Source organism: Amycolatopsis sp. NPDC058278 (genome assembly GCF_042881395.1).
Classification (GTDB): domain Bacteria; phylum Actinomycetota; class Actinomycetes; order Mycobacteriales; family Pseudonocardiaceae; genus Amycolatopsis.
On sequence record NZ_JBHVXZ010000029.1, the window covers coordinates 1 to 55,582 of the forward strand.

The 55,582-nt window shown below is 70.9% G+C and carries 56 protein-coding genes and 1 tRNA gene (1 of these 57 cut by a window edge); 28 read left to right on the top strand and 29 right to left on the bottom strand.

The features are described 5' to 3' along the window. Positions 1-353 precede the first annotated feature (353 nt). The 6 genes from ACFVYA_RS17370 to ACFVYA_RS17395 all read left to right on the top strand — a co-directional run bounded on the left by ACFVYA_RS17370 (position 354) and on the right by ACFVYA_RS17395 (position 8,467). Positions 354-2,111 (top strand): glycoside hydrolase family 3 protein, encoded by a 1,758-nt coding sequence (locus tag ACFVYA_RS17370; protein ID WP_387046196.1) that lies wholly within the window; start codon positions 354-356, stop codon positions 2,109-2,111. After that, positions 2,108-3,376 carry an exo-beta-N-acetylmuramidase NamZ domain-containing protein gene (locus tag ACFVYA_RS17375; protein ID WP_387046046.1) on the top strand — a complete coding sequence of 423 codons (1,269 nt, stop codon included), beginning with the start codon at positions 2,108-2,110 and terminating at the stop codon, positions 3,374-3,376. Before ACFVYA_RS17370 ends, ACFVYA_RS17375 begins: the two co-directional genes overlap by 4 nt. An 11-nt stretch (positions 3,377-3,387) precedes the next feature. Next, entirely contained in the window at positions 3,388-5,154 is a 1,767-nt protein-coding gene (locus ACFVYA_RS17380) for a serine hydrolase (RefSeq protein WP_387046048.1), read from the top strand. Positions 5,155-5,392: 238 nt separating this feature from the next. Further along, positions 5,393-6,367 (top strand): MurR/RpiR family transcriptional regulator, encoded by a 975-nt coding sequence (locus ACFVYA_RS17385; RefSeq protein ID WP_387046050.1) that lies wholly within the window; start codon positions 5,393-5,395, stop codon positions 6,365-6,367. Positions 6,368-6,390: 23 nt separating this feature from the next. After that, positions 6,391-7,320, top strand: coding sequence for an N-acetylmuramic acid 6-phosphate etherase (locus tag ACFVYA_RS17390; RefSeq protein ID WP_387046052.1), 930 nt, complete (start codon positions 6,391-6,393; stop codon positions 7,318-7,320). 55 nt (positions 7,321-7,375) lie between these two features. Then, complete coding sequence (locus ACFVYA_RS17395) at positions 7,376-8,467, top strand: HoxN/HupN/NixA family nickel/cobalt transporter (RefSeq protein ID WP_387046054.1); 1,092 nt, start codon at positions 7,376-7,378, stop codon at positions 8,465-8,467. Between the two features lie 271 nt (positions 8,468-8,738). Here the strand turns inward: ACFVYA_RS17395 and ACFVYA_RS17400 are convergent, their stop codons facing one another. Continuing rightward, positions 8,739-9,461 carry an oxidoreductase gene (locus ACFVYA_RS17400; protein ID WP_387046056.1) on the bottom strand — a complete coding sequence of 241 codons (723 nt, stop codon included), beginning with the start codon at positions 9,459-9,461 and terminating at the stop codon, positions 8,739-8,741. After that, the gene (locus ACFVYA_RS17405) at positions 9,458-9,955 is read right to left on the bottom strand and encodes a phosphoribosyltransferase (RefSeq protein WP_387046058.1); all 498 of its coding nucleotides are present in this window, start codon (positions 9,953-9,955) and stop codon (positions 9,458-9,460) included. The genes ACFVYA_RS17400 and ACFVYA_RS17405 overlap by 4 nt, the downstream gene beginning before the upstream one ends. Before the next feature lie 113 nt (positions 9,956-10,068). On the opposite strand from ACFVYA_RS17405, the gene ACFVYA_RS17410 reads away from it, so the two are divergent. The 3 genes from ACFVYA_RS17410 (at position 10,069) to ACFVYA_RS17420 (ending at position 13,389) form a co-directional block, all read left to right on the top strand. Next, the gene (locus tag ACFVYA_RS17410; protein WP_387046060.1) at positions 10,069-10,671 is read left to right on the top strand and encodes a GNAT family N-acetyltransferase; all 603 of its coding nucleotides are present in this window, start codon (positions 10,069-10,071) and stop codon (positions 10,669-10,671) included. 101 nt (positions 10,672-10,772) lie between these two features. Then, complete coding sequence (acs, locus tag ACFVYA_RS17415) at positions 10,773-12,755, top strand: acetate--CoA ligase (protein ID WP_387046062.1); 1,983 nt, start codon at positions 10,773-10,775, stop codon at positions 12,753-12,755. Positions 12,756-12,897: 142 nt separating this feature from the next. Continuing rightward, positions 12,898-13,389: a DUF6319 family protein gene (locus ACFVYA_RS17420; protein WP_285987017.1), complete on the top strand. Its 492-nt coding sequence runs from the start codon at positions 12,898-12,900 to the stop codon at positions 13,387-13,389. 57 nt (positions 13,390-13,446) lie between these two features. Here ACFVYA_RS17420 and ACFVYA_RS17425 read toward each other — a convergent pair whose 3' ends face one another. Next, the gene (locus ACFVYA_RS17425) at positions 13,447-13,788 is read right to left on the bottom strand and encodes a cupin domain-containing protein (RefSeq protein ID WP_387046064.1); all 342 of its coding nucleotides are present in this window, start codon (positions 13,786-13,788) and stop codon (positions 13,447-13,449) included. 129 nt (positions 13,789-13,917) lie between these two features. On the opposite strand from ACFVYA_RS17425, the gene ACFVYA_RS17430 reads away from it, so the two are divergent. Further along, entirely contained in the window at positions 13,918-14,646 is a 729-nt protein-coding gene (locus ACFVYA_RS17430; RefSeq protein WP_387046067.1) for a VIT family protein, read from the top strand. Here the strand turns inward: ACFVYA_RS17430 and ACFVYA_RS17435 are convergent. Continuing rightward, on the bottom strand, positions 14,643-16,100 hold the full coding sequence (locus tag ACFVYA_RS17435; protein WP_387046069.1) for a peptide MFS transporter: 1,458 nt from the start codon (positions 16,098-16,100) through the stop codon (positions 14,643-14,645). The genes ACFVYA_RS17430 and ACFVYA_RS17435 overlap by 4 nt on opposite strands. 189 nt (positions 16,101-16,289) lie before the next feature. Between ACFVYA_RS17435 and nhaA the strand changes: the two genes are divergently transcribed. From nhaA to ACFVYA_RS17450, 3 genes are all read left to right on the top strand, one after another. Beyond that, positions 16,290-17,468, top strand: coding sequence for a Na+/H+ antiporter NhaA (gene nhaA / locus ACFVYA_RS17440; RefSeq protein WP_387046071.1), 1,179 nt, complete (start codon positions 16,290-16,292; stop codon positions 17,466-17,468). A 128-nt stretch (positions 17,469-17,596) separates the two neighbouring features. Further along, on the top strand, positions 17,597-18,088 hold the full coding sequence (locus tag ACFVYA_RS17445; RefSeq protein ID WP_387046073.1) for a phage holin family protein: 492 nt from the start codon (positions 17,597-17,599) through the stop codon (positions 18,086-18,088). A gap of 5 nt (positions 18,089-18,093) precedes the next feature. Then, the gene (locus tag ACFVYA_RS17450) at positions 18,094-19,020 is read left to right on the top strand and encodes an alpha/beta fold hydrolase (RefSeq protein WP_285987022.1); all 927 of its coding nucleotides are present in this window, start codon (positions 18,094-18,096) and stop codon (positions 19,018-19,020) included. On the opposite strand, the gene ACFVYA_RS17455 is transcribed toward ACFVYA_RS17450, so the two are convergent. Next, the gene (locus tag ACFVYA_RS17455) at positions 19,007-20,095 is read right to left on the bottom strand and encodes an FAD-dependent monooxygenase (RefSeq protein ID WP_387046076.1); all 1,089 of its coding nucleotides are present in this window, start codon (positions 20,093-20,095) and stop codon (positions 19,007-19,009) included. The two genes, ACFVYA_RS17450 and ACFVYA_RS17455, sit on opposite strands and share 14 nt — an antisense overlap. A 109-nt stretch (positions 20,096-20,204) precedes the next feature. On the opposite strand from ACFVYA_RS17455, the gene ACFVYA_RS17460 reads away from it, so the two are divergent. Then, positions 20,205-21,086: a GntR family transcriptional regulator gene (locus tag ACFVYA_RS17460; RefSeq protein WP_387046078.1), complete on the top strand. Its 882-nt coding sequence runs from the start codon at positions 20,205-20,207 to the stop codon at positions 21,084-21,086. Here the strand turns inward: ACFVYA_RS17460 and ACFVYA_RS17465 are convergent. Genes ACFVYA_RS17465 through nth form a run of 4 tightly spaced genes read right to left on the bottom strand, consistent with a single transcriptional unit; the run spans position 21,083 to position 24,243 of the window. Then, positions 21,083-22,267 carry a MarP family serine protease gene (locus tag ACFVYA_RS17465; protein ID WP_387046080.1) on the bottom strand — a complete coding sequence of 395 codons (1,185 nt, stop codon included), beginning with the start codon at positions 22,265-22,267 and terminating at the stop codon, positions 21,083-21,085. The genes ACFVYA_RS17460 and ACFVYA_RS17465 overlap by 4 nt on opposite strands. A 4-nt stretch (positions 22,268-22,271) precedes the next feature. Further along, complete coding sequence (locus tag ACFVYA_RS17470) at positions 22,272-22,967, bottom strand: NUDIX hydrolase (RefSeq protein WP_387046083.1); 696 nt, start codon at positions 22,965-22,967, stop codon at positions 22,272-22,274. Further along, entirely contained in the window at positions 22,964-23,563 is a 600-nt protein-coding gene (locus ACFVYA_RS17475) for a TlpA disulfide reductase family protein (protein WP_285987027.1), read from the bottom strand. The genes ACFVYA_RS17470 and ACFVYA_RS17475 overlap by 4 nt, the downstream gene beginning before the upstream one ends. Beyond that, on the bottom strand, positions 23,560-24,243 hold the full coding sequence (gene nth / locus ACFVYA_RS17480) for an endonuclease III (RefSeq protein ID WP_285987028.1): 684 nt from the start codon (positions 24,241-24,243) through the stop codon (positions 23,560-23,562). Before nth ends, ACFVYA_RS17475 begins: the two co-directional genes overlap by 4 nt. A gap of 226 nt (positions 24,244-24,469) precedes the next feature. On the opposite strand from nth, the gene ACFVYA_RS17485 reads away from it, so the two are divergent. The 4 genes from ACFVYA_RS17485 to ACFVYA_RS17500 all read left to right on the top strand — a co-directional run bounded on the left by ACFVYA_RS17485 (position 24,470) and on the right by ACFVYA_RS17500 (position 28,322). Further along, a complete protein-coding gene (locus ACFVYA_RS17485) occupies positions 24,470-24,721 on the top strand; it encodes a hypothetical protein (RefSeq protein WP_013230551.1) in 252 nt (83 codons plus the stop codon). A gap of 149 nt (positions 24,722-24,870) precedes the next feature. After that, entirely contained in the window at positions 24,871-25,545 is a 675-nt protein-coding gene (locus tag ACFVYA_RS17490) for a Crp/Fnr family transcriptional regulator (RefSeq protein WP_003081747.1), read from the top strand. 421 nt (positions 25,546-25,966) lie between these two features. Further along, positions 25,967-27,220, top strand: a complete 1,254-nt coding sequence (locus ACFVYA_RS17495) for an MFS transporter (protein ID WP_387046086.1) — start codon at positions 25,967-25,969, stop codon at positions 27,218-27,220. A gap of 40 nt (positions 27,221-27,260) precedes the next feature. Continuing rightward, on the top strand, positions 27,261-28,322 hold the full coding sequence (locus ACFVYA_RS17500) for a DNA polymerase III subunit beta (RefSeq protein WP_387046088.1): 1,062 nt from the start codon (positions 27,261-27,263) through the stop codon (positions 28,320-28,322). 276 nt (positions 28,323-28,598) lie between these two features. Here the strand turns inward: ACFVYA_RS17500 and ACFVYA_RS17505 are convergent, their stop codons facing one another. Further along, complete coding sequence (locus ACFVYA_RS17505; RefSeq protein ID WP_387046091.1) at positions 28,599-29,564, bottom strand: Lrp/AsnC family transcriptional regulator; 966 nt, start codon at positions 29,562-29,564, stop codon at positions 28,599-28,601. Positions 29,565-29,647: 83 nt separating this feature from the next. On the opposite strand from ACFVYA_RS17505, the gene ACFVYA_RS17510 reads away from it, so the two are divergent. Both ACFVYA_RS17510 and ACFVYA_RS17515 read left to right on the top strand, forming a co-directional pair. Next, complete coding sequence (locus ACFVYA_RS17510; RefSeq protein WP_387046094.1) at positions 29,648-30,469, top strand: VOC family protein; 822 nt, start codon at positions 29,648-29,650, stop codon at positions 30,467-30,469. Continuing rightward, positions 30,466-31,638 carry a carboxylesterase family protein gene (locus ACFVYA_RS17515; protein ID WP_387046096.1) on the top strand — a complete coding sequence of 391 codons (1,173 nt, stop codon included), beginning with the start codon at positions 30,466-30,468 and terminating at the stop codon, positions 31,636-31,638. The genes ACFVYA_RS17510 and ACFVYA_RS17515 overlap by 4 nt, the downstream gene beginning before the upstream one ends. Here the strand turns inward: ACFVYA_RS17515 and ACFVYA_RS17520 are convergent. The 7 genes from ACFVYA_RS17520 to ACFVYA_RS17550 form a co-directional block, all read right to left on the bottom strand. Beyond that, a complete protein-coding gene (locus ACFVYA_RS17520; RefSeq protein WP_285987035.1) occupies positions 31,610-31,870 on the bottom strand; it encodes a glutaredoxin domain-containing protein in 261 nt (86 codons plus the stop codon). The two genes, ACFVYA_RS17515 and ACFVYA_RS17520, sit on opposite strands and share 29 nt — an antisense overlap. Continuing rightward, on the bottom strand, positions 31,867-32,637 hold the full coding sequence (locus ACFVYA_RS17525) for an MBL fold metallo-hydrolase (RefSeq protein WP_387046099.1): 771 nt from the start codon (positions 32,635-32,637) through the stop codon (positions 31,867-31,869). Before ACFVYA_RS17525 ends, ACFVYA_RS17520 begins: the two co-directional genes overlap by 4 nt. Next, positions 32,634-33,452 (bottom strand): NUDIX hydrolase, encoded by an 819-nt coding sequence (locus ACFVYA_RS17530; protein WP_387046101.1) that lies wholly within the window; start codon positions 33,450-33,452, stop codon positions 32,634-32,636. Before ACFVYA_RS17530 ends, ACFVYA_RS17525 begins: the two co-directional genes overlap by 4 nt. 109 nt (positions 33,453-33,561) lie before the next feature. Further along, positions 33,562-34,683 carry a hypothetical protein gene (locus ACFVYA_RS17535; protein WP_387046103.1) on the bottom strand — a complete coding sequence of 374 codons (1,122 nt, stop codon included), beginning with the start codon at positions 34,681-34,683 and terminating at the stop codon, positions 33,562-33,564. 36 nt (positions 34,684-34,719) lie between these two features. Further along, entirely contained in the window at positions 34,720-35,346 is a 627-nt protein-coding gene (locus ACFVYA_RS17540; protein ID WP_285987039.1) for a hypothetical protein, read from the bottom strand. Further along, on the bottom strand, positions 35,346-35,801 hold the full coding sequence (locus ACFVYA_RS17545) for a RidA family protein (RefSeq protein WP_103340129.1): 456 nt from the start codon (positions 35,799-35,801) through the stop codon (positions 35,346-35,348). The genes ACFVYA_RS17540 and ACFVYA_RS17545 overlap by 1 nt, the downstream gene beginning before the upstream one ends. Positions 35,802-35,805: 4 nt before the next feature. Further along, entirely contained in the window at positions 35,806-35,967 is a 162-nt protein-coding gene (locus ACFVYA_RS17550; RefSeq protein ID WP_003068074.1) for a DUF4177 domain-containing protein, read from the bottom strand. Between the two features lie 101 nt (positions 35,968-36,068). Between ACFVYA_RS17550 and ACFVYA_RS17555 the strand changes: the two genes are divergently transcribed. The 3 genes from ACFVYA_RS17555 to ACFVYA_RS17565 are packed head-to-tail and all read left to right on the top strand — an operon-like array spanning position 36,069 to position 38,452. Beyond that, the gene (locus tag ACFVYA_RS17555) at positions 36,069-36,317 is read left to right on the top strand and encodes a hypothetical protein (protein ID WP_387046106.1); all 249 of its coding nucleotides are present in this window, start codon (positions 36,069-36,071) and stop codon (positions 36,315-36,317) included. Between the two features lie 21 nt (positions 36,318-36,338). Further along, positions 36,339-37,346, top strand: a complete 1,008-nt coding sequence (locus ACFVYA_RS17560; RefSeq protein ID WP_285987041.1) for an ArsA-related P-loop ATPase — start codon at positions 36,339-36,341, stop codon at positions 37,344-37,346. Further along, positions 37,343-38,452, top strand: coding sequence for an ArsA family ATPase (locus ACFVYA_RS17565; protein ID WP_285987042.1), 1,110 nt, complete (start codon positions 37,343-37,345; stop codon positions 38,450-38,452). Before ACFVYA_RS17560 ends, ACFVYA_RS17565 begins: the two co-directional genes overlap by 4 nt. Before the next feature lie 45 nt (positions 38,453-38,497). On the opposite strand, the gene ACFVYA_RS17570 is transcribed toward ACFVYA_RS17565, so the two are convergent. After that, positions 38,498-38,794, bottom strand: a complete 297-nt coding sequence (locus ACFVYA_RS17570) for a WhiB family transcriptional regulator (protein WP_285987043.1) — start codon at positions 38,792-38,794, stop codon at positions 38,498-38,500. Positions 38,795-39,138: 344 nt separating this feature from the next. Here ACFVYA_RS17570 and ACFVYA_RS17575 point away from each other — a divergent pair, with 344 nt between their 5' ends. Beyond that, positions 39,139-41,328, top strand: a complete 2,190-nt coding sequence (locus ACFVYA_RS17575) for a transglycosylase domain-containing protein (RefSeq protein ID WP_387046109.1) — start codon at positions 39,139-39,141, stop codon at positions 41,326-41,328. Positions 41,329-41,382: 54 nt separating this feature from the next. Here the strand turns inward: ACFVYA_RS17575 and ACFVYA_RS17580 are convergent, their stop codons facing one another. After that, positions 41,383-43,071 (bottom strand): serine/threonine-protein kinase, encoded by a 1,689-nt coding sequence (locus tag ACFVYA_RS17580; RefSeq protein WP_387046111.1) that lies wholly within the window; start codon positions 43,069-43,071, stop codon positions 41,383-41,385. A gap of 118 nt (positions 43,072-43,189) precedes the next feature. Here ACFVYA_RS17580 and ACFVYA_RS17585 point away from each other — a divergent pair, with 118 nt between their 5' ends. Both ACFVYA_RS17585 and ACFVYA_RS17590 read left to right on the top strand, forming a co-directional pair. Continuing rightward, positions 43,190-44,170: a metallophosphoesterase gene (locus ACFVYA_RS17585; RefSeq protein WP_387046113.1), complete on the top strand. Its 981-nt coding sequence runs from the start codon at positions 43,190-43,192 to the stop codon at positions 44,168-44,170. Positions 44,171-44,199: 29 nt separating this feature from the next. Continuing rightward, positions 44,200-44,273 (top strand) — tRNA-Pro (locus ACFVYA_RS17590). Positions 44,274-44,314: 41 nt separating this feature from the next. Here ACFVYA_RS17590 and ACFVYA_RS17595 read toward each other — a convergent pair. Beyond that, positions 44,315-45,088, bottom strand: coding sequence for a methyltransferase domain-containing protein (locus tag ACFVYA_RS17595; RefSeq protein WP_387046115.1), 774 nt, complete (start codon positions 45,086-45,088; stop codon positions 44,315-44,317). Positions 45,089-45,127: 39 nt separating this feature from the next. On the opposite strand from ACFVYA_RS17595, the gene ACFVYA_RS17600 reads away from it, so the two are divergent. Then, positions 45,128-46,978 (top strand): prolyl oligopeptidase family serine peptidase, encoded by a 1,851-nt coding sequence (locus ACFVYA_RS17600; protein WP_387046117.1) that lies wholly within the window; start codon positions 45,128-45,130, stop codon positions 46,976-46,978. A 37-nt stretch (positions 46,979-47,015) separates the two neighbouring features. Here the strand turns inward: ACFVYA_RS17600 and ACFVYA_RS17605 are convergent, their stop codons facing one another. The 6 genes from ACFVYA_RS17605 to ACFVYA_RS17630 all read right to left on the bottom strand — a co-directional run bounded on the left by ACFVYA_RS17605 (position 47,016) and on the right by ACFVYA_RS17630 (position 51,508). Further along, positions 47,016-47,201, bottom strand: a complete 186-nt coding sequence (locus ACFVYA_RS17605) for a tautomerase family protein (protein ID WP_013230573.1) — start codon at positions 47,199-47,201, stop codon at positions 47,016-47,018. Positions 47,202-47,235: 34 nt separating this feature from the next. Beyond that, on the bottom strand, positions 47,236-47,862 hold the full coding sequence (locus ACFVYA_RS17610) for a TIGR03085 family metal-binding protein (protein ID WP_387046119.1): 627 nt from the start codon (positions 47,860-47,862) through the stop codon (positions 47,236-47,238). A 498-nt stretch (positions 47,863-48,360) separates the two neighbouring features. Continuing rightward, entirely contained in the window at positions 48,361-49,749 is a 1,389-nt protein-coding gene (locus ACFVYA_RS17615; RefSeq protein WP_387046121.1) for a glutamate decarboxylase, read from the bottom strand. A gap of 72 nt (positions 49,750-49,821) precedes the next feature. After that, on the bottom strand, positions 49,822-50,298 hold the full coding sequence (locus ACFVYA_RS17620) for a Dps family protein (protein WP_387046123.1): 477 nt from the start codon (positions 50,296-50,298) through the stop codon (positions 49,822-49,824). A 43-nt stretch (positions 50,299-50,341) separates the two neighbouring features. Next, the gene (locus ACFVYA_RS17625) at positions 50,342-50,764 is read right to left on the bottom strand and encodes an organic hydroperoxide resistance protein (RefSeq protein WP_013230586.1); all 423 of its coding nucleotides are present in this window, start codon (positions 50,762-50,764) and stop codon (positions 50,342-50,344) included. Positions 50,765-50,959: 195 nt separating this feature from the next. Continuing rightward, the gene (locus tag ACFVYA_RS17630) at positions 50,960-51,508 is read right to left on the bottom strand and encodes an NADPH-dependent FMN reductase (protein WP_387046198.1); all 549 of its coding nucleotides are present in this window, start codon (positions 51,506-51,508) and stop codon (positions 50,960-50,962) included. Positions 51,509-51,658: 150 nt separating this feature from the next. On the opposite strand from ACFVYA_RS17630, the gene ACFVYA_RS17635 reads away from it, so the two are divergent. Next, entirely contained in the window at positions 51,659-52,711 is a 1,053-nt protein-coding gene (locus ACFVYA_RS17635; protein WP_387046125.1) for an alpha/beta hydrolase, read from the top strand. Positions 52,712-52,795: 84 nt separating this feature from the next. Here the strand turns inward: ACFVYA_RS17635 and ACFVYA_RS17640 are convergent, their stop codons facing one another. The 3 genes from ACFVYA_RS17640 to ACFVYA_RS17650 all read right to left on the bottom strand — a co-directional run. After that, positions 52,796-53,326, bottom strand: a complete 531-nt coding sequence (locus ACFVYA_RS17640) for a hypothetical protein (protein ID WP_387046127.1) — start codon at positions 53,324-53,326, stop codon at positions 52,796-52,798. 397 nt (positions 53,327-53,723) lie between these two features. Beyond that, positions 53,724-54,323 (bottom strand): TetR family transcriptional regulator, encoded by a 600-nt coding sequence (locus ACFVYA_RS17645; RefSeq protein WP_285987063.1) that lies wholly within the window; start codon positions 54,321-54,323, stop codon positions 53,724-53,726. Beyond that, positions 54,304-55,582 carry the 3' portion of a DHA2 family efflux MFS transporter permease subunit gene (locus ACFVYA_RS17650; protein ID WP_387046129.1) on the bottom strand. It continues 248 nt past the right edge of the window, so only the last 1,279 of its 1,527 coding nucleotides appear in the window; its start codon lies off the right edge, out of view — the gene reads right to left on this strand; its stop codon occupies positions 54,304-54,306. The genes ACFVYA_RS17645 and ACFVYA_RS17650 overlap by 20 nt, the downstream gene beginning before the upstream one ends.

Below are 55,582 nucleotides of genomic sequence, written 5' to 3' on the forward strand. Positions count from 1 at the left end.
CGTCTATGTGGGGGTACCGGGCATCAGCCGTGAGCGGGGACGGATCTCGCGTGATCGAAGCCGTAACTCGCGTGATTGGGGCCGTGACTCGCGTGATCGGGGCCGGAACTCGCCTGGTCGGCCGTTCGGGCGTGCCCGCATCTTGCGAACGGAGACTTTCCTACCGATCCGGGTACGACTGGACCGTTGGTGCGGTCGGTCGATGGACATCGCCGGATTCGGTGAGTAGCTTCCCGATATCGGCGCCTCTGAGTGGACTTCTGACGTCCTGACCGGCGCCCGCTACTTCTGGGAGGCTGGTCGTGACGACCCGAAATCGGAGGTTCCATGCGCTCGCCCTGCCCGTCGCGGGGGTGCTCGCCTTCACCGGTGTGGGTGTCGCGACCGCGGCGAGCGCACCGGCGGTGAGCGCGGACGCGCAGGCCGAGGCCGCGGCGACCCAGGCGTTGCGCGGGCTGACGCTCGAGCAGAAGGTCGGGCAGCTGTTCGTCACCTGGGTGAACGGCAAGGCCGCCGACGAGGTCAACCCGAAGAACCAGACCGACTTCGGCGTCGACACCCCCGCGCAGGTCATCCAGAAGTACCACCTCGGCGGGGTCATCTACTTCGACAACGCCACGCGCGACAACTTCGACGACCCCGTGCAGGTCGCGAAGCTGTCCAACGGCCTCCAGAAAGCCGCCGTCTCGAGCGGGGCGCACATCCCGCTGCAGATCGCCGCCGACCAGGAGGGCGGCACGGTCACGCGGATGGGCGCGCCGGCCACCGAGTTCCCGAACGCCATGGCCATCTCCGCCGGACGGGACACGAACCGCGCGACGCAGGCGGCGACCATCCTCGGCCACGAACTGCGGGCCGTCGGGATCAACCAGGACTTCGCCCCCGACTCCGACGTCAACTCCAACCCCGTCAACCCGGTCATCGGTGTGCGGTCCTTCTCCGGGCAGCCCGGCTTGGCCAGCGACTTCGTCACCGCCGAGGTCAAGGGCTACCAGGACTCCGGCTTCCCGACGAAGACCGTGGCCGCGACGGCCAAGCACTTCCCCGGGCACGGTGCCGCGCCGACCGACAGCCACACCGGGCTGCCGCGGATCGACAGCACCGAGGCGCAGTGGCGGGCCACCGACGTGCCGCCGTTCAAGGCCGCGATCGCGGCCGGCGTCGACTCGATCATGAGCGCGCACATCCAGTTCCCCAGCCTCGACCCCTCGCTCGAACCCGCGACGCTGTCGCAGCCGATCATCACCGGCCGGCTGCGCAACGAGCTCGGCTACCACGGCGTCGTGATCACCGACTCCCTCGAGATGGAGGGCGTGCGCAAGCTGCACAGCGACGCCGAGATCCCGGTGCTCGCGCTCAAGGCGGGCGTCGACCAGCTGCTCATGCCGGTGCACCTCGAGCTCGCCATCAACTCGGTCATGGCCGCCGTCAAGTCCGGTGACATCCCGATGCGGCGGATCGACCAGAGCGTGCTGCGCGTGCTCAAACTCAAGTTCCTGCGCGGCATCCTCTTCTCGCCGTTCGTCGACACCGGCCGGGTGATGAAGACCGTCGGCGTCCCGTCGAGCCTCAAGACCGCGCAGGACATCGCCGACCGCGGCATCACGGCCATCGCGAACGACGCCGGTCTCCTGCCCCTGAAGCAGAAGCCCGCGACCACGCTCGTCACCGGCTGGGGCGTCTCCACGACAGCGACCCTCGCGCAGAAGCTGACCGCCCACGGCACGGCCGCGACGGCCTACCAGACCGGTCAGGTCCCGACGGACGCCCAGGTCGCGCAGGCCGTCGCCAAGGCCCAGAACGCCGATCTCGTCGTCGTGCTGACCAACAACATCGCCACCTACCCGCTGCAGACCAAGCTGCTCGACGCGCTGCAGGCCACCGGGAAGCCGGTGGTCGCGGTCGCCGCGCAGATCCCGTACGACGCGGGCTACCCGAGCACCGTCCGGACCTGGCTGGCCACCTACGGCTACATCACGCCGACCCTGGAGGCGCTGGCCAAGGTGATCCTCGGCGAGACCAAGCCGATCGGGAAGCTGCCGGTCGACATCCCCGCGGGGGCCGACATGCAGACCGTGAAGTACCCGTTCGGCCACGGGCTGACCTGGTGACGCTCAACCGGCGCCACTTCCTCGGCGCGAGCGCGCTGGCGGTCCCGGTCCTGGCGGGCGGTTCGGCCGTCGCGGGAGCCGAGCCCGAACAAGCCGAACAGGGGCAGGGGCGCGTCCTCACCGGCGCGGAGCAGCTGGCCGCGCAGGGCTGGCGCCCCCTCAAGGGCCGCAAGCTCGGCGTGCTCTCGAACCCGACCGGGGTCCTGCTGAACGGCGATCACATCGTCGACTCGATGGTCGCCGCCGGCGTGAAACCGGTGGCGGCCTTCGGCCCCGAACACGGCTTCCGCGGCAGCGCGCAGGCGGGCGGCTCCGAAGGCGACTACACCGACCCCCGCACCGGCATACCGGTCTACGACGCGTACGGCGTCGACGCGACGAAGCTCGCTTCGCTGTTCACCAAGGCCGGCGTCGACACGGTCGTGTTCGACATCGCCGACGTCGGTGCGCGGTTCTACACCTACATCTGGTCGCTCTACACCGCGATGGTGGCCGCCGCGAAGACGGACGCGGCCCTCGTCGTGCTCGATCGGCCGAACCCGCTCGGCGGCCGGGCGGCCGGGCCGGTGCTCGACCCGAAGTTCGCCTCCGGGATCGGGCGCAAGCCGATCGCGCAGCAGCACGGCATGACCGTCGGCGAGCTCGCGCGCTTCTTCGCCGAGGAGTTCCTGCCCGGCGAAGGCGTGCAGCTGAAGCAGCTCGACGTCGTCCAGGTACGCGGCTGGCAGCGCGACACGCTTTTCGCGCGGACCGGGCTGAACTGGGTGTTGCCGAGCCCCAACATGCCGACGCCGGACACGGCACTCGTCTACCCGGGCACCGGGATGTTCGAAGGCACGGTGTTCTCCGAGGGCCGCGGCACCACGCGGCCGTTCGAGATCATCGGCGCGCCCGGGCTCGACTGGCGCTGGCGCGAGAAGCTCGAGGACCTCGCCCTGCCCGGCGCGCGGTTCCGCGAGACCTACTTCGTGCCGACGTTCAGCAAGTTCGTCAACCAGACGTGCGGCGGCGTGCAGCTGAGCGTGAGCGATCCGCGGGCCTTCGACGCGATCCGGACCGCCGTCGCCATGCTCGTCACGGCGAAGGCCCTGCACCCGGACGTGTTCGCCTGGCGCCCCGACAACTACATCGACAAGCTGTCCGGGTCCGACCGGCTCCGGACCATGGTCGACGCCGGCGCGGGCGTCGACGAGGTCACCGGCGCCTGGCGGGCCGAGCTGACCGGGTTCGATCGGAGACGCCGCCACTACCTGCTTTATCGCTGAGGGGGAGACTCATGCGTGCTAGGAAGGTCCTCGTCGCGGCCGCCGGAGTGCTGGTCGCGCTGACGACGTTGACTGTGTCCGACTCGGGAGCCAGCGCCATCACCAGCCACGATCCGGCGGCCGGCCGCTTCGACCGGCCGCAGCAGGGGTTCGCCCCGCCGTGGACGACGCTGCGCGACGGGCGGCCGCGGGACGTCGGCCTCGACCCGGCGCCGATCAAGGCGGCCGAGGACTTCCTGGCGAGCTGGACGAAGCCGGACGCTTCGGGGCACCCGCACTTCTCCGGAGCGGTCGGCCTGCTCGCGCACGACGGAGTGGTCGTCGACCGGTACGCGGTCGGCGGCGCGGTGCGGTACGCCGACGCCGCGGGCACCGAGCTGCCCGCGGACCAGCAGGTCCCGATGCGCGACGACACGATCTTCGACATGGCTTCGATCTCGAAGCTGTTCACCTCGATCGCGGTGCTCCAGCTCGTCGAGCGCGGCCAGTTCACCATCGACACCCCGGTGAGCCGCTTCTTCCCGGAGTTCGCCACCGGCGACAAGGCCGCCATCACGGTCAAGATGCTGCTCACGCACACCTCGGGCTTCGACGCCGACCCCATCCCGTCGCTCTGGGCGGGCTACCCCGACATCCCGTCGCGCCGGCAGGCCGTACTCGACAGCCCGCTGAAGAACAAGCCGGGGACGACGTACCTCTACTCGGACATCAACCTGCTGACGCTCGGCTTCATCGTCGAGAAGCTGACCGGGCAGTCCCTCGACAAGGTCGTCCACGACCGGATCACCGCCCCGCTCGGCATGGCCGACACCGGTTACAACCCGCCCGCGGCGAAGCTGAGCCGGATCGCCGCCACGGAGTTCGAGGCGAACCCGCCGCGCGGGCTGGTGCGCGGCAGCGTGCACGACGAGAACGCGTGGTCGCTCGGTGGCGTCGCCGGGCACGCCGGCGTGTTCAGCACCGCGGGCGACATGGCGACCCTCGCCCAGGCGATCCTCAACGGCGGCAGCTACCGCGGGCACCGGATCCTCGGCCAGGAGACCGTCCGGCAGCTGCTGACGAACTACAACCAGCAGTTCCCGGACGACGCGCACGGCCTCGGCTTCGAGCTCGACCAGCCCTGGTACATGGGTGCGCTGGCGTCGCCGGTCACCGCCGGGCACACCGGCTACACCGGAACGACGCTGGTCATCGACCCGGAGTCCCGGTCGGTCGCGATCCTGCTGACCAACCGGGTGCACCCGACCCGGAACTGGGGCTCGATCAACACCGCCCGCCAGGTGTGGGCGACGTCGCTGGCCAGGGCCATGGCGGTGCGGCCGGTGGCCGGGAAGGACGCCTGGGCGAGCACGCTGGGTAACGCCGCCGTCGCTACGCTCAGTACCCGCCCATTTACCACGCATAGTGATCAAGCCCGGGTCTCGTTCGCTGCTTTCGTGGACACCGAGGGCAGCGGTGATCCACTTCAGCTGCAGGCCAGCACCGACGGCGTTAACTGGCAACCGATCACCTTGTCGGTCTCGGGCCCGGGTGCACCATCCGGAACCGTGACGTCGCTCTCCGGACACGGGCACCGCGCCTGGTGGCGGGTGGTGGGCGCGGTGCCGCAGGGCGCGTCGGTGAGCCTCCGCTGGCGTTACAGCACCGACCCGAGTTACACGGGACGAGGAGTTTCGGTGGACAGTGTGAAAGTCACCGAGAGCGGCCGATCGCTCCTCGACAGTGAACAAGACCCGGCCATATTCATTGCAGAGGGTTGGCAGTTGACCTCTCGGTGACCGGTCGATCGCCGAACGTCGACCAAGAGGCCGAATTTACCGTCTTCTTGCCGCTTGCATCGCGACACTAAGTTGCCAAGTCGTTAGCTTGACCTCGTTAACAAGGGCGACCTGGTTGGCGACTTTCTGGTCAGTGATTAATCGCAAATCCAGATCCGCAGACACGGACGGGTTGCGAACCGACCGAAGGGTGTGGGTAGCCTTGTCACAGATGCCAACGGTTAGTAACTTTCCGACGATGAGTGATACCGAATCCGTAGTCGGCCCGGTACCGTCCGAGCCCGTATCGGTCCAGGCGGCCGTGCGGGACGCCGACTCCAGCCCGCTGGTGCGGATCCGGTCCCTGCTCCCCGGCCTGGCCCGCGCCGAGCAGCGCGTGGCCAAGGTGGTGCTGGAAGACCCCGCGCACGTGGCGCGGCGCAGCATCACCGAGGTGGCCCTGGCCGCCAACACGAGCGAAACCACGGTGACGCGGTTCTGCAAGGCCGTCGGCGTCGGGGGGTACCCGCAGCTGCGCATCGCGCTGGCCGCGGACACCGCCCGCACCGAGGCGCGCAGCACGCGCAACCTCGGCGGTGAGATCGGCCCGGAGGACGACCTGGCCGCCGTGATCGGGAAGGTCAGCTTCGCCGACGCGCGGGCCGTCGAGGAGACGGCCGACCAGCTCGACATCGCCACGCTGGAGCGGGTGATCGCGGCCGTCGCGGGTGCCGGCCGCGTGGACGTCTACGGCGTGGGCGCCAGCGCGTTCGTCGCCGCCGACCTGCAGCAGAAGCTGCACCGCATCGGCCGCGTGTGCTTCGCGTGGTCGGACACGCACATCATGCTCACCTCGGCCGCGGTGCTGAGCCCCGGTGACGTCGCGATCGGCGTCTCGCACACCGGTGCCACCACCGACACCGTCGAGGCGCTGCGCGTGGCGCGCGAGCACGGCGCGGTCACCATCGCCGTGACGAACTTCCCGCGTTCCCCGATCACCGAGGTCGCCGATCATGTTTTGACGACCGCGGCCCGGGAAACCACGTTCCGTTCGGGAGCGACGGCGAGCCGGATCGCCCAGCTCACCGTCATCGACTGCCTGTTCATCGGGGTCGCGCAGCGGCACATGGACGCGTCGGTCAACGCGCTGGACGCGACCAGGGACGCAGTCGGATCACACCGCTTGGGGGTCAGGCCGGACGGTCGTCGCCGTCCGCGGGAAACCGGCAAGTAATGCCCGGAGAAAAAGTGAGGCGCATGATGACCGTCCCCGTGCAGGCGGTGCACGTCGATTCGCCGACCGAGACCCGCAATCCCCGCACCAAGGACATCGACCTGATGTCCACCGCGGGGATCCTGGGCGCGATCAACGCCGAGGACCGCACGGTCCCCGGTGCCGTCGCCGCGGTGCTGCCCCAGGTGGCACGCGCGGTGGACTACGCGGTGGACGCCCTGCGGGCCGGGGGCCGGGTGCACTACGTCGGCGCGGGCACGTCCGGGCGGCTGGCCACCCTGGACGCGGCCGAACTGGTGCCGACGTTCAACGTGCCGGGCGACTGGTTCATCGCGCACCACGCCGGCGGCGAGCGCGCGCTGCGTCAGGCCGTCGAAAACGCGGAGGACGACTCGGCGGCCGGGGCTGCCGAGATGGCCGCGATGGTGCAGCCGGGCGACTTCGTGCTGGGGCTGACGGCGTCGGGCAGGACGCCGTACGTGCTGGGCGCGCTGGCCGCGGCGTCGCGTCAGGGCGCCCGGACCGGGCTGGTTTCGGGCAACGCCAACGCCGCGAAGCCGGCCGGGGTCGACGTGCTCATCGCCGTGGACACCGGGCCGGAGGCGATCGCCGGCTCCACCCGGATGAAGGCGGGCACGGCGCAGAAGATGATCCTCACGTCGTTCTCCACCGCGACGATGATCAAACTGGGCCGGACCTACTCCAACCTGATGGTCAGCATGCGGGCCACCAACGCGAAGCTGCGCGGCCGGACCATCCGGATCCTGCAGGAAGCCACCGGCATGACGATGGCGGACTGCTCGGACGCGCTCACCGAGGCCGGGGGCGACCTCAAGGTGGCGCTGGTGCACCTCCTCTCGGGGGAAGACGTCAAGAGCGCGGCGAAGGCGCTGCACGCGTCGGGCGGGCACGTGCGGAAGGCACTCGACCTGGTGCGGGTGCGGGCGAGCTAGATCTTTACCTGTTCATCTGTCTAACCTCTCAGATGAGAGGGAAGGCGGACGGGCGATGGCGGGCACGGACGAGGACTCGCGACGCGGGCTTTCGCGTCGCGAGTGGGTGTCGATCGGCGGAATGGCCGGGTTCATCCTGCTGCTGAACGTCGTGGGCTGGGGCGTGCTCACGGCGTTCGTCGCGCCGCACCACTACGCGCTGGGCACGTCCGGCGTGTTCGGGATCGGGCTGGGTGTCACGGCGTTCACGCTCGGCATGCGGCACGCGTTCGACGCCGACCACATCGCCGCGATCGACAACACGACCCGCAAGCTGATGAGCGACGGCCAGCGGCCGCTTGCGGTCGGGTTCTGGTTCTCCCTCGGGCACTCCACGATCGTCTTCGCGCTGTGCCTGCTGCTGTCCCTCGGCGTCCGCGCGCTGGCCGGGCAGGTCGAGGACGGCTCCTCGACGCTGCACCAGGCCACCGGCGTGATCGGGACGTCGGTGTCCGGGGTGTTCCTGTACGTGATCGCGATCTTGAACCTCGTGGTGCTCGTCGGAATCCTGCGGGTGTTCCGGCAGATGCGCCGGGGCGAGTTCGACGAGGCCGCTTTGGAGCACCAGCTGGACAACCGCGGCCTGCTGAACCGGCTGCTGCGCGGCGCGACGAAGGCCGTGCGCAAGCCGTGGCACATCTACCCGGTCGGGCTGCTGTTCGGGCTGGGTTTCGACACGGCGACCGAAATCGGGCTGCTCGTGCTGGCCGCGGGCGCCGCGACGTTCGCGCTGCCGTGGTACGCGATCCTCGTGCTGCCGATCCTGTTCGCCGCCGGGATGACCCTGTTCGACACCGTGGACGGCTGTTTCATGAACTTCGCCTACGGCTGGGCGTTCGCGAAGCCGGTGCGCAAGATCTTCTACAACATCACGGTGACCGCGTTGTCGGTCGCGGTGGCGCTGCTCATCGGGACCATCGAGCTCGTGTCGATCTTGGCCGAGAAGCTGGCCATCACGAGCGGACCGCTGGCCGCGATCGCTTCGGTGAACCTGGACTACGTCGGCTTCGGGATCGTCGGGTTGTTCGTGCTGACGTGGATCGTCGCGCTGGCGGTGTGGCGGTTCGGGCGGATCGAAGAGAAGTGGTCGGCGAAGCTGACGGCTTAGGTCACCCCGGAGGCGACGTTATGGTGGGCAGGTGAAGCTCAAGCCCGCCTTGCTGATCGTCGTGGCCGCGGTCGTGGTGGTCGTCGCCGGCGCCGGAGTGCTCGTGGCGGGGTCGACGTCGTCGCGGGGACGCCGTGCTCCGATCCCGGCAAGTCGGTGGTCACGGTCAAGGTGACCACCGACGACGAGGAAGCGGCCGTCAACGACATCCTGGGCAAGAGCACCGGATTCGGCGCTCCCGCGACCATCGATCGTCAGTAGCCGCCGAGGCTCAGGAAGCCGCGTCGGAAATGCTCTTCGCTTCGCGCGCACCGGCTTCGAACGCTTCGCAGCAGAAGAGCAGCCACTCGCGTACGCCGTCCGGAGTCCCGCTCGCGAAGCCTTCGGCCGCTTCGAGGTACTTGGGCACCCGGCGGAAGAACGCCACCTCGGGAACGCTCAGCGCCTTCGGGTCCAGGCCCGTGGCGACCATCGTCAGCCGCGCGGCCGCGCGGGCCACGACGCCGTCCGCGCTGCCGAACGGCTTGAGCGCCAGCAGTTCGCCGTGCACGACCGCCGTCAGGACCGGGCCCGGCACCGACGTCGCTCCGGTCACCAGCTGGGCGAGCAGCTCGAGACGGCCGCCGCCGGACTGCGGGCGGCCCAACGCGTCCGGGTCGTCGACGAGGTCCGCCGCGGCCAGGACGTGCAGCCGCGCCAGTGCCTGCAACGGCGCGCGGCGCCACGTCGGCAGCAGCGACTCCAACGTCTCCGCCACGCGCAGCGCGCCGGCGAGGACGGGGTCGCCGCCGGCGCCGTCGGCGGGCAGTTCCGGGTTGGCGCCTTCGATGCCGGCCGACGCGCGGGCGGCCCGTACGGACGCTTCGGCCGCCGTGGCCGCGCCGCCGCGGAGGTTCGCCGGGAGCCGGTGGACCGCGAACACCGCGTCCTGCGCGGACTTCGCCGCCGCCGCGACGCCTTCGAGGTCGAGGAGGGGCTTCAGGGGATCACTCATGCGTCGAGCACCTGTCCTTCGCGGGTGACCACGGGCGGCAGCACCGACCACGGGAAGTTGATCCACTTGCCGGTGTGCCGCCAGACGTACTCGCACTTCACCGTCGAGTGCGGCTTCTCGTAGACGACCGCCGAGCGCACCTCGGCGACGTGGTCGAGGCAGAAGTCGTGGACCAGCTTGAGGGTGGCGCCGGTGTCGGCGACGTCGTCGGCGATCAGCACCTTCTTGCTCGTGAGGTCGACGACGTTGGGTACCGGCGGCAGCACCACCGGCAGGTCGAGGCGCTGGTCGACGCCGGTGTAGAACTCGACGTTCATGACGTGCAGGTTCTTCACGTCGAGCGCGTAGCCGAGCGCGCCGGCGACGAACAGCCCGCCGCGCGCGATCGAGAGGATGAGGTCCGGCGCGAAGCCGTCTTCGGCAATGGTGTGAGCCAGTTCACGGCTCGCCGTGCCGAACAGCTCCCAGCTCAGCTCTTCCCGCTCTTCGGCCATCGAGCCTGCCCTTCCGTCGTGGTCCGCCGAGCATAGGCAACCGGCAAGTGGTCTCTGACAATGATCAGAAATTGGCTATCTTGAGCAGCCACTGATCGCCTTACGGTGATCCCGTGAGCGACTGGACCACGCGACCGACCCTCTCCGGCGAGCACGTCCGCCTGGAGCCCCTGACGCCCGAGCACGCCAAGGGCCTGTTCGAGGCCGGCGCCGACCCGGGCATCTGGGCGTGGCTGAGCATCCGTCAGCCGGGGGATCTCCCCGCCGCCGAGCGGATGGTCGAGCAGGCGCTCGCCGACCCCGACCGCCGTCCCTTCGCGCAGATCGACGTCGCCTCCGGCCGCGTCGCCGGGACGACGTCGTACTACCAGGTCGTCGAGAAGCACCGGATCCTGTCGATCGGGCACACGTGGATCGGCGCGGACTGGCAGCGCACCGGACTGAACACCGAGTCGAAGCTGCTCCTCCTCCAGCACGCGTTCGAAACCCTTGGCGCGCAACGGGTCGCGTGGGAGACCGACATCCGCAACCTCCGCTCGCAACGCGCCATCGAACGGCTTGGCGCGCTTCGCGAAGGCGTGCTGCGGGCGCACCGGATCCGGCCGGACGGCTCGTCGCGTGACACCGTCACGTACTCGATGCTGGCGCCGGAGTGGCCGGCCGCGAAGGCCCGGCTGAACGAACGCTTAGTCACCGGGTCCCGCCTGGCACGGTGAACCGGCGGGGCGCACGTGGGTGCAACCTTTTACAAGGCGGACTAACGTCGCTAGCGTGCCGCTAGCCGTCGTTTCGGCGCACTACAGGAGGCCTTGCAACCATGACCGAGCAGTCCCCCGCCCTGGACAACCTGCTCACCGAGAGCCGCACCTTCCCGCCCAGCGACGAATTCGCTGGCCAGGCCAACGCGAAGGCCGACCTCTACGCCGAGGCCGACGCCGACCGCGAAGCGTTTTGGGCGAAGCAGGCCGAGCGGCTCACGTGGGACACGAAGTGGACCACGGTACTGGACTGGACCAATGCACCGTTCGCGAAATGGTTCGTCGGCGGCAAGCTGAACGTCGCCTACAACTGCGTCGACCGGCACGTCGAGTCCGGCCACGGCGACCAGGTCGCGATCCACTGGGTCGGCGAGCCGGGTGACACCCGGGACATCACCTACGCGCAGCTGAAGACCGAGGTTTCCAAGGCCGCCAACGCACTCGCGTCGCTGGGCGTCACCGCCGGCGACGTCGTGGCGATCCAGCTGCAGATGGTCCCCGAGGCCATCTTCGCGATGCTCGCGTGCGCGCGGATCGGCGCGCTGCACAACGTCGTCTTCGGCGGCTTCTCCCCGACGGCGCTGCGGGCCCGCGTCGACGACGCCGCCGCGAAGGTCGTCATCACCTCCGACGGCCAGTTCCGCCGCGGCAAGGCCGCGCCGATGAAGGCCAACGTCGACGAAGCGCTCGAAGGCGCCGAGACCGTCGAGAAGGTCATCGTCGTGAAGCGCACGGGCGACCAGCTCGAGGGCGACGTCCCCTGGACCGACGGCCGCGACCTCTGGTGGCACGAGCTCGTCGACGGACAGTCCGAAGAGCACACTCCCGAAGCGTTCGACAGCGAGCACCCGCTGTTCATCCTCTACACGTCCGGGACGACCGGGAAGCCGAAGGGCATCCTGCACACCTCCGGCGGCTACCTGACGCAGACCGCGTACACGCACCACAACGTCTTCGACCACAAGGCCGGCGAAGACGTCTACTGGTGCACCGCGGACATCGGCTGGATCACCGGCCACAGCTACATCGTCTACGGCCCGCTCGCCAACCGCGTCACGCAGGTCGTCTACGAAGGCACGCCGAACACCCCGCACGAAGGGCGCCACTGGGAGATCATCCAGAAGTACAAGGTCTCCCTCTACTACACCGCCCCGACGCTGATCCGCACCTTCATGAAGTGGGGCGCGGAAATCCCGGAGAAGTACGACCTGTCGTCGCTGCGGGTGCTGGGTTCGGTCGGCGAGCCGATCAACCCCGAGGCGTGGATCTGGTACCGCGAGAACATCGGCGCCGGCCGGACTCCGATCGTCGACACGTGGTGGCAGACCGAGACCGGCGCGATCATGATCTCGCCGCTGCCGGGCGTCACCTCGACCAAGCCGGGCTCGGCACAGAAGGCGCTGCCGGGCATCTCCGCGAAGGTCGTCGACGACACCGGCACCGAGGTCGGCCCGGGCGGTGGCGGGTACCTGGTGCTCGACAAGCCGTGGCCGTCGATGCTGCGCGGGGTCTGGGGCGACGAGGAGCGCTTCCGGGACACCTACTGGTCGCGGTTCAAGGACCAGGGCTTCTACTTCGCCGGCGACGGCGCGAAGTACGACAACGACGGTGACGTCTGGCTGCTGGGCCGCGTCGACGACGTGATGAACGTGTCCGGGCACCGCATCTCGACGACCGAGGTCGAGTCGGCGCTGGTCTCGCACCCGACAGTGGCCGAGGCCGCGGTCGTCGGCGCGACCGACCCGACGACCGGCCAGGGCATCGTCGCGTTCGTCATCCTCCGCGGCAACGCGGTCGACGGCGGCGAGGAGGCCATCCAGGCCCTGCGCAACCACGTCGCGAAGGAGATCGGGCCGATCGCGAAGCCGCGGCAGATCATGGTCGTGCCGGAGCTGCCGAAGACGCGCTCGGGCAAGATCATGCGCCGCCTGCTGCGCGACGTCGCGGAGAACCGGCAGGTCGGCGACGTCACCACGCTGGCCGACTCGTCGGTGATGGACCTGATCTCGTCGGGCCTGAAGTCGGGCAAGTCCGAGGAGTGAGCTAGCGTTCCTCTCGTCAGAGCCCTTCCGGCTTCGCGCCGGGAGGGCTCTGTCATGACACCCCGTGTGGCACGACTCGAACGCATGTTCTACGCTGTGCCGCGAACCACACCCACTTCCCGGGCAAGGAGACGACACGACGATGACCGTGGATGTCCTGACGCACGACGAGGAAACGGCTTCGGCTCCGGCCGAGGCTCCGGCTTCGACTCCGGAGGTTTCCGCCGACGAGGCGACCGTCACCGAGTCCGCGTCCCCGGCCTCGCCCTCGGAGGGTTCGGCTGAGCCGGCCGCCGAGGAAGAGGCCCCGAAGCCGAAGCGCGGCCGCCCGAAGGGTGCGGCGACGGCGTCGACGGCGAAGAAGACCCGCACGGTCGAGCTGATCCTGACGGTCACCGGCACCGCCGACGGCGAGTGGCAGGCCGAGCTGAAGAACGGCTCGAAGTGGGTCGCGAAGGGCCTCGAGATCCCGGCCGCGGCGGTTTCGCGGGCAGCGAAGGAGCTGCACAGCGACCTGTCCGGCCCGATCGACGAGGTGATCAACCAGGCCCGCGAGGCGCAGGCGGCGAAGGTCGCGGCGCTGGAGGCCGAGCTCGAGAAGGCCAAGCAGGCCCTCGCCGAGCTGGACGCCTGAGACTTCACTCCGAGAAGCGCCCGGTTCCGCATCGGCGGGGCCGGGCGTTTCCGCTCTTCAGGCGATCGGCGGACGCTCCGGCAGGGGTGACTTGAACTCGACCCACATGGAGTCCGTCAGCGCCTCGACGTGGTGGGCCACCCCGCGCGGGTGCAGCACCGAATCCCCTGGTTCGAGCACCGCTTCCACGCCGTCGACCGCGCCACGCAAGCGGCCCGACAGGACGTAGACGATCGAGTCGTGGTCGTGCGCGTGGATCAGTGATGACACGCCAGCCGGGTAGTGGATCAAGTAGGCCAAGCCGCTCGAGGCCGTCTCCAGCAGCCGGAACCGGCCCTCGCCGCCGACCAGCGGCAGGCCCTCCACCGTGACCAGCGGCTGCCACACCTGCTCTTCCATGCCGCCATCATGACCCGGCTCGGCTGAGAGTCCACACAGGACCAGCTTAGGTAAGGCAGCCGTTATTTAGGCGCGCCTGACAAAAGACCAAGTCTCGCCACGATTCCGCTTCCGTGTTTCACTGGTCCGGTGACCGAAACGATCGACGGTGACGCCGTGGAACACGCTCACGAACCGCACCAGGGTGTGGGCGGGAAGCTGAACTGGCTGCGGGCCGGGGTGCTCGGCGCGAACGACGGCATCGTGTCCGTGGCCGGCATCGTCGTCGGGGTGGCCGGGGCGACCACGGAAAGCACGACCATCCTGACCGCCGGAATCGCCGGGCTCGTCGCCGGCGCCTTTTCCATGGCCGGCGGGGAATACGTTTCCGTGAGCACCCAGCGCGACACCGAACAGGCCTTGCTCCGGCTCGAAAAGCAGGAACTCAAGATGATGCCGGAGGCCGAGGAGCGCGAGCTCGCCGAAATCTACGAAGACAAGGGCCTCTCGCCGGAGCTGGCGAGCCAGGTCGCCCGCGAACTGACCGAAAAGGACGCCCTGCAGGCGCACGCGGAGGCCGAGCTCGGCATCGACCCGGACAACCTCACCAGCCCGTGGCAGGCCGCGTGGGCGTCGCTCGTCGCGTTCTCGGTCGGCGCGCTGCTGCCGATCCTGTCCATCGCGTGGGCCGGTGTCTCCCTGCGGGTGTGGGCGTGCGCGGCCGCGGTCGTCGTCGGCCTCACGCTGACGGGGTGGGTCAGCGCGAGGCTCGGCGACGCGAACGTGGGGCGCGCGATCCTCCGGAACGTCGGCGTCGGCGCCCTCACCATGGTCGTGACCTACTTCGTCGGCGTGATCTTCGGGGTCACCGTGGGCTAATGGACGCCCTTCATCAGCTTGCGGATGAAGGGAATGCCCAAGAACAGCAGCACGCCGACACCGATGGCGACCAAGCCGACCGTGCTGAAGTACGGCGCCTCGTCGTCGACGGAGTAGTACTCGGCGAGCTTGCCGGACATCGCCGTGCCGAACGAGATCGACAGGAAGTTCAGCGCCACCATCTGCGTCCGGAACGCCGCCGGGGCGAGCTTCGTCGACAGCGACAGCCCCACCGGCGAGAGGCACAGCTCGGCGATCGTGAACACGAACAGGATGCCGACCATCGCCAGGATCGGGCTCGCGTTCTTGCCGCTGCCCACCATCGGCAGGAACAGCAGGAACGCCGCGCCCATCAGCACCGTGCCGAGGACGAACTTCATCGGCGTCGACGGCTGCCGCTCGCCGAGTTTCGTCCACAGCGCCGCGAGGACCGGGGCGAAGACGATGATGAACACCGGGTTGATCGAGTTGACCCAGGACACCGGCATCTCCCAGCCGAACAGGCTCCGGTTCAGCCGCTGGTCGGTGTAGGCCGCGACGACCGTGAACTGCTGCTGGTACAGCGAGAAGAACACCGCGCTGGCGATGAACATCGGGATGAACGAGAACACCCGGCTGCGCTCGACGCCGGTGATCTTGCCGCTGGTCAGGATGACGAGGAAGTAGATCACCGAAATCACGCCGACCACCCACACGACGACGTCGGCGAGGTTGCCCGGGTTGACGACACCGGTGACGACCAGCCCCACGACCGCGGCGACCAGCACGACGGCGGCACCGATCGCCAGCGCGCGCCGGGAAGCCGGCAGCGGGTTCGGCACCTCCTTGGCCTTGTCGCCGAGGTTCTTGCGGCCGAACGTGTACTGGGTCAGGCCGAGGGCCATCCCGATCGCCGCGAGGCCGAACCCGAGGTGGAAGCCGACCTGGGTCTGCGCCAGCCCGGTCAGCAGCGGGCCGACGAAACCACCGAGGTTGACGCCCATGTAGAAGATCGTGAAGCCCGCGTCGCGCCGCTCGTCGCCCTCGGCGTAGAGGGTGCCGACGATCGCCGTGGCGTTGGACTTCAGCCCGCCGCTGCCGACCGCGACGCACACGAGGCCGACGCCGATGCCGGCCAGGCCCGGCAGCAGGGCCAGGCTGATGTGGCCGATCATGATCAGCACGGCGCTGTAGAACAGCGTCCGCTCGGAGCCGAAGAGGCGGTCGGCCACCCACGCCCCGATGACGGCCGACAGGTACACCAGGCCGCCGTACGCACCGACGATGCCAAGCGCGGACTCCTGCGCGAGGCCCAGCCCACCCTGTTCGACCCGGTAGTAGAGGTAGATCGGCAGGATGCCGAGCATCCCGTAGTAGGAGAACCGCTCCCACATCTCGACGCCGAAGAGGTTCGCCAGTCCTCGTGGGTGCCCGAAGAACCTCGTGTCCTGCTGGACCTCGGTGGAGGTGCTCACAACTCGTCTTCCTTTGTCCTGGGGACTTCGTTGTCGATTGGCATGTTATGAGCCCACCGCGTGACCCACCACCGGCACGACGTGTGGCGGCGGTCATGACAATGCGTGACAAAGAGCCGGTAAACTGGACCGAGGTGCGCCGGGAAGTCTGGTCGGCAACAGTGATCAGCGACCCCTGGAGCCGCCCCGATGACCCGCCCGTTCAGCGAATTCGCCCGCTACCTGCGCACCGAGACGACCGGCGGGCTCATCCTGCTCGGCGCGACGGCGGTGGCGCTGCTCTGGGCCAACTCGCCGCTGCGGGACAGCTACCACGCACTGCGCGACTTCCGGCTCGGCCCGGAGTTCCTCCACCTGAACCTGACGGTCGGCGACTGGGCGAAGGACGGCCTGCTCGCCCTGTTCTTCTTCGTCGCCGGGCTGGAGCTCAAGCGCGAGCTCGTCATCGGCGAGCTGTCGCGCTTCAAGCAGGCGGTCCTGCCGGTCGTCGCCGCGATCGGCGGCATGGCCGTACCCGCGCTCGTCGCGCTGGCCGTCGGCTGGGGGACGCCGGGCATCGAGCGGGCCTGGGCCATCCCCGTCGCCACGGACATCGCGTTCGCGCTCGGCGTGCTGGCGCTGACCGCGTCGAACCTGCCGTCGAGCGCCCGCGTCTTCCTGCTTTCCCTGGCCGTGGTGGACGACCTCGGCGCGATCGTCGTCATCGCCGTGCTGTTCACGTCGGGCTTCGACCTGGTCGCGGTGGCCGTCGCCGTCGTCGCGCTCGCGCTGTACGCGTTCCTGCAGCACCGCCGGGTCCGGACGCCGTGGCTGTACGTCCCCTTGGCGCTGATCACCTGGGTGGCGGTGCACTCGGCGGGCATCCACGCCACGATCGCCGGCGTCGCGCTGGGCCTGCTCACCCGCGTCCGCGCCGACGAGGGCGAGGCGGAGGCGCCCGCGCTACGGCTCGAGCACCGGCTCCAGCCGTGGTCGGCGGCCGTCGCCGTGCCGGTGTTCGCGTTGTTCGCGGCCGGGATCTCGGTCAGCGGCGACTCGCTCGGCAAGGTCTTCACGACGGCGTTGCCGCTCGCGGTGCTCGCCGGGCTGCTCGGCGGCAAGGTCGTCGGCATCCTCGGGGCCAGCCTGCTCGCCGTGAAGCTGCGCGCGGCGGAGAAGCCACGCGGAATGGGCTGGCGGGACATGGCCGCGTTGTCCGTGCTCGGCGGGGTCGGGTTCACCGTGAGCCTGCTGATCGCGGAGCTGTCGCTGCCGGAAGGCACCAGTGAGCTGGCGAAGGCCGCGGTGCTGATCGCGTCGGCGGTGGCGTCCCTGCTGGGCGCGGCGTTGCTCCTCCGGCGCAGCCGGGCGCACGCCCAAGTGGAGTGATCTCGCGACACTGTGACCTCTGGGGCCAAGCCCCAGACCCCAGCCGGGGGCGAGCCCCCTGGACCCCCAATAGCGGCTGAAGGCTACGCCGCCGCGCCCGGTAAAGGGACACATGGCACGATGACCCGGTGAGCAGCCCCAAGCACGAACGCACCGGCCCCGACGGCGTGGGGGCCGTGCCTTACCTCCCGCTGTCCTCCGCTTCCGACATCCCCGGCGACCAGTCGCTCGGCCGCCTGGTCGGCGACGCGACCCAGCACATCTCGACCCTGGTCAGGGCCGAGATGGAACTGGCGAAGTCCGAGCTCGTCGGCGAGGTGAAGAAGGGCCTCAAGGGGGCCGTCTTCTTCCTGATCGCGCTGACGGTCTTCCTGTACAGCACCTTCTTCCTGTTCTTCTTCGCGGCCGAGGGGCTGGCCGAGTGGGTGCGCTACCGCTGGATCGCCTTCGGCATCGTGTTCTTCCTGATCCTGATCGTCGCGGGCGTGGCCGGGTTCCTCGGCTACCGCAAGGTGAAGAAGTTCAAGGCACCGGAGCGGACCATCGCCAGCGTCAAGGAGACCGCCGCCGCGCTCAAGCCGCAGCGCGCGCCCGAAGCCGGCTTGACCACGCGCGACTGAAGTCGTTGCACGCGTCCCCCGACCCGTCGATCGTCCGGCTCGACGGCCCGTGGGTGCACCGCGACCTGTCCGCGAACGGCATCCGCCTGCACGTCGCCGAGCTCGGCGACGGGCCGGTCGTGGTGCTGCTGCACGGGTTCGCCGAGTTCTGGTGGACCTGGCACCACCAGCTGCCGGCACTGGCCGACGCCGGGTTCCGCGCGGTCGCCGTCGACCTGCGCGGCTACGGCGACTCGGACAAGCCGCCCCGCGGCTACGACGCGTGGACGCTCGCCGGTGACGTCGGCGGGCTGATCAAGTCGCTCGGAGCGCGCCGCGCCCACCTCGTCGGGCACGCCTGGGGCGGCATGCTCGCCTGGACGGTCGCGGCGCTGCACCCGCGGCTGGTGTCCTCGGTGACGGCGATCGGTGCCGCCCACCCGCTCGCCCTGCGCTCGGGCGCGGCCCGCCCGTGGCGCGGCCAGGGCCGCGCGGCCGGGCACCTCTTCCGCTTCCAGGTGCCGATGGCTCCGGAGAAGTGGCTGGTGAAGGACGACGCCCAAGCCGTCGAGGACCTGTTCGGCGGCTGGGCCGGCCGTCGCTGGCGGTCCACTTCGGACTTCACCGGCAGTGTCGAGGCGTTCCGCCAGGCGATGCTCGTGCCCGGGGTCGCGCACAGCGCGCTCGAGTACTACCGGTGGGCGTTCCGCGCCCAGTTCCGCGGCGAGGGCCGCCGGTTCACCGACGCCGTCGGCGCCCGGATCGCCGCGCCGACGCTGCAGCTCCACGGCGCCGACGACACCTGCATCCTCCCGGAGACGGCGACGTCGTCGACGCGCTGGGCGGGCCCGCACGCCGAGCCGGAGATCTGGCCGGACGTCGGGCACTTCCCCCACCTCGAGGTGCCGGACCGCACGTCGGCGGCCCTGGCGGGCTTCCTCAAGCGAGACTGATGGCGTTCTTCGCCCGCTCGACCGACTCCTCCGACGCCGGTCCTTCGGGATTTTCGGTGGCCAGCGCCTGGTTGAGCGCGACGAAGGGCCGCATCCGCCGTTCGTAGGCCGCGAAGGCCGCATCGTGGGTGGCCCGATCCAGTTCCTGTGCGAGGACGTACGCGCCGACCAGCGCGAGGCTCGTCCCCTGGCCGGACAGCGCCGAGGCGCAGTAGCCGGCGTCGCCGACCAGCACGACCCGGCCGGCCGACCAGCGGTCGAGGTGGATCTGGGCCATGGCGTCGAAGTAGAAGACGTCGGCGGCGGCCATGGCTTCGAGGAGCTTCGGGACTTCCCAGCCGACGCCGCCGAGCCGCTCGGCGATCAGCCGCTTCTGCTCCGGGACGGCCATCCGCGGCAGCGGTTCCGAGCCGAAGCCGAGGGTCACGCGGAGCTCGGTGTTGTCCCGGACGGGATAGGCCACGCCCCCGGTGTGCTCGTGCCGGAACCAGACCTGCCAGTCCTCGAGGCCCAGGAAGTTGGCCGTCGGGAAGATCGCCAGGTACTGCCCGAGGTGGCGGGTGAAGTCCTCCTCCGGGCCGAAGGCCAGCCGCCGCACCGCCGAGTGCAGGCCGTCCGCCCCGACGACCACGTCGAACGTCCGGGAGCCGCCGCGCTCGAAGCCGACGCGCACGCCGTGCGCCTCGTCGGTCAGGGCGGTGATCGAGTCGCCGAAGACGTACTCGACGCCGGGCGCCTCCAGCAGCATCGCGACGACGTCGTCGCGCAGGATTTCGAAGTCGGCGCTGTCCAGCCGTCCGCTGGTGAAGGTGTGCTCCTCCGACCGGAACAGCTCGTGGCCGTCGCCGTCCACCAAGGACATCCCGCGCATCCGGGTGCGCAGTGCGCGCATCCGGTCGCCGAGCCCCAGCTCGTCGACGACGTCGAGGGCGACGCCGCGCACGTCGATCGCCTGGCCGCCGGTGCGCGGGCCGGGCGCCCGGTCCACCACGGTCACCGCCCAGCCCGAACGGGCCAAGAGCCGGGCCAGGGTGCCGCCGGCCACACCGGCGCCGGAGATCAGGACGTTCCGCATGGTTTCCTCCAGAGTCGTACGCTTGTACGCTCCACTGTGGAGAATGAACTGCTCGCAGGCTATTTCTGTACTAGTACAGATGGCCGTCTGTACTAGGTCAGGAGACGTCGTGAAGTACGTGGCCATCGCCGACGCACTGCGGGAGCGGATCGTGCGCGGCGACCTCCCGCCGGGTGCCCGGGTGCCCTCGACCCGGCGGCTCGCGGCCGACCACGGGGTCGCGATGGCGACCGCGGCGAAGGCGCTCGCCCAGCTGAGCCAGGAAGGCCTCGTCCGTGCCGAACCGCGGTCCGGCACGGTCGTCGCCGACCGGGACCGCCGCGGCGCTCAGCGAGGGCTGACCCGCGAGCAGCTCGTGCGGACCGCCGTCGCCATCGCCGACACCGAGGGCCTCGGCGCCCTGTCCATGCGCGGCGTCGCCGCCCGGCTCGGGGTCGCGGCGATGGCGCCGTACCGGTACGTGCGGGGCAAGGACGAGCTGGTGCTGCTCATGGCCGACGCCGCGTTCGGCGAGCGCGGTTATCCCGCGAAGCCGTCCGGCGACTGGCGCGAACGGCTGACGCTCGGCGGCCGGACGCTCTGGGCGCTCTTCCGGCGGCACCCGTGGCTGGCTCAGCTGGGGCCGATCACCCGGCCGCTGCCCCTGCCCAACCTCGGCATGCACGGCGAATGGGCGCTGACGGCGTTGTCCGAGCTCGGCGTCGACGCGGCGGCGCTGTGCGACCTGCACGTCCTGTTCTTCAGCTACGTCCAGGGCCTCGCGATCCACCTCGAACGCGAGCAGCACGCGCTGGCTTCATCCGGGCTGTCCGAGGACCAGTGGATGGACCGCCAGCTCCCCTCGATGGGGCCGATGACCACGGGGCGCCCGGTGTTCGCCGAGATGCTCCGCGAACTCGAGCGGACCGGCTATGACCTGGTCTTGGACAACATCTTCGAGTCGGGCATGCGGGCCCTGCTGGACGGTCTTGCGCTGCGCTTCGGGCGTTAGGCCGCGCAGGAGCCGGTGGACACGTTCGTCGTCTGGGACGGCGCCGCGTCGACTTCGGCGCGCACCTGCTCGGCCGTCAGCGTGAAGCCGGTCTCCGGGTCCTCCACCGCCGCACCGAAGACGACGCCGATGACCTTGCCGTCCGGGGTCACCATCGGGCCGCCGGAGTTGCCGCTGCGGATCTCGGCGCGGACCGTGAAGACGTCCCGCTGCACGGTGTTCGCCTCGTAGATGTCCGGGCCGCGCAGGTTGATCCGGCCGCGCACGCGCGCCGGCGTCGCCCGGTACGGGCCGTCAAGCGGGTAACCGAGCACGACCGCGCTGTCGCCCGCCCCCGCCGTCTCCGGCGCGAACGGGAGCGGCTCGGCCTTCAGCCGCGGTACCGCGAGCACCGCGATGTCGACCTCCGGGTCGAAGTAGACGACGCGCGCGGGGTAGTCGCCTTGGGTCGTCTCGATGCCGACGGTGTCGGTACCGGCCACGACGTGCGCGTTCGTCATCACCCGCTGCGGCGCGATCACGAATCCGCTGCCTTCGAGCGAGCGCGAGCACGAACTCGCGCTGCCGCGGATCTTGACCACGCTGCCGTGCAACTGCTGGACGATCCCACTGCTCTGCAGCGCCGGGTCCGGCGGCGAGGTGTCCGCCGTCGGCGCCTTCTGGAACGGGTCCACGATGGAGGGGAAGCCGGACGCGTCGAGCAGCTTGCGCAGCTGGCTCGGGAAGCCCTGGGCGGCCTCCGGCATGGTGTCGTTGACCTTGCCGAGCACCACCGAGTTGTTGATCGCCTTGGCCAGCCACGGCGCGCCGGACACGGCCGTCAGCGGCGTCGCGATCAGCCACGCCACCACGAACACGACCAGGGCCTGCACGACCGCGCCGAGCGTCTTGTCGATGCCGGAGAGCTTGTCCGGGTTGATCTTCTGCCGCAGCCGGCGGCCCACGTAGACGCCGATCGCCTCGCCGAAGGCGACCAGGAAGACCACGGTCGCCACCGCGAAGGCGACCTTCCAGACCGGGTCGTCGAAGAACGAGACCACGACCGGCGCGAGCTTGATCCCGGCGACCGCCCCGAGCACGACGCCGACCAGCGACGGCAGCGCGATGATCACACCCTGGTATGCGCCGGACACCGCCGCCAGCACGGCCAGCAGCAGCACCACGACATCGACCCAGTTCACCGCGTCACCCTTCCAACACTCGCGCTTGGAACGCGGCCAGCGCCTCGTCGAGGTCCCGGACGTCGCCCGGGTCCCATTCGCGCTCCCAGCCTCCCAGGCTCAGGAGAACCGACAGCAGCCCGGCGGTGAACCCCCACACGAACAGGCCGCCGACCTCGAAGGCCGGCCCCTTCCAGGGCATGCCCTTCTTCTGCACCGTGAACCGGTTGGCCGGGTCGACCAGGTCGGCGATGGCGACGCGCGCGACCGACGCCGTCTCGGCCGGGTCGACCGCGTGCACCGGCGACGGTTCCGCCCAGTGCGCCAGCACCGGCGTCACGGCGAACCCGGACACGGGCACGAACAGTTCTGGCAGCACTGCGATCGGCCGGACGCCGGAGGGGACCACGCCGGTCTCTTCTTCGGCCTCGCGCAGCGCGGTCCCGACCGGGCCGCCGTCGCCATCCTCGGCGCCGCCGCCGGGGAAGGCGACCTGGCCGGCGTGCGAGCCCAGCGTGTCGGCGCGGCGCTGCAGCAGGATGTCCGGCTCGCCGTCGGCTTCGCGCTCGCCGAAGAGGATGAGCACCGCGGCGGGACGCGGGTAGGCGTCTTCGGGTGGGCTGAACCGCGTGAACGTCTTGGCGTCGACCTCGCCGCTCACCTTGACCAGCGGCCGGAGCCACTCGGGAACCGACTCGGGTTCGACCAGTGGTCCGATCACCTTGCCCCCTCGACTGCCGCGCGCACCTGGTCAGTGTTCACGAACGAGCGAGGATTCGCGATGAACCGCACCACACCGCCGGCGGTGACCAAGTAGGACGCCGGGAGCGCCGAAGGCACCTTCAGCGCGGCCCGGACCGGGCCGGTCTGCCCGTTGCCGTCGTACACCGAGGGCAGGTGCACGCCCAGCTTCGCCAGCAGGTCCAGGCCGTCCTTCGCCGGGCTCTGCACCTGGACGCCGAGCACGCGCACGGCACCCGGCCGCTGCGCGTACTCCTGCAACACGGGCAGCTCGGTCCGGCACGGCTCGCACCACGACGCCCACACGTTGACCAGCACCGGAGCACCGGCGAGGGCCTTGCCGACGTCAACGCGCACGCCGTCGCCGAGGCACTCCGCCGTGACGCCTTCGAGCTGCTTCACCGGCTGCGCCGGCCCCGGTGCCGGGCACGGCTGGAGCGCCGCCGCGGCCCGGGCGGGCGCAAGGTCCTCCGACGGCTTCGCGGCCGGGTCGTCACCTCCGCGCGGCAGCAGCGCGACGAGCAGCGCCACCGCCAGCACGGCGGCGGCCAACGCCCACTTGGTGACTCTCGTCACCGAGGCGCAGCCATGGCCAGGATGTGGTCCTTCTCGACGCCTTTGACCAGCTTCGCGGCTTCGTCGAACCCGGTCGGGCCGGTGCCGTACGACGGGCAGTCCCTGGCCAGCGGGCAGGCGCCGCAGGCCGGCTTCTTGGCGTGGCAGACGCGGCGGCCGTGGAAGATCACCCGGTGCGAGAGCATCGTCCACTCCTTGCGGGGGATCAGCTCGCCGATCGCGTGCTCGACCTTGACCGGGTCCTCCTCCGCCGTCCAGCCCCAGCGCCGGACCAGCCGGCCGAAGTGGGTGTCGACGGTGATGCCCGGGACGTCGAAAGCGTTGCCGAGGACGACGTTGGCGGTCTTGCGGCCGACGCCGGGCAGGGTGACCAGGTCTTCGAGCTTGGCCGGGACCTCGCCGTCGAAGCGCTCGACCAGCGCCGCGCCCAGGCCCATCACCGAGTTCGCCTTCGCCCGGTAGAAGCCGGTGCTCCGGAGGTACTCCTCCAGCTCGGTGCGGTCGGCACCCGCGTAGTCGGCGGCGGTCCGGTAGCGCTTGAAGAGCGCGGGCGTGACGAGGTTCACCCGGACGTCGGTGGTCTGCGCGGACAGCACGACCGCGACCAGCAGTTCCAGTGGCGTGGTGAAGTCGAGCTCGCAGTGGGCGTCCGGATACACGTCGTCGAGGCAACGCTTCATCCGCCTGGCGCGTCTCACCAGAGCTAACCGGCTTTCACCAGCGCCCTCACGGGGGGCGTTCGTGGTGGCAGGTGGCACCCCGATAGCCTACGGGCGCCGTCGGACGAGCCGGGCACTGCACCGGTGGACGACCGACACGCCAGAGCACCACCTCGGCGCGTTTTCCGGCCGCCATGAGCGAGGATCTGGAGTACATGCTTCTCACTGAGTGTTTCGGGGTCCGGTCATGACCGTCTGGTTCGTCATCCTGGTCCCCTTGGTCATCATGTTCTTCGCGCTGTTCATGGAGCGGGTGGAGAGCAGGCTCAAGCACGTCGCGGTGCAGGAGAACGAGGTCGAAGAGTTCCTCGAGCAGGCGCAGCCCAACGAGGTCAGGGCGCTCTACGGGCACGGCATCGGCCGCGCGCTGGAGCTGTTCCGGCTGCGTAGGCTGGGCGGACGGGCAGCCAGGCTACGCGCGCGTCGTGTGCGGAGTTAGGCTCCACGTTCGAACGAGATCGTTTCCGCCGTGCGCGAGTCCGGCGAGCGATCTCGGGAGTACGCCCTAGACTGACGCGCAAGTGATCGGCGTCACGCTCCTCCAGGCACGGGGGAGCGTGATCGTTTCTCGACGAGGAGGCACCCGAGGTGGACGAAACCCTGGCCCGTGCGGGCATTTTCCAGGGTGTGGAGCCGGCAGCGGCGGAGGCGCTGGCCCAGACCTTGGAATCCGTGGAGTTCCCCCGCGGCCATGTCATCTTCAACGAGGGTGAACCCGGCGACAAGCTGTACATCATCCAGTCCGGCAAGGTGAAGATCGGCCGCAAGTCCCCGGACGGCCGCGAGAACCTGCTGGGCATCTTCGGCCCGTCCGACATGTTCGGCGAGCTGTCCATCTTCGACCCCGGCCCCCGGACGTCGAGCGCGACCACGGTCACCGAGGTCCGCGCGGTCACCATGGACCGCCCGGCGCTGCGGCAGTGGATCTCGACCCGCCCGGAGATCGCCGAGCAGCTGCTGCGCGTCGTCGCGCGCCGGCTGCGCCGGACGAACAACATGGTCGCCGAACTGATCTTCACCGACGTCCCGGGCCGCGTGGCGCGGGCGCTGCTGCAGCTCGCGCAGCGGTTCGGCAGCCAAGAGGCCGGCCTGCTGCGGGTCACGCACGACCTGACCCAGGAAGAGATCGCCCAGTACGTCGGGGCGTCGCGCGAGACCGTCAACAAGGCGCTCGCCGACTTCGCCCACCGTGGCTGGCTGCGGCTCGAGGGCAAGAGCGTGCTGATCCTCGACCCGGAGCGCCTGGCCCGCCGGGCCCGCTGAGTCCGTTACGTCGAAGGCCTCCTCACCCCGGCGGGTGAGGAGGCCTTCTTCATGACGCACAACAAAGAGCCGGGCGCCACCCCCGACGTGGCGCACCGGCTCTTCGTTGTTGCGCGGACCATCCCCCGACGATCCGCGCTCCCCGCCCTCCGGGCCAGGCCCCGACCCGTGTGCCGGAGGGAGCTGGGTTTTTCTGTGCTGTTGTTCAACCATCACGGCCCATACCCACGAATTCAAGGCCATTCACTCTCAAGGACGCCGCCTGGGCCGTTTCGTTGCAGGAGTCCACGGAGAATATCGTGAGTGTTACCTGATCGAGATCTCTTGCGCCGAGCACAAGATCTACGGCCAGTCTGCCGGTGACGCACCTGACCGTCAAATAACTGGTACTGACGTACCAGTCTGCGGCATACTCGTACGCGTGTCCCAGTCTGTGTCGAACCACGAAAGCCGCACGTCTCTCGCCGACTACCGGACCGCGCTGACGACCCGGGCGGTCCGGTGGCCCGTCGTCGCGGCCGTGCTCGCCCGCCTGCCGATCGCCATGATCGGCATCTCGGCCCTGCTCTACGTCCAGCGCGAGACGGGTTCCTTCGCCGTCGCCGGGCTCGTCTCGGCCGGTTCACTCGTCGGTGTTTCGGCGGGTGCGGTGGTGCAGGGCAGGCTGATCGACCGGTTCGGGCCGACGCGGCCGCTGCTCACCGTCTCGGTCCTGCTGGCGCTGTCGATGAGCGCGCTGGTCACGGCCATCGAGTCGCACGCCGCGACCGCCGTGCTGGTCTCGCTCGGCGCCCTCACCGGGCTGACCGAGCCGATGGTCGGGTCGGCGTCGCGGGCGCTGTGGGGACGGCTGCTCCCGCCGGGCGGCCCGCGCAACGCCGCCTACTCGTACGAGGCGATCAGCATGGAGGTCTTCTTCATCCTCGGCCCCGGCGTGGCCGGGCTGCTGGTCATGGCGCCGTGGGCGGGCACCGGCCTGGTGCTCGGGGTGGCGCTGCAGTTCACCGGCGCGGTGCTGTTCGCCCTGAGCCCGGCCGTGCGGGCGTGGGGCCCTGTTCCGGGTTCTTCGAAGTCACTGCTGGGCGCACTGGCCAGCCCGGGCATGCGCACGCTGGCCATCGCCGCACTGGGCTTCGGCGTCGTGATCGGGTTCGTCGAGGTCGCCGTGCCGGCCTCGGCCACCGAAGCGGGCCACGCGTCCGTGGGTGGCCTGCTGCTGTCGGCGTGGTCGCTGAGCTCGGTCGCGTTCGGCGTCGCCTACAGCCTGCGGCCGTGGCCACGCCGGCTGGGCCTGCGGCTGCCGGTCCTGCTCGGCGGGTTCGGTGCGCTGGTCGCGCTGCTCGCGTGGCCGTCCTCGCTGTGGGGCCTGGCGCTGATGATGCTGCTGGCGGGCGCGTTGATCACACCGCAGTCGACGGCCCACTCGACGGCGATCGAGGTGGTCGCGCCGGCCGGGACCGCGGCCGAAGCGTTCGGCTGGGTGCTCACGGCCGTGACGCTGGGGCTGGCGGCCGGCCAGTCGATCAGCGGGTACGTCGTCGAGCACGCCGGCCCGGGCGCGGCCTTCCTGGCGGCGAGTGTGGCCGGGCTGGTGCTCGCGCTGGTCGTGTGGCTGCTGCGCGGCACGGTCCGCGCGGCCCCGTCCGCTCCGGTTCCCGAGCTGGTCAACGCGTAGTCCGGCGGTTTTTGTCGGTGCCGGCCGCTAGCTTGCCGGCATGGACGTCACCGCGCCTGCCCACCGCCTCTCGGCGGCCGTCTCCGCCGCGTCACGCCTGCTGCCCGCCCGCGCCGGTCTGCGGTTGGCGGCGGACGCGGCCGGGCTGACGGTCGCCGGGGTGGCCTCGGACCTCGCCGTCCGGTTCGGCTGTCCGGCGACCACGCACACCGACGGCTCGGTCGTCATCCCCGCGGCCCCGCTGGCGGAGACGCTGAAGGTGCTGGACACGGAACTGGTCCGCCTGGTCGTCGAAGGCACGCGCCTGGCGTTGCGGCTGGACAACGCCCGGTTCGCGCTACCGCTGTTGTCCGAATCCGGTCTTGCTCCGGACCCACCGGCCCAGGTGTCCGAAGTGGACGGAGCGGCGTTCGCCTCGGCGTTGCGGGTCGTCGCGGGCACGGCGGCGAAGGACGACCCGCTGCCGCTGTTCACCGGCGTCCGCGTGCAGGCCGCCGGTGATCGGCTGACGTTGACGGCGTCCGACCGCTATCGGATGGCGGTCGCCCGGCTGCCCCTGTCCTCGCCGGGCAACTTGGACGTCCTGGTCCCGGCGGCCCTGCTGTCGGAAGCGGCCCGGCAGGCGCGTGGGAAGGTGGGCCTGCACGTGGGCCCGGGCCGGTTCGGGGTGAGCTGGCACGGAGGCCTGGTCGCGACGGCGGTCCTCGACGCGGGCTTCCTGTCGGAGGACTCGATCCCCTCGGGCACGGTGGACACAACGGTGTCGCTGCAGGCGGACGCCTTGGTGGCGGCGGTCCGTCGCGTGGGGGTGTACGCGGAGGACAGGCGAGTCCTGACTCTGGAGGTCGGCGACACCCAGGTCCGGTTGGCAAGCGCCCGGCAGGACACGGGCGAGGCGGAGGAGACGCTGAAGGCCGACGTCAGCGGCGGCCGGACGTCGCCGTCGTTCCAGGCCCGGTACCTGCTGGACGCGTTGGCGGCGTTCGCGGGCGAACGGGTGGTGCTGTCGATCCAGCCGGGGATGCGGGCGTGCATCCTGCGGGCTGCGGAGCCTGGGGAGGTGGAGCTGACGTACTACCTGATGCCGATGCTGCCGCGATAGGTCAGCCGATTCCGAGCAGTTCTGCCTAGGTCTCTGCCAGGCCGGACTTCCGGCTCGGGTCGTTCCCGGAAGCCGGCGATGGACACCGGACGATGGACTCGCCGGGTTCGAGGATCTTCGGCAAAGCCGGACGACCATCGCCGAGTGGATGAGGTCGTTGACCCGCCCGGCGTGCTGCCACCCCGGACAGGAACGACCGGATCTGCTCTTCGTTGCCGTCCATCACCTTCGACAGTTCCCGGTTGATCGTCTTCCACAGGCAGTGCGTCGCCCGCGCTACACCGGCTCCAGCGTGCCGAAGCGCTTCAGCGTCCGGATCATCGGCGCCGTCTCCACCTGCTGCACTCCCGGCAGCCCGCCCAGGTCGTCGGCCAAATACGAATACAACGCCGCGTCGTCGCGGCAGCCCACGTTCGCCACCAGGTTGGCCGGGCCCGTCGTGGCCGCCGCGAATGCCACCTGGGGGTGGCCCGCCAGTGCGCGGCCCGCCGACTCCAATGCCGATGGCGCCACCGTCAGCCAGAGCGTCGCCGTCAGGGGGTAGCCGAGCAGGGCCGCGTCCACCTCCACGTCGAAGTACACCGCTCCCGATGCGCGCAACGCCTCCAGGCGACGGCGGACCGTCGACTCCGAACGTCCGCAGGCCGTCGCCAATGTCGACATATCGGCTCGGGCGTCGTGGGCCAGGGCGGCCAGCAAGGCCGCGTCCTCCGGCTCCGGCCGGTAGGGGCCGCCCGAAGGGATACGGCGCAGCGAAGACACCTCCGAAGCCGACAGCGCGCCGGCGCGGCCCGGCCAGCCCGCCGGGCCGCCCGCGAAACGGCGCAGCAGCCGGTACGCCGTCATCGACACCACCCGGGGCGTTCTCGGCAGCTGACCCAGCAACAAGCCGTCCGCCTGCTCCCGCAGCGGCGCCCGGACGAAGCACACGATCTCCGTCCCGCCGGACATCAGGCTCACCCACTGCGTGTCGTCGCGGCGGGCCAGTCCCGCCGCGATCGCCGCCGCCGCGTCGGGGACGCAGCGCAGCCGCACCAGCCAGTGGACCTGGCCCAGCGGTGCCGCCTCCGGCACGCCGACCACCCGCAGCACCCCGGCCGACCGCAGCTTCCGGTACCGGCGCGCGATCGTCTGGTCCGAGACACCCAGCACCGCCGCGATGGTGCTGAACGACGCCCGGCCGTCCAGCTGCAGCGCGTGCGCCAGGCGACGGTCGAGGTCGTCGAGCAGGCCGGATTCCACCAGATCAGCCTTGGTGATGTCGGATTTCGTGCACGATCTCGTCGTGGATGGAACGCCCCGGCGAAGCCGCGCACGCTGGAAGCATGGACATCGACCACACGGTCTTCCTGACCAGGAACCACGCGGACACCTGGCGGCGCTACGAACAACTCGGCTTCACGCTGAGCCCGCCCTCGCGGCACTTCGCGTCCCGCACCGGCAGCGGTGCTCTCATGCCGAGCTGCACGGCGAACCGGTGCGCCTACTTCGGTGGCTCGTTCCTCGAACTGATCGGCATCGTCGACGAGACGGCCGGCGATCCGTGGCGCGTCCTGCCCCTCCTCGACGCCCGCGGCGACGGCCTCCACGGCTGCTCCTTCGGCGTCGACGACTCCGACGCCGCCGAGAGGCGGCTGCGAGAAGCCGGGCTCTCGACGTCCGGGGTGCTGAAGCTGCAACGCGACGTCGAACTGCCGGAAGGCACGCGCACCGCACGATTCCGCAGCGTCCACATCAGCCGGGACCGCACGCCCGAGGGCATCCTCCACACGGCCGAGCACCTCACCCCGGAGTACCTCCACCAGCCGCGCTACCTCGGGCATCCCAACGGCGCCCGCGCCGTGGCCGGGATCCTCCTCGTCGTCCCCGATGACGAGGTCGGCGAGTACCAGCGGCGCTACGACGTCATCACCGGTGGCCACACACCGGTCGACATCGCCGGCGTGAGCGACCTCGACGCCGTCCTGCCCGGCGAAACCCCGCGGAAGCTGCCGTACTTCGCCGCCCACGGCGTCGTGGTGGCGGATCTCGCGGCGGCGCGGAAACTGATCGAGGAGCACGTCCCGACCACCACCCACGACCGCGGGTTCTTCGTCCGCGCCGAAGACGCCTTCGGTCCCGCGGTGTACTTCGAGGAGGCACGATGATCGTCGAAACCACCACCGGCCGGATCCGCGGCGAGCAGGGCGCGTTCAAAGGCATCCCGTACGCCACCGCGAAACGCTTCGAAGCACCGAAGCCGCCGAAGCCGTGGAGCGGTGTCAAAGACGCGCTCGAAGCCGGCCCCGCCGCACCGCAGCCGCCGTCGCGGCTGGAACACGCCCTCGGCCCGATGCCCCTGCCGCAGAGCGAAGACTGCCTCTCCCTCAACGTCTTCACGCCGTCGGCCACCGGAAGCCGCCCGGTGCTGGTGTGGATCCACGGTGGCGGGTTCTCCAGCGGCTCCGGCGGCCAGGTCTGGTACACCGGCACGCGCCTGGCCCGCGACGCCGACGCCGTCGTCGTGACGCTCAACTACCGGCTCGGCGCCCTCGGTTTCGCCGCGCTGGACGGGGTGCCGCCGAACCTCGGGATCGCCGATCAGCTCGCCGCACTGGAATGGGTGCGGGACAACATCGCCGCGTTCGGCGGGAATCCGGCCGAAGTCACCCTCGGCGGGCAGTCGGCCGGGGCGCAGTCGACGCTCGCCCTCTGGTCGGCGCCGCGGGCGAAGGGCCTGGTCAAGCGGATCGCGCTGCAGAGCGCACCCCTCGGCATGCGACCGTCCACGCCGGACGAAGCCGCCGTGTCCGCCGGGCGGCTCGCCGAAGCGCTGGCCGGCGAGGACATCCGCACGGTCCCGGCCGCCCGGCTGATCGCCGCTCAGCTCGCGGTCCCCGGCAAGCCCGGCTCGATCGAACCACCGTTCCAGCTCGTCGCCGACGACGACCTCGTCGCGAAGGACCTCATCGACGCCGCACCCGAAGGCCCCGCACTGATCAGCTGGACGCGAGAAGAACTGCGCGCCTTCGTCCCCGACGCGCCCCGAGAAGCGATCGACGAAGCGAACAGCCTCTTCACCAGCGACCGGCTGGCGAAGAGGCTCGGCGCCTTCACCTACCGCTTCGACTGGCAGGCCCCGGGCAACCGGTTCGGCGCCTGCCACTGCATCGACATCCCGTTCCTCTTCGGCACCCACGACGTCTGGCCCGCGCCCATGCTCGACGGCGCCCCGAAGGGCCTCGAGAACGAGACCGGCCTGCGGGAGGTGTGGGCCGCCTTCCTCCACGGAGAACGGCCCAGCGCACTCACCCCGCCGAAGCTGAAGCTGCCTTGACCGCCGCCTCGACCTCGGCGAAGGAGGGGTTGACCATCGCCCGCGATCCGACGATCACCGTCGGCACGGTCTCGTTGCCGTTCGCGACCTCGCGGACCCGCGCGGCCGCCGCCGGGTCCTCCCAGATGTTGATCGCGCGGACGTTGAAGCCGCTCTTCGACAACGGCCGCTCCAGCGCGGCGCAGAACCCGCACCCCGGCCGCCAATAGAACTCGACCTCGACGTTGCTCATCCGTTCTCCTCCGACCGCAAGTAGTCCAGCTGCGCCTGCACGCTCCACTCGGCGGGCGCCCACAGCGCCCGGTCGACGTCGGCGTAGACGACTTCGACGACCTGGCGCGGGGTGGCGTCCGCCCCGAGCGTCTTCAAGGCCGAACGCACCTGGTCGAGCCGCTGTTCCCGGTGGGCGAGGTACTCGCGCGCGGTCGCGGGCAGGTCGGGGAGCTCCGGACCGTGACCGGGCAGGCCGACCGTCCCGGCCGGCAGCTCGATCAGCTTCCGCAGCGAACGCAGGTAGTCGCCGAGGTCATGCAGCACCGTGGTGCCGCGCCCGAGAATTGTGTCGCCGGTCAGCACCTGGCCGTCGAGGACCAGCGACACCGAGTCGTCGGTGTGCCCGGGGGTGTGCAGGACACGAAGGGAAAGGCCGCCCGCCGAAATCACTTCGCCGTCCACAAAGGACGAAGCATCGACGCACAGAGCAGGGTCGAACGCCCGCACCGGCGCGCCGGTGCGCTCGGCGAACCACGGTGCGCCCTCGGCGTGGTCGGGGTGGCAGTGCGTAAGCAGGATCAGCTCCACCGCGCCGACCCCGGCCAGCAGCTCGAGGTGCGCGAGGTCGCGGTAGCCCGGATCGACGACCACGGCCGGGCTCGACGGCGTCGCCCGCAGCACCCAGCTGTTGGTGCCTTCGAGCGTCATCGACGACGGGTTGTTCTCCAGCAGCACCGACGCCGTCTCGGACACCTGGCGCAGCAAGCCGTACGCGGGGGCGCTCATCGCTGCTCCAGCACGACGCGGACGTGGTCGTTCTCGCGGACCAGCGTCGGGGCGATCCGGACGATTTCACGCGGCGCGTTCAGGACGTCGTCGGCGGTGGCGAACGCCGCCAGCTCGCTCAGCGTCAGCCACGTCGGCGGCATCAGCATCCGGCGGCCCTCGCGCGCGTCGGCGATGGCGTCTTCCGGGCGCTGCCAGCCGGAGCTCGACGCCTCCGACGTCGCCCCGTCGGCTTCCTGGCCTTCGGGCAGCTTCGCGACGTAGAACCGGGTGTCGTACCGGCGCGGCTCCTGCTCGGGCGTGATCCAGTGCGCCCACGGACGCAGCAGGTCGGCCCGCAGGGTCAGTCCCGCCCCGGCGAGGAACCCGGCCAGCGACACCTCCCGCGTCTCCAGGGCCTGGCGCGCCGCCGCGTACGGCGTGACGTCGGTGAGCACCGCGTCCGCGCCGCCCGCGAGCAGCACGCCGGACTCTTCGAACGTCTCGCGCACGGCCGCGCAGGTCAGCGCCCGCGCGAGCGCGTCGTCGCAGCCGAACCGCGCAGCCCACCACGCCGGGTCGGGCCCGGCCCACGCCACCGACGTGTCGGCGTCGCGCCGGTCGACCCCGCCGCCGGGGAAGACGGTCATCCCGCCCGCGAACGGCATGCCCTTGACCCGGTGCTGGAGGAAGACCTCGACGCCGTCGGCGCCGTCACGGACCAGGATGACGGTGGCCGCGTCCTTCGGCGTCGCCGGCGGGCCGTCGGCGTTGGCACGGGTGGCGACCCCGGCGCCGACCGGGATGTCGAAGACAAACTCCTTTGGCTGCTCCACCCGGGCAACATACCTCCGGCACCCGGCGTCCCGTCGCGCAGTTGTGGCACGCCGGACAGCACAAAAGCGGCACTTCCACGGGAAAGTGCCGCCCTGGTGCGAAGTGAACCTAGGGTGCGGTCCAGCCGCGCTGGTCGCCACCGGAGCGGGACGCGCCGTTGAGGCGCATCTTCGCCGCCTCGGCCCGCTCGCGCTCGGCCAGCTCGGCGTGCAGCTCACGCAGCAGCGCCCGGTCGCGCTCGCTCAGGCTCGGGTCGTCCAGGTCCAGCGCCGGCAGCTCGACGACCTCGTGCATCGACGGCTTGCCCGCGGCGATCTCGCGGCCCTTCTCCGGGTCCTCGGCCAGCGCCTGCCGCAGCTGCGCCACCTCGGCCGGGGTCAGGTCGGCGGTGCGTTCCGCCCGCGTCTCCGACCGCGCCTTGCGGGACGGCTCGGGCGCGGGTGGCGTCACGATCGGCACCACCGGGGCGACCGGCTCGGCCGGCGCCGTCGTGGTGCTCGACCGCATGCTGTGCCGGCTGCCCGACTCCGCGACCGGCTCCGACGACACCGGGGCCGACGGCTTGGCCGGCTCGGGACGGTACGTCGACGCGGGCGACGACGTCGTCCCGGTCACCCAGGCCGGCGACGCGGCGGCCGAAGCGGCCTGGTGGTACTCGGAATGCGCGACGCCCGGACCGCTGACCTCGACGACGGAGTGGATCCCGGCCCGGCGCAACGCCGTGTCGACGCGGAACGCGACGGCGGGCGGGTTGCCCTCCGGGCCCAGCTCGACGAGCACCACCCGCTGCGGCAGCGCGCCCGGCACGCTGCCCGCCGGGGTGTTGCGCCACACCGCGTGCACCGAACGGACGTCCGGCAGCACCTGCAGGGTCCGGTCGAGCGCCTCGGCGATGCCGAACTCCGGGGCGTTGTCGCCGCTGAACCGGTGCGTGTTGACCGGCTCGGCCTCGTCGACCAGCAGATCGTTCGCCAGCGTCGCGTCCGACCGGCTCATCTCGAGTACCAGCGCCAGCTCGCGCTGCTCGGCGGAGCTGACCGGGATCCGGCCCGCGATGAGCGTGCCGGTGGTCAGCTCGACCGCCTCGTCGATGTGGGCCCGCGCGATCAGCTCACGAGCTTCGGTGAGCGCGCTGTCGTCGATCCGGCCCGCCAGGGCCAGCAACAGGTTGTGCAGGCGCAGGGGCACCGAGAACCCGTCCATGGGCGGGCCGTCGTGGACCTCCACCATTGCCTTGCTCCCTCCCAGCTCGCTGGCGGGCGAGCGTTATGCGGCTACTAGCCGGGTCCCCGTCACCGCGCCCACGCAGACCAGCTCTGAGTCGGCCAGCGCGGCCCGGTGGTAACCCGGCAGGTCGAAGCGCGGCGGGATGACCTCGACGCTGGGCTCTTCGTCGCCCAGAACGCGCAGCACCCGCTGCAGTTCGCCGGTCAGCCTCGGCAGCCCTGCCTGCGCGGTGATGAGCAGGACGCGCTTGGCGGTCCCCTGCCCGACCACACCGACGTGTCGCCAGCTCTGCCGCACTTCCCCCACGTCCGGGCGACCCCGCAACGTTGCGTGGATCAGAACGGACACGGAGTCGACCGAGTTAACCCATTCGGGCGCACTCGACGTGAATGTGTACCGGTTCTCGGAGACGTCGTCTACCCCCAGCGTCGAACTGACCTGGTGCCAGTCGGCGCCGTGCGGGATGAGCCCGGCCACGAGCAGGCGGTACTCCGTCTGGTCGAGGTCAATCCTGTGCTTAAGCAAAGACCTCGGCAGGGTCCGGGCGAGGGTGCCCATGGCACCTTCGCCGAGCCAGTCGCGGAACCGCCACAGCAGCTGGTCGGGCAGCCGCCCGGCCAGCCGGATCAGCAGCTCGTGGGTGGACTGCTCGATGTCCGGGTCCATCACTGCACCTCCACGATCAGTTCGACCTCCACCGGCGAGCCGATGGGCAGCTCCGCGACACCGACGGCGGACCGGGCGTGGATGCCCGCGTCGCCGAAGACCTCGCCGAGCAGTTCGGACGCGCCGTTGACGACCGCCGGCTGACCGGTGAAGCCCTCCGCGGAAGCCACGAAGCCGACAACCTTGACGATCCGCGCGACGTTGTCAATGCCGACCAGCGCGTGCACGGCCGCGAGCGCGTTGAGCGCCGAGGTGCGGGCGTGCCCCTTCGCCTCTTCGGGACTGATCTCCGCGCCGACCTTGCCGGTCGCGGCGAGCACGCCGTCGACGAAGGGCAGCTGGCCGGAGGTGTAGACGTGCTTCCCGCTCTGGACGGCGGGCACGTACGCGGCCAGCGGGGCCGCGACACCGGGCAGCTCGATGCCGAGCTCCTTCAGCCGTTCGCTCCAGGTCACCGGGTCAGCCCTTCGGACGCTTCAGGTAGGCGACGTGCTGCTCGCCGCTCGGATTCGGCAGCACGGTGACCAGCTCCCAGCCGTCCTCGCCCCACTGGTCGAGGATCTGCTTCGTGGCGTGGATCAGCAGAGGGACGGTGGCGTACTCCCACTTGGTGGCGCTCATAGCCGCGAGCGTAGCCAAGCGGGCAAGCGCACCCGGGGCCACCGCCGGAAAACGGGATGCGACGCGCCGGGGTGTGGTTCATCTCACGCTAGCGTGGGCGCGTGGAAACGTGGCGGGTGATCGCGACGGCACTGCTCGCGGCGGCCGGGCTGCCGCTGGTGCTCGTCGTGATGGCGAAAGTGCGCGACCGGACGCAGAGCTCCGGGCAGGTCGCCGTCTCCGGGGTGATCACGTTCACCCTGCTCGTCGTGGTGGGCGTGCTCACCCTCACCGTGCTGCCCGGCCTCGTGAGCTGGGTGCTCGTCGCGGGCGTCGCCGCTGCGGCCAGCGTCATGCTGCTGGCCGGCTGAGCGCTGAATTAGGGTGAAGAAGTGACCATTTCCCATGCCGGCTGGACCGACGAGCTTGCCCGCGCCCGGCTGCACTTCGTCACCGGCAAGGGCGGGACCGGCAAGACGACGCTGGCCGCCGCGCTCGGCCTCGCGCTCGCCCGCGAAGGCCGTCGCGTGCTGCTCATCGAGGTCGAAGGCCGGCAGGGCATCGCCCAGCTCTTCGACACCGAGCCGCTGCCCTACGCCGAGCAGCGCATCGCGTCCGTTCCCGGCGGTGGCGAGCTGCGCGCGCTGCACATCGACGTCGAAGCCGCGCTGCTCGAGTACTTCGAGATGTTCTACAACCTGGGCTTCGCCGGCCGGACGCTGCGGCGGATGGGCGCGATCGAGTTCGCGACCACGCTCGCGCCGGGCCTGCGTGACGTCCTGCTCACCGGGAAGATCAAGGAGTGCGTCGGCCGGACCGAGTCCGACGGGCGGCACACCTACGACGCCGTCGTCGTCGACTCGCCGCCGACCGGCCGGGTCGTCAAGTTCCTCGACGTCACCAAGGCGCTGACCGACCTCGCGAAGACCGGCCCGATCCGCGGCCAGGCCGACGGTGTCGTCCGCCTGCTGCACTCCGGGGAGACCGCCGTGCACCTGGCCACGCTGCTGGAAGAGATGCCGGTGCGCGAAACCGTCGAGGCCGTGGCCGAGCTGGACGGCGCCGACCTGCGCCCGGGCGCGGTGCTGGTCAACCGGGTCCGGCCGCCGCGGCTGCCCGCCCGTTCGGTGACCGCCGCCGCCGACGGCCGCGTCGACGCCTCCCGCGTCCGCACCGGGCTCGCCTCGGCCGGGCTGAAGCTGCCGCAGGAGACCCTGGACGCGCTGGTCGACGAGACCGTCGAGCACGCCGTGCGGGTCGCCGCCGAGCAGCGGGCCCGCGAGCAGCTCGCCGAGGCCGACCTGCCGACCCTGGAACTGCCGGACCTGACCGAGGGCGTCGACGTCGCGGCCCTCTACGACCTGGCCGAAGCCCTGACCGACCAGGGGGTGCGGTTGTGACCACCATCGACATCGACGCGCTGCTCGACGCCCCGGAAAGCCGCGTGATCGTCTGCTGCGGCTCCGGCGGTGTCGGCAAGACGACCACGGCCGCGGCGCTGGCCCTGCGCGCGGCCGAGCGCGGCCGCCAGACCGTGGTGCTGACGATCGACCCCGCGCGCCGGCTGGCCCAGGCGCTCGGCCTGCGCGAACTCGGCAACCACCCGCGGCAGGTGCAGGTCGAGGGGTTCGAGCCGAAGGGCGAGCTCTGGGCGATGATGCTCGACATGCGCCGCACGTTCGACGACATGGTGCGCGTGCACGCCGGCCCCGAGCGCGCCGAGCAGCTGCTCCAGAACCCCTTCTACCAGACGATTTCCACGTCGTTCTCCGGCACGCAGGAGTACATGGCGATGGAGAAGCTGGGCCAGCTCGCCGCCACCGGCGAGTGGGACCTGATCATCGTGGACACCCCGCCGAGCCGGTCCGCGCTGGACTTCCTGGACGCGCCGACGCGGCTTTCCTCCGCCTTGGACGGCCGGATGATCCGGCTGCTCACCGCCCCGGCGAAGGCCGGCGGCTGGGGCCTGCGCAAGGTGGTCAACGCCGGGTTCTCGATGTTCGCCAAGGCGGTGTCGACGATCATCGGCGGCCAGCTGCTGACCGACGCGTCGGCGTTCATGCAGGCCTTCGACAGCATGTTCGGCGGCTTCCGCGAGCGCGCCCGCAAGACCGCGGAGCTGCTGCGCTCGTCCGGGACGTCGTTCCTGGTCGTGGCCGCGCCGGAGCCGGACGCGCTGCGGGAGGCGTCCTACTTCGTGGAGCGGCTGTCGGCCGAGTCGATGCCGCTGGGCGGGCTGATCGCGAACCGGACGCACCCGGTGCTCGCGAAGCTGTCCCGCGGGGAGGCACTGGCGGCGGCCGAGACGCTGCAGAGCGCCCCCTTGGCCGAGGCGGTGCTGCGGCTGCACGCCGACCGCGTCGAGCTGGCGGCGCGCGAGGAACGGCTGCTGGCGCGGTTCACCCGGGCCCACCCGGAGGTAGCGCTGGCGAAGGTGCCGGCACTGGCCGGCGACGTGCACGACCTCGACGGCCTGCGCGACATCGGCGTGAAGCTCGCGGGCTGAGCGGTACGGGCGGCGCGGCAGCAGGACCGCGCCACCCGTGGCCGGTCAGCCGACCTCGACGCGTTCCTTCGCGTCGCGCTTGGCCGCTTCGAGCAGGTCAGCCCAGCTCACCACGTCGGGACGGCGGCGCAGCAGCGCTCGCCGCTCCCGTTCGGTCATGCCGCCCCAAACGCCGAAGTTGATCCGGCCGTCGAGCGCTTCGGCGAGGCATTCCGTGCGGACCGGGCAGCCCATGCAGACCGCTTTCGCGCGGTTCTGCTCCGCACCCCGGACGAACAGGCCGTCCGGATCGGCGTCCCGGCAGGACGCGTTGATTCGCCAGCTCGACTGGTTGGTTTCCATACCCCCAGCTCCCTACCCTGGTGATCGACGCACCAGCGGGGAAAGGCACTGCGCTCCTTGCCCCCGCGAGCGTGTCTCCCTCAGCTCACGTCGGTTACCCGGGCACCTCCCCGGTGCCGGTGCCGCCGTTCGGACCAGGCGAGCTCCCACTCGCGTTGATCCATCCGTCGGCTTGTCTTCGTGAGACGTTGACGGACTGTAGGGGCCCTCGGTTCCCCCCGTCGAGACCCAGAATGCCTTCCGTTACCAGTTGTCACCGAAGGGGGTCTGTTTTGTCACTGATTTCACGCCGCCGGGGACACGGCGTCACCGCCGCCTGACTCACTCCGGGTAGCCTGGCCCTCGTGCGAAAAGCGGATGGTTTGTTCAAGCTCATCGGCCTCTGCCTGCTCGCGGGGGTGCTGGTCGCCGGCATGCTCTTCCCAGTCGTGGGGGCCGCCGGTGTCATGTCCAACCAGGCGAGCGAGACGGTCGAGAAGACCTCCTCCGATCTCGCGGACATCCCGCCGCCGCTGGTGACGACGGTCACCGACAGCACCGGCAAGCCGATCGCGACCCTGTACAACCAGTACCGGCTGCCGATCACCGAGAACCAGATCAACGAGGCCATGAAGTGGGCCCTGGTCTCGGTCGAGGACAAGCGGTTCTACGAGCACCACGGCGTCGACTGGCAGGGCACGCTGCGCGCGGCCGTCAGCAACAGCACCGGCGCCGACACCCAGGGCGCCTCGTCGCTGACCCAGCAGCTCACCAAGAACTACCTGATCAACGTCGTCTACCGGAACGACCCGATCGGGCAGAAGAAGGCCCAGGAGCAGTCGATCTCCCGCAAGCTGAAGGAAGCGCGGATCGCGATCAACCTCGAGACGAAGCTGACCAAGCAGCAGATCCTCGCCAACTACCTCAACATCGTCGAGTTCTCCCGGCAGATCTTCGGGATCGGCGCGGCGGCGCACGCGTACTTCGACACGGTCCCGGAGAAGCTCACCGTGCCGCAGGCCGCGCTGCTGGCCGGCCTGGTGAACAACCCGATCAACAACGACCCGTGGAACCACCCGGACAAGGCCACCGCGCGCCGCAACCTGGTGCTCGACCGGATGGTGGACAACAAGAAGCTGGCGAAGGCCGACGCGGACCGCTTCAAGGCCGAGCCGCTGGGCGTGGTCCCGGACAGCCCGAAGAAGCCGCCGGCCAACTGCATCGGCGCGGGCCCAGAGTCCGGGTTCTTCTGCCAGTACGTCGAGGACTACCTCCTCAAGGCCGGCGGGATGACCAAGGACCAGCTCTACACCGGCGGCTACACGATCAAGAGCACGCTGGACGAGCGCGCCAACCACGAGGCGAAGGTCTCGGCGGAGGCGCAGGTCAACAAGACGCAGCCGTACATCGCGAACACGTTGTCGCTGATCAAACCGGGCAAGGACCGCCACGAAGTGGTGGCGCTGGCGGCGAACCGCGACTACGGGCAGAACCAGGACGCGGGCCAGACGACGTACACCTTGCCCGCGGGTGTCTACAACACGGGTGGTGCCGGGTCGACGTTCAAGATCTTCACCTCGGCGGCGGCCCTCGACAAGAAGATCGCGGGGATCTATTCGCCGGTGGACATGCCGGACTCCTACACGTCGCACGTCTTCTGGACCGCCAAGAGCGGGTGCAGCACCACCCCGACCGGGAAGCCCAACTCCTACTGGTACTGCGTCGGGAACGCCGGGGACTACAGCCGGGTGGGTGCCAACGCGACGCTCCAGACGGCCCTGGCGACGTCACCGAACACCACGTTCGTGGCACTCGAGGACCAGCTCGGCGGCACCGGTCCGGCCATCGACATGGCCAAGCGGCTCGGTCTGCGCGACACGATGGGGAGCAACATCGGGGGCGGGACGGTCGATCCGAAGGCGGACAAGGACGAGAAGCGCCTGAGCCAGGCCGAGTACTACGGCCCGCGAGGGAACAACCCGGGATTCGGCGCGTTCACGCTCGGGTTCAGCCCGGTGAGCGGCCTCGAGATGGGCAACGTCGCCGCGACGATCCTCTCCGGCGGCGTGTGGTGCCCGCCGACACCGATCGCCGGCGTGACCGACCGCAACGGGCAGCCGGTGCCGGTCAAGGAAGCGCCGTGCGAGCAGGCGGTGCCCGAAGGCCTGGCGAACACCCTGGCGGTCGGGATGAGCAAGGACGACCAGCCGGGCGGCACCTCGGCCAAGGCGGCCAGTGAGGTCGGCTGGGACCGGCCGATCATCGGCAAGACGGGTACGACGCAGGCCAACGTCTCGGCGGCGTTCGTCGGTGGCACCCCGCAGATGGCGGGTGCGGCGATGACGTTCAAGTTCGGCGGCGGCAAGGGCGGTATCTGCGACGCCGGCCCCGGCCGGGTCAGTCTTTGCCCGGGCGGCCGTGACGGCAACATCTTCGGTGGGCACGCCCCGGCCCGGACGTGGTTCGGCGCGATGAAGAACATCCTGGACGCCAGCCAGCCGAGGTTGGAGCTCCCGGCCCCGGACCCGCAGTACATGGGCGGCGGCGCCCGCTAGGTTCACCCCGCCGAAGCGGGGCGGGAGGTCACCCCTCCCGCCCCGCTTCGGCGTTCAGCCGCCGGGCATGGTGGAGAGGATCTGCTCGTTCCACCAGTAGTAGAGCTGGTCCAGCTCGTCGGCGTTCGTCACCTTCGCCGACTTCAGCAGGCCCGCCAGCAGGTTCTGCTTGTCCGTCCACACGAGCATCGCCGGGTCGCCCAGGTAGCACGTCAGGTACTCGCCCGGCACCGGATTGCGCTTCTCCGCGCGGTAGTAAGTGCCCCAGATCTTCGGCACCTTCACCGGGCGGCACGCACCCTGGGCGTCGTTGCGGGTCAGCCCCTGCGCCTTCACGATGGCCTGGAAGAACGCGTCCATCGCCGCCGCGTCGGGGAAGCGGAGGAACCGTGCGCCCGTCGGCTGCTTGAGCACCACGTTCCCCGACGCCACATCTCCGACGTTCGAGTCCGCGCACTCCACCGCGGCCACCGCGCCCGCGTCCGGCGCCGCGTCGGCGCAGCTCGCGTTTCCCTGGTACGCCGAGGGCAGGGCGCCGTACAGCTTGGTGTCGTGCGGCGGCTTCGATTCCGAAGTGGACGGTGCTTCGCTGGAAGTTTCCGTTGCCGGCGCGGAAGTTTGGCCGGTGATCGAGGGATTCACCGGCCCCGGCCCGGCCGTCTGGGCCGCTCTGTCCTTCGTCACGACGTACGTGATCACCAGCGCCACCACGACGACTCCCGCCAACGCGGCGCAGAGCGCGATCCACCGGTTCCGCTGCGACTTCGCGGCCGGCGGGGCGATCGGCGGCGGTCCGGTGAACGGTCCCGTCGGCGGACCCGGGTGCGGCGCCGTCGGGAGCGGCATCGGCCGCGGCGGGGTCATCGGCGCCGGAGCGGCGTGCGGCACAAAGCCCGGCAACGTCTTCTGCCACGTCGGGATCGGCGGTGCCGGCGCGGTCACCGCCGCGCGGACGGCGTCGGCGAACGCCCCCGCCGTCGGGTAGCGGTCGGCGGGGTTCTTCGCCATGCCGCGCGCCACCACGGCGTCCAACGCCGGCGGCAGGCCCGGCCGCGCCTGGGAGAGCACCGGCGGCGGTGCGGTCAGGTGCGCCCCCATCTGCGCCGCCGCGCCTTCCGCCGGGAACGGGCGGCGCCCGGTCAGGCACTCGAAGAACACGCACGCGAGCGCGTAGACGTCGACGAGACCGGTGATCGGGGCGTCGCCGAAGCGTTCCGGCGCCATGTAGTCGAGGGTGCCGATCACGTTGCCGGTGCCGGTGATCGACGTTCCCTCCGCGGTCATCGACCGCGCGATGCCGAAGTCCACCAGGTACACGAAGTCGGCGCTCGTCACGAGCACGTTCGACGGCTTGACGTCGCGGTGCACCAGGTCGTCCGCGTGGGCGGCGTCCAGCGCGCCCGCGACCTGGGCCACGATCCCGGCGGCCCGCGCGGGCTCGAGCGGCCCGTCTGCCAGGAGCTCCTTGAGGTCGCGGCCTTCGACGAGCCGCATGTCGAGGTACAGGCGGCCGTCGATCTCGCCGTAGGCGTGGATCGGGATCACGTGCGGTTCCCGCAGCCGCGCGACGATCTGCGACTCGCGGCGGAACCGCGCGCGGAAGGCTTCGTCGGTGACGAACGGCTCGGACAACAGCTTCAGCGCGACGACGCGGTCGTGCGCCGTGTCGTACGCGCGGTGGACCTCGCCCATGCCGCCGCGACCCAGCAGGCCTTCGATCCGGTACGGCCCGAACTGCTCCATCGTTCTCCCCAAGCCCCCCGGCTCAAGACCTGTCGTCAGGCCGACGCAGATGCTAAGCGGCAGGTTCCCCGGAACGGCGGCGAAGTCATCCAACTGTTGAGCACGTATCCTGGACTTCGTGAGCACGCTCAGTAACACACGCACGTCGGGGGCGACGGCCGCGCGCCTCGCCGCGGGGACGGTGGCGCTCGGCGCCGCGACCCTCGGTTACGCCGTCGGCATCGAACGGCGCCGCTGGACCCTCCGCACCGCCGAACTGCCGGTGCTGGCGCCGGGATCCCGGCCGTTCACCGTCCTGCACGTCTCGGACCTGCACATGCTGCCCGGCCACCACAGCAAGCAGCGCTGGGTCGCCGCGCTCGACGAGCTGAACCCGGACCTCGTCGTCAACACCGGGGACAACCTCTCGCACCGGACGGCCGTGCCGTCGGTGCTGCGCGCGCTGGGCCCGCTGCTCGACCGGCCCGGCGTGTTCGTCTTCGGCAGCAACGACTACTACGCGCCCAAGCCGAAGAACCCGGCCCGCTACCTGATGCCGCGGGGCAAGAAGAAGCGCATCCACGGCGTCCAGCTGCCGTGGCGCGACCTGCGCGCGGCGTTCGTCGAGCACGGCTGGACCGATCTGACGCACGTCCGCCGCACGATCGACGTCGGCGGGCAACGGGTGTTCGCGGCCGGCGTCGACGACCCGCACCTGCGCCGCGACCGCTACACCGACATCGCGGGCCCGGCCGACAGCGGCGCGGCGCTGCGCCTCGGCGTGACGCACTCGCCGGAGCCGCGGGTGCTGGACACGTTCGCCACGGACGGTTACGACCTCGTCCTCGCGGGCCACACCCACGGCGGCCAGCTCCGGCTCCCGGGCTACGGCGCCATCGTCACCAACTGTGACCTGGATCGCAGCCGCGCGCGGGGTGCGTCGAGGTGGGGGGCGCACATGTGGCTGCACGTCTCGGCTGGGCTGGGGACGTCGCCGTGGGCACCGGCGCGGTTCGCGTGCCCGCCCGAAGCGAGCCTGTTGACGCTGGTCCCGCGCGGATCGGGGTCGCCGGAGCCACGTAAGTCGGCCCCCCGAAAAGCCCGCGACACCGTCCGCTAGACTTCTCCACGACCCGTTAAGCAGTACCTCGGGGTGTGGCGCAGCTTGGTAGCGTGCCTCGTTCGGGTCGAGGAGGTCGTGGGTTCGAATCCCGCCACCCCGACGAGTAAGAGCCGGTGTCTTCGGACACCGGCTCTTCTGGTTTCAAGGTCTGGTCGCCGTCACCTCGACCCAGCACTGGCTGAAATCGCCGTCGCCGCTGCGGACCCACGTCAGTGCCGAGCGAGCCGCACTCGCCAGCTGGTCGCGGTCGCGGCCGAACTGCGGATCCGCCACCGCCTCACTCAACCGGGACTCCACGTACTTCGCCAGACCCCGGTACGTCATGTCCTCGCGGTAGCGGGCGCGCGAGGCGATCTCGGTGAACCCCGCCGACGCGCAGTAGTCCGCGATCGTGCGGCCGGCGAACGGGTCGCCGCCCGCGCGGCGGCGCAGCAGGTAGTGCCCGCGCAGGGCCGCGTCGACGTTCGCCGTCTTCGGGCGCAGCCGCGCCTTGCTCCAGTCCGATGTGGACAACGCCAGCCTGCCGCCGGGGCGGAGCACCCGGTGCAGCTCCGCCAGCGCGTCCCGCGGGGTGGCGAGGTGCTCGAACAGCGCATGGGAAAACGCCACGTCCACGCTGCCGTCCGCGAAGGGCAGGTCGTACGCCGACGCCACCAGGAAGTCCACTGTGGAACGTCCGGCGCGGCGGGCCGCGTCCCGGGCCATCGCCACCTGGCCCGCGTCGCGGTCGACGCCCGTCACCCGGGACTCCGCGGCCAGGCCCAGGGTGATCGAGCCGGGACCGCAGCCGAGGTCGACCACCCACATGCCCGGCCGGAACAGGGGCTGGGCGAACGTCGCGCGCTCCGCCGCCGTGCGCGCGGACATCATCGACACCGCGTCTCGCCCGTAGCCCGGCGCGTAACCCTCCAGCACCCCGCACACAGTACGGCCAGAAGGTGGCAGGATCGAGGGGTGAGCACGCAGTCAGCCAACCAATATCCGCCCGCGGTGGTCCCGGACCGGCTGTTCGACGAGGCCGAAGCCGAAGCCCGCTGGCGCGCCCGCTTCCACGCCCCGCGCATCTCCGTGCCCGAGTGGGCCCGCGACGCCCCCGACGCCAACGTCTACGTCTCCAACGCCAGCGGTGTCTGGGAGGTCTACGCCTGGAACCGCGCGACGGACGAGCACCGCCGCGTCACCGACCGGCCCAACGGCACACTGCACTCGACGCCGTCCCCGGACGGCGAGTGGATCTGGTGGTTCGACGACACCGACGGCGACGAGTTCGGCTCCTGGGTGCGCGAGCCGTTCGCCGCGACCGAGGGCAGCAAGCCGGAGAAGGCCGTCCCGGACGTCCACGACGGCTACCCGGCCGGCCTGGAGATCGGCACGCGGGTCGTCGCGGCCGGCGTCTCGACCGACGACGGCAGCGAACTGTTCGCCCGGATCGGCGGCGAGACACGCCGCTTCTACAGCCACCCGGACGACGCCGGCATCGCGTCCCTGTCCCGTGACGAGAGCCTGATCGCGATCTCGCACTCCGAGCACGGCGATTCGCGCCACCCCGCGCTGCGGGTGCTCGCGACCGACGGGTTCGAGACCGTCGCCGAGAAGTGGGACGGCGAAGGCAAGGGACTGTCCGCGCTCGAGTTCTCCCCGCTGTCCGGCGACCAGCGCCTGCTGGTGCTGCACGAGCGGCGAGGCCGCGAGGAGCTGCTGGTCTGGGACGTTCGGGCCGGCACGGAGACCGAGATCGAGCTGGACCTGCCCGGCGAGGTCGTCGCGGGCTGGTACCCGGACGCGCGGGCCCTGCTCGTCGTCCACTTCCACGAGGGCCGCAGTTCGTTGTACCGCTACGACCTCGACACGGCCGAATTGTCCTCTGTGGACACCCCGGCCGGCCGGATCGGCGGGGCGGGCGTCCGCCCGGACGGCACGGTCGAGTACTCGTGGTCCAGCGCCGCCGAGCCGACCGCCGTGCGTGCGCGGACCACCGACGGCACCGACGCGATCCTGCTCGAGCCGCCGGGCGAGCGGGCGCCGGGCTCGGAGCCGGTGACCGACGCGTTCGTCGAAGGCGTCGGCGGCCGGATCCACGCCCTCGTCTCACGGCCTTCGGGCGCGCCGGACGGTCCGCTGCCCACGGTGTTCTCCCTGCACGGCGGCCCGCACGCGGCGGACGAGGACCGCTTCTCCGCCTACCGCGCGACCTGGCTCGACGCCGGGTTCGCCGTGGTCGAGGTCAACTACCGCGGCTCGACCGGCTACGGCTCGGCCTGGCGCGACGCCATCGAGGGCCGTCCCGGCCTGACCGAGCTGGAAGACGTCGCCGCGGTGCACGACTGGGCCATCCAAAGTGGACTCAGCGATCCGGGCAAGTGCGTCGTGAACGGCGCTTCGTGGGGCGGCTACCTGTCCCTGCTCGCGCTCGGCACGCAGCCGTCGCGGTGGGCGGCGGGCGTCGCCGGGGTGCCGGTGGCGGACTACGTCGCCGCGTACGAGGACGAGATGGAGCAGCTGCGCTCGTTCGACCGCGCGCTCTTCGGCGGCTCGCCGGAGGACGTGCCCGCCGTGTACCGGGAGTGCTCGCCGATCACGTACGTCGACGCCGTGACGGCGCCGGTGCTCGTGCTGGCCGGCGACAACGACCCGCGCTGCCCGATCCGCCAGATCGAGAACTACCTCGACCGGCTCGGCGGCCGCGACCTGCACCACGAGTTCTACCGCTACGACGCCGGCCACGGCTCGCTGGTGATCGCCGAGACGATCAAGCAGACGTCGATCGAGGTCCACTTCGCCCTGCGGGCCCTCGGCCTGCGCTGACGCACCCGCCGGGAGACCTGCCCGGTCTCCCGGCGGCTCAGCGTTCGGAGTGCAGGACGCCGCCGGTGGCCCAGTGGTCGGCGCCGACCTCGACGAGCGTCACCTGGACACCTTCGGGCTTGCCGCCGCAGGTGCGGATGAAGGCGTCGGTCAGCTCCCGGACCAGGGCGCTCTTCTGGGCCGGCGTGCGGCCGGGGAACATGGCAACGCTGATCATCGGCATGGCGGCTCCTGCGTTAGGTGGGACGCCGCGAAGCCTAGAGCCCGCGGTTCACCGCCTGCAGCCGGCCGACCGCCGCCGCGTCACCCTCGAAGCCCAGGTGGACGGCGTCGCGGCCGAAGACGAACAGCAGCAGGTCCACCTGCTCCCCGACGATCGTGACGGGGTCGGGGCCGGTCTTGACGGCGGCCTCGCGGCCGTCCTTCGTGCGAAGCGTGACGCCGACGGGTGACTTCCGGAGGTTCAGCTTCGCCGACTGCTTCGCCGAGCGCCAGGCGGCGGCGTCCCGGGCGGGGTCCGCGGGCCGCGGCGCCCAGCCGTCCTGCGCGCGCCGGACGTCCTCGTGGTGGACGAGGAACTCGGCGGTGTTGGTCAGCTCGTCGAGCGGGCCGAGCGCGGTGGGCCAGAACTTCGCCGGCCCGTTCCGCACCTGCTCGACCAGGCTCACCCAGGGTTTCGCGGCGTACCGGTCCTGCACCTTCTTGGTGTACCCGGCGAGCGCCGGCACGAGGATGCCGGGAGCGGCATCCGCCCGGTGCTCCCGCACGACGAGGTGCGCGGCGAGGTCCCGCGTGGTCCAGCCCTCGCACAACGTCGGCGCGTCGGGCCCGAGTTCTTCGAAGAGCGAGCTCAACGCCTGGCGTTCGTCTGCAGCGACACCCATGAGGGTGACGTTACTCGCTGGTAGAGGCGCTGGCGACGGGAAGAGACCGCGGGCACGTGCCACAGCTCGCGCTGCGCCGCAACCGCCTGTCCACAGGTTCCAGGCCGGGTCGCCGATTTCCGTGGGTTGCTGGGATGTGCCGGCGGTGTTCGGTCCCTGGCAGACGATCTGACCCTGGCATCGCCGGATGGCCGGTGACGGCACCTGGGCGCTCCCGCGGCGGCTGGAGCACCAAAGTGCACCATCTCGTCGACGGGAACGGCCGGCCGCTGGTGACGCTGGTCGGGCCCGGTCAGGCTGGTGATGCGCCGATGTTCCCGCACATCTGCGCGACCGCGGCATCACCGCGGTGATTGCCGAACCTGCCGATCAGGCCGGGCACCGCAAACGGCGTGGTTCCCGCGGCGGTCGCCCACCGGCCTTCGACGCGGTCGACTACCGATCAGCGGTCGTCCTGCATGCCGTGTTCAGCTGGACCAAGGCAGTGTCAGACACGCACTAGTGGTGGAACGCGGTCGCCTTCGTGGGGTCTTTCGGGCGGCCGCCCAGCTGCTCCAGCTCCGGGAGCACCCGCCGCAAATCCGCCAGCAGCAGGTCCGCCAGGTCGTGCGTGAAGCCGTTGCGGACGACGATGCGCAGCACCGCCAGGTCCGTCCGGTGCTCCGGGAACGTGTACGCCGGTACCAGCCACCCCCGCTCGCGCAGCCGGCGGGACACGTCGAAGACGTCGAAGCCGGCGTCCGGGCGGGTGGTGAACGCGAACACCGGTAGCTGATCACCGCGGGTCAGCAGTTCGAACGGCCCCAGCGACGCGATCCCGGACGACAAGTGCGTGGCGACGTCACGCGAAGCCTGCTGCACCGCGCGGAACCCTTCCCGGCCGAGCCGGACGAACGTGTAGTACTGGGCCGCGACCTCGGCTCCCGGGCGGGAGAAGTTCAACGCGAACGTCGGCATGTCGCCACCGAGGTAGTTGACGTTGAACACCAGCTCGGACGGCAGCGCGGCCTTGTCGCGCCAGATCACCCAGCCGACGCCCGGGTACACCAGCCCGTACTTGTGGCCCGACGTGTTGATCGACGCCACGCGCGGCAGGCGGAAGTCCCACTCCAGGTCCGGGTCGAGGAACGGGGCGATCATCGCGCCCGAAGCGCCGTCGACGTGCACCGGGATGTCCCAGCCGGTCCGCTCGAGAAGCGCGTCCAACGCCGAAGCGATCTCCGCGACCGGCTCGTAGCTGCCGTCGAACGTCGAGCCGAGGATCGCCACCACGCCGATCGTGTTCTCGTCGCAGCGCGCGACGGCTTCGTCGGCGGTGAGGTGGTACCGGTCGCCGTCCATCGGGACCAGCCGCGGCTCGACTTCCCAGTACTCGCAGAACTTCTCCCAGCACACCTGGACGTTCGCGCCCATGACCAGGTTCGGCTTCCCGCTGCGGCCGAGGCGGGCCCAGCGCCGCTTCAGCGCCATCCCGGCCAGCATGCACGCTTCCGACGAGCCGGTCGTCGAGCAGCCCATGATGTCGACCGGGTCGGGCGCGTGCCACAGGTCGGCCAGGATGTTCACGCAGCGCCGCTCGAGCTCGGCCGTCTGCGGGTACTCGTCCTTGTCGATCATGTTCTTGTCGACGCACTCGGCCATCAGCTCACGCGCCTGCGGCTCCATCCACGTCGTGACGAAGGTGGCGAGGTTGAGCCGCGCGTTGCCGTCGAGCATCAGCTCGTCGCGCACGAGCTGCAGCGCGGTGTCCGGCGGCAGCGAGTCGTCGCGCAGCTTGTCGTGCGGCATGACGAAGCCCGCCGCGAGCGCCGGGTTCGCCCCGGCGTAGAGCGGGTTCGTTCCCGCCGTGCGGGCCGGGCGATCGGCTTTCCCCTGATGCAAGACCATGCCACCGAACGTACTGGCCGCGGCCGCACGAAAGAGGCCGCTCCATCCGGAACGGCCCCTTTGGTGGGAAAATCAGGCCTGCTGGGCCTGCCACATCCAGTGCGCCTCTTCCAGCGCCCGGGTGATCTCGATCAGCAGGTCCTGCGTGACGAGGTCGCTCTTGTCGGTCTCGTCGATGCGCTGGCGCAGCCGCTCGATGAGCGTGGCCAGGATGTCGACGATCGCGGCGACCGTGGCCTCGACCGACTGCCAGTTGTCCGGGTACTCGGGCACGCCCGAGCTCTCGACGACGGTCTTCGCCTTGCCGTTCGGCGAGATGCCGATGGCGTTGGCGCGCTCGGCGACCTCGTCGACGTACTGGCGTGCGGTGTTCACGAGCTCGTCGAGCTGCAGGTGCGCACTGCGGAAGTTCGATCCGACGACGTTCCAGTGCGCCTGCTTGGCGATGAGGGACAGGTCGACCAGGTCGACCAGCGTCGCCTGGAGGGCGTTGCCGGTGATCTCCTTGTCGGCCTCGGAAAGCGGGCTCTTGATCGGAGACTTGCTCATCTGGCGATGATCCTTTCCTCGTACTGGTTCGGACCGGGGCGGGTCAGACGGTGGCGGAGAGCGCGACCTCGATGTTGCCGCGGGTCGCGTTCGAGTAGGGGCACACCTGGTGCGCCTGCTCGACCAGCTGGTCGGCCTGGGCCTGGTCGAGGCCCGGCAGCGAGACGTTCAGCGCGACGCCGAGGCCGAACCCGACCTCCTGCTTGAGCACGCTGACCTCCGCCGTCACGGTCGAGCCGTTCAGCGGCACCTTGGCCTGACGCGCGACGAGCTGCAGCGCGCTGTGGAAGCAGGCCGAGTAGCCGGCGGCGAACAGCTGCTCGGGGTTGGTCTTGTCCCCACCGGGGCCACCCATCTCCTTCGGGATGGCCAGCGACTCGTCGATGACGCCGTCGGACGACGTCACTTCGCCGTTGCGGCCGTCGCCGCGCGCCGTTGCCACCGCGGTGTAGATCGCCTGACCCATGCTCAGCCTGCCTTCTGTCGCGGACGCTCCACAGCGAGCGTCTCACTGGGCACAACATCCCGCAGCCGCGGAACGGTGCCCCACATGGCAGGCATCACGTGGATTGCTTACCCAGCGACCACCGGGCGAAACGTCTGTGACAATCGGGGCTCCGCCCCGGGCCGGGGGCTCCGCCACCCGGAACCCCCGAACTCCTCATGCGGTGCGGGTCACGGCGAATTCGGCGACCTGCCGCCCGATCAGGCGAAGGGTGCGGACGCTCTTCTCGTCCGAGGCCCCGCCGGCCTCGTCGAACTTGGTCTCCGCCGAGTTGATCGAGCCACCCAGCGGGGTGGCCCAGCCGCGCAGAGCGTGCGTGATCGTGCGGAGCTGCTCGAGCGTGGTCACCGCGGCCTGCCAGCCGTACGCGACGGCGGCGAGGCCGACCGCGCGGCCGTCCAGGTAGGGGCGGCGGTCGCCGCGCAGGTCCTCGACGTAGTCCAGGGCGTTCTTGACCAGGCCGGACAGCGCGCCGTGGTAGCCCGGCGAGACGACGATGAGCCCGTCCGCCTCCCGGATGGCCTCCACCAGCCGGGTGGCGCGCTCGTCGCGCTCCGGGACACCGGCGTCGTAGAACGGCAGCACGAGATCCGGGCCGGTGATCAGCCGGGTCCGGACGCCCGTTTCGGCGGCGCCGTCGAGCGCGATCTGCAGCGCGCGCTCGGATTGGGAGCCCTCCCGCAGAGAGCCGCCGATCCCGAGCACGTTGATCGTCCTGGCTGAAGTCACGTTTTCAGGCTAACCCCTCCACTTAACTGGAGGACCAGACTCTGGGACGGAGGTCCTGGTCACAACTGGACCTGCTACCTACTGGCAAGTAACCTCACACGCAGTCCCGAGGCTGATGGAGGCACCATGGCGATCCCGCTCCCCGTCCGCGCCCAGGCGGCCGCGTCGCAGCTCGCGTTCTGGCTGCCCACGCCGGTGCGGCGGGCGGTCGCAGGCCGGACCGTCCGCATCGACGGCCAGGACCTCGCGCTCGACGCCCAGCTCCTCCTCCGGCTCCAGAAGATCGCCCGAGCCGAGCTGGTGCGCGGCTCGGTCGAGCAGTCACGGACCCTGCTCGACGCGGGCAGGCACCTGGTCAGCGGCAAGCCGATCGAACCGGTTTCGGTGCGCGAGATCGCCGTCCCGACACCGGATGGCGACTTGCCCGCGACGCTGTACACGCCGGTCGGGCTGCCCGAGGAGTCGCCGCTGCTGGTGTTCTTCCACGGCGGCGGCTGGGTGATCGGCACCCGCGCGAGCCACGACAACGCCGTCCGCTTCCTGGCCAAGCACGCCGGGGTGCGGGTGCTGTCGATCGAATACCGGCTGGCCCCGGAGTTCCCGTTCCCGGCGGCGACGGAAGACGCGCTGGCGGCGTTCGAGTACGCGGTGGCGAAGGCGGGTGACCTGGGTGCCGACCCGGCGCGGATCGCGGTCGGCGGTGACAGCGCGGGCGGCAACCTCGCCGCCGTGACCGCCCAGCAGGCCGTCCGCCGCGGCGGCCCGGTCCCGGCGTTCCAGCTGCTGATCTACCCGGCGACGGACTTCGCGCGGCGCTACCGCTCGCAAGACCTGTTCGCCGAGAACCTGTTCCTGACCGACGTGCACATGAAGTGGTTCGAAGGCCATTACGTGCCCGAAGGCACTGACCTGACCGATCCGCGGCTCTCGCCGTTGCGCGCGGACGACCTGAGCGGCCTGCCGCCGGCCTTGATCGTCACGGCGGGGTTCGACCCGTTGCGCGACGAAGGTGAGGCGTACGCGGAGAAACTGCGCGAAGCGGGGATCGAGGTGGCCCTGCGCCGGCACGAGGACCTGATCCACGGGTTCATCAACTTCACCGGCGTCGGCACCCGGTTCCGGGAAGCGCTGGCGGAGATGGCGGGCGCCCTGCGGCAGGGATTGTCCGAAGTGCACTGACCCCGGCCCGGCGGCGAACGCCTCGGAGCCCGGCGCGGAGAAATGTCCGCGGCCGGGCTCCGGGCCCCCTGTTCCCTTCGGTGGCTACGACCCCGGGACCGGCAGCGGCGGCACCGGCAGCGGGGGCACCGGCAGGCCGCCGAGCAGCCCGCCCAGGATGCCGGTGACGGCCGCGAGCAGCGCCTTCACCAGGTCGCTGACGATCTTCAGCGGGCCGGGCAGATCGGGCAGCGACGGGATCGGCAGCGGCAACGGCGGCAGCTGGCGCGCCTTCGCCTTCGGGTCGGCCAGCAGCCGGGTGGACTCGTCGGCGCGCCCCTTGGCCAGGCCCGCCAGCTGCCCGGTCTCGGTCTGGACCGTGTAGCGCTTGCCGGCCGCGATGTCCGCGAGCACCGGGCTCAGCTGCCCCAGGTCCGTTCGCGTGGCGCCGACGTCGCCCGCGTAGGCCACCTTGGTGAGGTCGTCACGCATCTGGAGCACCTGTGCGGCGAGGGCCTGGGTGCTGGAGGAACCCTTGCCCCCTCCCGGGTTCGCCGACGCGATCCCCGCCGTCCCCACCGCCAGCAGACTGCCGGCCGCCACCAGAGCGATGACTCGCCCGAACTTGGCTTTCATTCCTTACCTCCTGGCATCGAGACCTGACGGGGTAAATCGATACCCCCCGTGTCGGAGATAAGCCACTCGATCACCGATTCGGGATGTTTAACACCCTTACGTGCCGGATCCGAATGAGGCGAACTGGCCCGCATTGGATTAACCGCGAAACCTTGCCCGTCCCTCCGAAGATCATCATGACCGATTCCGATGATCACCGCTGGTAGCATCCGTCCACTATGGAACGGTCGGGTAACCCACCCGAGTGTAAACCGTGATCATTTAGCTTCATCACTCCGTCGGACCGTGCGTCCCGACTGCTCCAGATAGGGCATCCCCCACGCTCGCCCCGCCACCCACACGGTTCCCCCTGAGGCGGACGGGAAAATGCGAAATCAATTCCGGAATTCGCGTCCGCTCAGAGCGGCAGTCCCGCTTCCAGGTGAGCCAGCGCCTTGTCGAGGATCACCAGGGTGTCGGCGCCGGGGTCCGCCGCGGCCCCGGCGAACGCGGCCATGACCACCCCGACCACCGCACCCGCCCAGTTGCGGACCTCGAAGTCGTCCGCCGACCGGCCGGTGCGGCGCGCGGCCATCCCGGCCAGCAGGTCGATCCCCTCCGCGAACTTGTCCATCACCGCGGTGCGGAGCTCGGGCTCCCGGAACACGAGCACCTGCCGCTCGCGTTCCCGCTCCCAGTCTTCGGCCGGGATCTGCGTGCGGATGGTGTCCGCGGTGGCCCGCAGCGCGGCGGCCGGGCTGAGTTCGGGCGGCTGCGCCAGCGCGGCCTCGATGAGCACCGGGTCGAACGGGTCGTAGAGCACCGTCGCCTCCTTCGTCGGGAAGTACCGGAAGAAGGTGCTGGGCGAGATCTCCGCGGCGGCCGCGATCTGATCCACCGTCGTGGCGCTGTAGCCCTGCTCGTGGAACAGCCGCAACGCGTGCCGCTGGATCGCGGCGCGCGTCTTGGCCTTCTTCCGCTCCCGCAGTCCTGTGGGCTCAGATGGCGACGACGTCATGCTCCGATTCTCGCGGCTGCGCTGCCGCCGCCGCCCGGCCGGGCAGGAAGACCAGCGCGAGCAGCGCTCCGGCGACGCCGAGGCCGGCGCACACCCACAGCGTCGCGGCCATGCCGCCGGTGAACGCGGCCCGCGCGGACGCGGCGAGTTCGGGCCGGTGAAGCCGCTCCGCGACGGCGACCGCGGCCGAGGCGCTGCCGCGCACCGCGTCGGCGACCGGCGCCGGCAGGCCCCCGACCTCGACGCCGTCGCGGTAGGCGCTGTTGAGCACCGTGCCCAGCACCGCGACGCCGATGGTGCCGCCGACCTGGCGCAGCACCTGGATCAGCGCCGAACCGGCCCCCGAGCGGCCTTCGGTGAGCGCGCCCATGGCCATCGTCATCAGCGGCGGGAGCGTGGCGCCGGTACCCAGCCCGATCACGAGCTCCCAGCCGACCGTGGCGCCGTAGCCGCCCGTCGGTGACGTCGTCGAACCCCACGCCAGCCCGGCCGCGAGCAGCACGAACCCGCCCGTGACGACCCCGCGCACGCCCAGAGCGGCAACCAGCCGCTCGGCGAGCTTCGCCGCCACCAGCATCCCGCCGATCAGCGGCAGCAGCCGCACGCCGGTCTGCAGCGCGTCGGCCCCCTGCACCGCCTGGAACAGCTGCGGCAGCACGAACAACAGGCCCATCAGCGCGAAGGACGCCACCGTGGCCAGCACCGCGCCCCAGACGAACCGCGGCTCGCGGAACAACGCGAGGTCGGTGAGGGGCGCGGCCACCCGCGTCTGCGCCCAGCAGAACACCGCCACCAGCGCGGCCCCCAGCCCGATCAGGCCGTAGGTCACCGGATCGGCCCAGCCGTGCTCGCCGGCGTGGACGAACCCGTAGGTGAGCGCGACCAGCCCGGCCGCCGAGAGCGCGATGCCGGTGAAGTCGATCGTGCCGCGCCGGGAGCCGGGCGTGCGCGGCAGGAGGAACAGCACCGCGACGACGCCGACCGCGGTCATCGGGACGTTGATGAGGAACACCGAGCCCCACGCGAAGTGGTCGAGCAGCCAGCCGCCGAGCAGCGGCCCGAGCGGGATGCCGGCGAACATCGCCATCACCCAGGTCGTCAGCGCCTTCGCCCGCTCCTCCGGCGGGAACAGGATGTTCAGCAGCGAAAGCGACAGCGGGATGAGGAACGCGGCGCCGGCGCCGAGCGCCACGCGGGCGGCGATCAGCTCGCCCGGCGAACCGGCGTAGGCGCACCACAGCGAAGCCAGCCCGAACACC

Coding starts and splice junctions, on each gene's coding strand:
- ACFVYA_RS17380 (WP_387046048.1), top strand. CDS start 3,388: ATGCGTGCTAGGAAGGTCCTCGTCGCGGCCGCCGGAGTGCTGGTCGCG.
- ACFVYA_RS17385 (WP_387046050.1), top strand. CDS start 5,393: ATGAGTGATACCGAATCCGTAGTCGGCCCGGTACCGTCCGAGCCCGTA.
- ACFVYA_RS17390 (WP_387046052.1), top strand. CDS start 6,391: ATGATGACCGTCCCCGTGCAGGCGGTGCACGTCGATTCGCCGACCGAG.
- ACFVYA_RS17395 (WP_387046054.1), top strand. CDS start 7,376: ATGGCGGGCACGGACGAGGACTCGCGACGCGGGCTTTCGCGTCGCGAG.
- ACFVYA_RS17400 (WP_387046056.1), bottom strand. CDS start 9,461: ATGAGTGATCCCCTGAAGCCCCTCCTCGACCTCGAAGGCGTCGCGGCG.
- ACFVYA_RS17405 (WP_387046058.1), bottom strand. CDS start 9,955: ATGGCCGAAGAGCGGGAAGAGCTGAGCTGGGAGCTGTTCGGCACGGCG.
- acs (WP_387046062.1), top strand. CDS start 10,773: ATGACCGAGCAGTCCCCCGCCCTGGACAACCTGCTCACCGAGAGCCGC.
- ACFVYA_RS17420 (WP_285987017.1), top strand. CDS start 12,898: ATGACCGTGGATGTCCTGACGCACGACGAGGAAACGGCTTCGGCTCCG.
- ACFVYA_RS17425 (WP_387046064.1), bottom strand. CDS start 13,788: ATGGAAGAGCAGGTGTGGCAGCCGCTGGTCACGGTGGAGGGCCTGCCG.
- nhaA (WP_387046071.1), top strand. CDS start 16,290: ATGACCCGCCCGTTCAGCGAATTCGCCCGCTACCTGCGCACCGAGACG.
- ACFVYA_RS17455 (WP_387046076.1), bottom strand. CDS start 20,095: ATGCGGAACGTCCTGATCTCCGGCGCCGGTGTGGCCGGCGGCACCCTG.
- nth (WP_285987028.1), bottom strand. CDS start 24,243: ATGAAGCGTTGCCTCGACGACGTGTATCCGGACGCCCACTGCGAGCTC.
- ACFVYA_RS17485 (WP_013230551.1), top strand. CDS start 24,470: ATGACCGTCTGGTTCGTCATCCTGGTCCCCTTGGTCATCATGTTCTTC.
- ACFVYA_RS17500 (WP_387046088.1), top strand. CDS start 27,261: ATGGACGTCACCGCGCCTGCCCACCGCCTCTCGGCGGCCGTCTCCGCC.
- ACFVYA_RS17510 (WP_387046094.1), top strand. CDS start 29,648: ATGGACATCGACCACACGGTCTTCCTGACCAGGAACCACGCGGACACC.
- ACFVYA_RS17515 (WP_387046096.1), top strand. CDS start 30,466: ATGATCGTCGAAACCACCACCGGCCGGATCCGCGGCGAGCAGGGCGCG.
- ACFVYA_RS17520 (WP_285987035.1), bottom strand. CDS start 31,870: ATGAGCAACGTCGAGGTCGAGTTCTATTGGCGGCCGGGGTGCGGGTTC.
- ACFVYA_RS17525 (WP_387046099.1), bottom strand. CDS start 32,637: ATGAGCGCCCCCGCGTACGGCTTGCTGCGCCAGGTGTCCGAGACGGCG.
- ACFVYA_RS17535 (WP_387046103.1), bottom strand. CDS start 34,683: ATGGTGGAGGTCCACGACGGCCCGCCCATGGACGGGTTCTCGGTGCCC.
- ACFVYA_RS17540 (WP_285987039.1), bottom strand. CDS start 35,346: ATGGACCCGGACATCGAGCAGTCCACCCACGAGCTGCTGATCCGGCTG.
- ACFVYA_RS17550 (WP_003068074.1), bottom strand. CDS start 35,967: ATGAGCGCCACCAAGTGGGAGTACGCCACCGTCCCTCTGCTGATCCAC.
- ACFVYA_RS17570 (WP_285987043.1), bottom strand. CDS start 38,794: ATGGAAACCAACCAGTCGAGCTGGCGAATCAACGCGTCCTGCCGGGAC.
- ACFVYA_RS17580 (WP_387046111.1), bottom strand. CDS start 43,071: ATGGAGCAGTTCGGGCCGTACCGGATCGAAGGCCTGCTGGGTCGCGGC.
- ACFVYA_RS17605 (WP_013230573.1), bottom strand. CDS start 47,201: ATGCCGATGATCAGCGTTGCCATGTTCCCCGGCCGCACGCCGGCCCAG.
- ACFVYA_RS17610 (WP_387046119.1), bottom strand. CDS start 47,862: ATGGGTGTCGCTGCAGACGAACGCCAGGCGTTGAGCTCGCTCTTCGAA.
- ACFVYA_RS17615 (WP_387046121.1), bottom strand. CDS start 49,749: ATGGTCTTGCATCAGGGGAAAGCCGATCGCCCGGCCCGCACGGCGGGA.
- ACFVYA_RS17620 (WP_387046123.1), bottom strand. CDS start 50,298: ATGAGCAAGTCTCCGATCAAGAGCCCGCTTTCCGAGGCCGACAAGGAG.
- ACFVYA_RS17625 (WP_013230586.1), bottom strand. CDS start 50,764: ATGGGTCAGGCGATCTACACCGCGGTGGCAACGGCGCGCGGCGACGGC.
- ACFVYA_RS17635 (WP_387046125.1), top strand. CDS start 51,659: ATGGCGATCCCGCTCCCCGTCCGCGCCCAGGCGGCCGCGTCGCAGCTC.
- ACFVYA_RS17640 (WP_387046127.1), bottom strand. CDS start 53,326: ATGAAAGCCAAGTTCGGGCGAGTCATCGCTCTGGTGGCGGCCGGCAGT.
- ACFVYA_RS17645 (WP_285987063.1), bottom strand. CDS start 54,323: ATGACGTCGTCGCCATCTGAGCCCACAGGACTGCGGGAGCGGAAGAAG.